Below are 56,133 nucleotides of genomic sequence, written 5' to 3' on the forward strand. Positions count from 1 at the left end.
ATACTTTTTCTTAATACACTGCATAATCGCTTCATCCATCTCGTCTCCTGCTATACGGATCGATGTACTGGTAATAATTCCCCCATAGGAAATAACGGCAACTTCTGTGGAGCCACCACCAATATCAATTATCATGCTTCCTGAAGGCTCCCACACAGGAAGATCTGCTCCAATTGCAGCAGCTAATGGTTCCTCAATCGTAAAGACATGATTTGCACCAGCTTGTTTTGCGGCTTCTTCAATCGCCTTCTTTTCCACTGGAGTCGTACCACATGGCACACATATCATCACATTCGATTTCCGGAATTTCGCTAAATTCATTTTCCCTTTTACTTCAAATGCTTTTTTCATAAAATAACGAATCATTTTTGTTGCTACTTCGTAATCAGCAATCACTCCATCAAGCAGAGGACGAACAGACACAATATTTGTAGGTGTTCGATCAACTAACTGTTTTGCCTGACTACCGATAGCCTCAATTTTACCAGTATTAATATTGCGAGCTACAATAGATGGTTCTCGTACAATAATCCCTAAATCTTTCAAGTAAACCAACGTATTCGCCGTCCCTAAATCAATACCAATATGATCCCTTCCGAACATATCCATTTCCCCTCATCTATCTTAATGTTTTTTCAATCTGAAAAATGACCAATTTATTTTTATGTTAATGAAGAGAGTTTAAGAATCATGACTTCCATGTGGATAAACTGTTTTTGGAAATTTATGACTAAAGAATGATAATTCCTTATGTGTTGTTTTAAAGTTCCCGTACAATAAACGAAATAAAAGAAAAAAGCTGCATTTTTTTAAGTAAAATGTAGCTTGCTTTAGCAATATTTTAAAAGGAATAATATACCAGAGCACAAATACTTACAAAGGAGACATAAAAAATAACATGTCATTCGAAAATATTAACATAAGACTTTGGTTGGTAAGCCAAATAGGGGCACTCTTGATGGAGTGCCCCATTTTTTCGATTACGTTATTAATATAAAAAAGCCAGCTCTTCCTTCAGTTTTACACTGAAAAAAGTCTGGCTCTATATATTGATAAATTATTCATTCTTTGGCGGTCTCGGTCCAAAAAACTGGTAATAATCGGTCCTAATGTTGCCGTTAAAGAGCTTTCGTTTCTTTGTTGCCTTTTTACCGTACAGTTCTTCAAAATCTGGATGTGATGTTAACATATAAATGGACCACGTGTCTAAATGGGCAAATGTCCGGCCCATATCTCTGTACATTTGTTCGACTTCTTTCACCTCACCAAGTCGTTCTCCATATGGAGGATTACCAATCAGGCATCCATACTTAGATTTTGTTGTAAAATCCTTTACCTGCATTTGTTTAAACTTAATGATTTCACCTAATCCGGCTTCCATTGCGTTATTTTTCGCTAAATCAACCATTTTATGGTCAATATCAGAGCCATAAATTTCTAACGGTTGGTCGTACTTCGCTAAATCTTCCGCTTCTTCCATTGCTTTATCCCAGTTTGCTTGTCCGATCCAATCCCATCCATGTGATGCAAAATCACGATTAAATCCTGGTGCAATGTTTTGACCAATTAATGCAGCTTCAATCGGTAACGTTCCAGATCCACAGAATGGATCAGCAAACGGTCGGTCTGGTGTCCAATTTGTTAGCATAATCAATGTTGCTGCCATCGTTTCCTTTAAAGGTGCCTCACTATGCAAATAACGGTAACCTCGTTTATGCAGGCCGCTTCCACTTGTATCAATCGTTAATGTAGCGATATCCTTATGTAAGGCAACCTCGATCCGAAATAACGGACCATCCTCATCGAACCATGAACGATGATATGTTTTTTTCAAGCTATCAACTACGGCTTTCTTTACAATCGCTTGACAATCAGAAACGCTAAATAATTTTGATTTAACCGACTTTCCAATGACAGGGAATTCACCATTTTCAGGAATGAACTGTCCCCACGGTAATGCTTTTGTCTTTTCAAATAATTCATCAAATGTTGTGGCCTTAAATTCACCGACCTTTAACTTTACCCGGTCTGCTGTGCGAAGCCATAAATTCGACCGACAAATCGCACTTTCCTCTGCCTCATATGTAATTTTTCCATTATCAACAGTCACATTTTCGTAACCAAGTGCTCGAACCTCTCTGGCAACGAGCGCTTCAATTCCCATTGCTGCCGTTGCAATTAATGTTATTTTTCCCATAAAAAAATCCTTTCTGCTCACCAATACTTCATTATAAATCCACTATTCATTATAAGCATCTTTTCCTCTTTATACAAATTGTACTAGTATATATCGAAAAAAATTTTTCAAAATAAAAAACCCCAGAATTATCTGGGGTTAATCATCGTATCATCCAAAAGCGTTCGATAAGCCATGTTTTGTTCCTTTGTACTGCAAACGGTATGAACCTCGTACTCCGGCGGTAATCATCTATCTACAGATTAGATAATCTGTCCTTCTCTTAGTTCAATTCCTTTGAGAAAGTTCCCCTACCAAATTTGGGTTTCTCGCTCGAGGGGTTTACCCGTTCCACTCTGTTTGTTTCCAAACAGACTACGTCACTGTGGCACTTTCAAGGTATTCACACCATATCCAAAAGACTTAGGTGTTTTCCCTGCCGTTAGTCCAGTCGAAACCAAACTACCCTAGCTTATTTTTTTGCTAGGCACGAACACTACGGTCATCGCAGACCGTGCGAGCATGGACTTTCCTCTACATCAAACGATGCAGCGATTACCTAAACGCTTATGGTGTCGTATCGACGACAAATTCTATTATATGCTTAACTTAAAGGTTTATCAAGTGGAAGTTTACTCCAGTATAATGAGATTGCTACTTGAATCATGTGATCAACTGCTATTTTTGTTTATCAATTGAGCGAATTGCCTTCCGGGCCAGCTCATCCGCAGTTTTATTTTGGTTACTTGGTATCCATTTGATAAAAAATAAATCAAGCTTCTCTATTAGCAACAGTGCTTCCTCTAGTAAGGGCTGAAAAAGCTTATTTTTTACATACTGTTTTTCGATCGCTTCATCAACTAACTTAGAATCCGTTCGAAATGAAACTACAGAATAATGTTTATCTATACAAATTTGTAATGCTGCAAGCAACGCTCTGTACTCAGCTTCATGATTTGACATCAAACCTAATGGAATGGAATACCGTTCCACCTGCCCTGCACCATCTTTGATAAAGACCCCGGCACCGGATGGACCGGGATCTCCGGCGCTTGCACCATCAATATAAACTTCGATCAAGAAAAATTCCCCCTTAAAAAAGCCATAACAATACTAGCAAATACGTTCATTCATTGAAAGTAAAGTTTTTAAGGGACAATTATGTACCCTGATTATATTAGTCAAATAACTTGCTCCCAAATACGTGTTTTTCCAAATTCGATAGACGTTTTAGAATATCATAATTCGTATTGCCCGTAACTTGAGTTGGTCTGACTGGCTTTTCTGGTTGCTTGATAGCAGTAGTCTTTAGCTTATTATTTTCCTGTTCAAGCTGGTCAATTCGTTGTTGCATTGCTTCATAATCTTTAATAATAAGATCTAGAAACTTATCCACTTCTTCTTGATTATAACCACGGATACTCGTTTTAAATTCCTTATCTAAAATATCTTTTGTCGATAATTGTGTTATTTTCTCCATATAACCTTCACCTCAATCTAGTTATACAATCTCCCATTCTACTACTTATTTTTTCAAATATAATGAAATAAGTCAATTTCCATTATAGCTTATTTTTATTCGTAAATACACGAATTTAAAAAAGTGAGCTGTAAATGATACAGCTCACTAGATTTACATGTTACAAATTTAGAACCAAGGTCGGCGAGGCTTACAGCATTTCCCTGGCCCAAATCCAGCACCTGCCACGGTACCCGGTCCCATACCCGGTCCCATCATACCCGGTCCTGGTCCAAATGGACTCACTGCTGATGGTGCACCTGGCCCTGGTCCAAATGGACTAACAGCTGATGGAGCTGTAAAGTGTTGATGAGAAACAGTGTCTACTTGTGACTGTGTCACTGGGAAACTGTGTACATGCTTATAATTATGATGAGTTACATTTTGAATATGCGTTGGATGAATTTCAGGAACAATATACTCACAGCAATGATGCTTCACTTTACATTTAGTAGGATGAACTATTGGACGCATAGGAATACCACGAGGTCCAAACATGTTTATCTCCTCCTTTTAATTTAGGTTCAATATCAACCTATTCAAAACAAGGAGTACATGTACTAGTTTATTCACCTATTTTTGCAGAAATATTGATAAAGTTTGGGAAGAACTAATCTCATTCATAATAAAGAACGTAAAACCAATCATAAGAAAAAACAAAATTAAAATATATTTACTCAATTAACATCTCTCCATAAATCTTATATATCCCTATACATTCTACTTATTTTGCTTCAGATCGACAACAGGAAATTTGAACCATTAATAGACGACCATAGATAGACAAAACTATCTTGAAGAACGACCGAAACACTCGAAATGACTCCATTTTTGCGCTTACCCAGGAAATGAATAAGTAATAGTTTTATCATATTACTTTATCTTATTGATTTAGAAGTTTTATTGATACTAATTACCTTTTTATCTTGGTACAGATCACGGCTTTTGTTGTATATCTGAAGTTTATCCCTATTAAATCCCTCTACTAAAAGATTCCCTCTAAGTGCTGTCACAATTTTGACAAGATTTTGGATTCAAAACCAAAATCTTGACTAAAGCAGCCGAATTTTCGGCTTTTTTAGACCCTATTATTTTTTGATTCGGAAATTATTCAAGATACCAATCCCCTTACAACATAGGATTGCAGTTATTTTTTAAAAGAAATTCCCCTTCAAAATATTTTGGCATCATATTTGCTTTTTAAAAGTAGTGAGTTCAACAAATTATAATTCTAAGGAGGAGTTTTATTATGGCTACTGAACAAGTATTTGCTTTTTTTATGCCAACAGTAAATTTAATGGGGGTTGGTGCAGTGAAAGAAGCTGGACCAAGAATTAGATTACTAGGTTGCAAGAAAGCTTTAATCGTTACTGATATAGGATTAAGTAAAATGGGAGTTGCAGAGGAAGTTGCAAGTACAATTCGAGAATCAGGAGTTGAAACAATAATTTTTGATGGTTCTGAACCAAATCCTACTGATTTAAATGTTGAAGCTGGACTAAAAGTGTATAAGGAAAATCATTGTAATGCAATTGTTTCATTAGGAGGCGGAAGCTCGCATGATTGTGCAAAAGGAATTGGCTTGGTTGCATCAAACGGTGGAACGATCCATGACTATGAAGGCCTAGATCAATCAAAGGTACCTATGCCACCACTCGTAGCTATCAACACAACTGCTGGTACAGCTAGTGAAATGACCCGTTTTTGTATCATAACGGATACATCGAGAAAGGTAAAAATGGCCATAGTAGATAAACATACGACTCCGATGATATCCGTGAATGACCCAATTCTTACTATAAAGAAACCTGCTGGCTTAACAGCAGCAACTGGGATGGATGCACTTACACATGCTGTTGAAGCGTATGTTTCTACAGCTGCAACACCAATTACCGATGCTTGCGCGCTCCAAGCGATTCGTTTAATTAGTAAGAATCTCCGAACAGCTGTTGCGAATGGTGAAGATGTTGAAGCAAGAAACAATATGTCCTATGCCCAATTTTTAGCAGGAATGGCTTTTAACAATGCTTCACTAGGCTATGTTCATGCGATTGCTCACCAGCTTGGCGGTTTTTACAATTTACCACATGGCGTTTGTAATGCGGTTCTTCTCCCTCATGTCGAAAGGTTTAATTTGATTGCAAAGTCTGATCGATTTGTCGATATTGCTGTAGCTTTAGGTGAAAATGTAAACGGTTTATCTGTTCGTGAAGCTGCCGAAAGAGCACTGAGTGCCATTGAAACATTAGCAAGTGATGTTGGAATTCCTGGAAACTTAGCAGCTCTTGGTGTTCGTGAAGAGGATATTCCAGTATTAGCCGAAAATGCAATGAAGGATGCTTGTTCATTTACAAACCCACGTAAGGCAACTCTAGATGATGTTCAAGGGATTATTCGAGCAGCATTGTAATAAAAAAAGGACGAGCAGTCATTGTTGGATGCTGATATTTACATGAAATAGTCTTATTACATTTAACTGTTTTAGGGGGAATATGATGATATATGCAAATCCAGGACAACCAGGTTCAAAGGTTACGTTTAAAAAGAGATACGATAACTTTATTAACGGTGAGTGGGTCGCACCTATAAACGGGGAGTATTTTGATAATGTTTCTCCTGTCGATGGGAATGTTTTCTGTCAAGTCGCGAGATCTACTGCTGAAGATATTGAAAGTGCATTAGATGCTGCACACTCGGTAAAAGCAAAGTGGGGAAAAACATCTGTAGCAGAGCGAGCGATGATATTAAATAAAATTGCTGACCGATTGGAAGAAAATCTAGAAACTCTAGCAGTCGCTGAAACATGGGAAAATGGAAAAGCAGTACGTGAAACTTTAGCAGCAGATATTCCATTGGCGATTGATCATTTTCGGTATTTTGCCGGTTGTATTCGCGCACAGGAAGGATCCGTTGGTGAAATTGACGAAAATACGATTGCTTACCATTTCCATGAGCCTTTAGGCGTTGTTGGACAAATCATTCCTTGGAACTTCCCGATCTTAATGGCAGCATGGAAAATTGCACCTGCACTTGCTGCTGGTAACTGCATTGTCTTAAAACCAGCAGAACAAACGCCTACATCAATCTTAGTTCTTACTGAGTTAATTGCTGATCTTTTACCACCAGGTGTGCTAAACATTGTAAACGGTTTCGGGGTCGAAGCTGGAAAACCGTTAGCATCTAGCCCCCGTATTGCCAAAGTGGCCTTTACAGGCGAGACATCTACTGGGCGTTTAATTATGCAGTATGCATCGCAAAATATTATCCCTGTAACCTTGGAGCTTGGTGGGAAATCACCGAATATCTTCTTAGAGGATGTCGCTGCTAATGATGATGAGTTCCTTAATAAAGCGGTTGAAGGGTTTGTAATGTTTGCCCTTAATCAAGGGGAAGTTTGTACTTGCCCTTCGAGAGCCTTAATTCAAGAATCAATCTTTGACCAATTTATGGAGCGCGCACTCCAACGTGTTGCAGAGATTAGAACAGGAAACCCACTTGATACGGATACAATGATGGGGGCCCAGGCTTCATCTGAACAAATGGAAAAAATTCTTTCCTATATTGAAATTGGGAAAAGTGAAGGGGCTCAATGCCTCAGTGGTGGTGAACGAAATCGTTTCGTTGGTGAGTTAGCTAATGGATATTATGTAAAGCCAACAGTTTTTAAGGGGCATAACAAAATGAGAATTTTCCAAGAAGAGATTTTTGGACCCGTTGTTTCAGTAACGACATTTAAAGATGAGAAGGAAGCATTAGAAATCGCCAATGATACTGCATTTGGTCTAGGTGCCGGTGTGTGGACTCGCGATATTAACAAAGCATATCAGTTCGGGCGAGAAATCCAAGCTGGTCGTGTCTGGACAAATTGTTACCATGCCTATCCTGCGCATGCCGCCTTTGGAGGTTATAAATCATCTGGAATTGGAAGAGAAACTCATAAAATGATGTTAGATCACTATCAACAAACTAAGAATCTCCTTGTTAGTTATAGTCCTAATGCATTAGGGTTCTTTTAATACTTCCCGATGATTAAATCGTTGTGATTGTATAAATATTGTTCGTAATCTCTACGCTAATTTTGTAAAATTCTTATAAAAAATGAAAGAACACTCTCCCTTAAAAGTTATCTGGTAGAGTGTTTTTTTTCATTTAGTAGGTATCGTAGTTGCCGTTGTGAAATGTTTAACTGTTTTGCAGCCACCTTCCGATTTCCTAATGCATCTCTTAGTGCCCTCGTAATAAAGGCTTTTGTCATATTATTTTCAAGTTCTTTAATTTTCGAAGTAACTTGATCTAATGAGATACTGTCCTCATTTTCCCAAAAAGAAACTATATTTTCATTCCAATGACATAAGTAGTGTTTTAATTCGTCTGATGTAAAAATGGGATTTTCGGCATTTTTTTGGGGCGCTAGATCCTCAATCACAGGATTACTAGGTTGCGCTACAGCTAGTAATTGTCTAGGTAAATAAGCGCTAGTGATTTGATTTGTCTCACCTTCAGCAAGCGTTAAAGCTCTTGTAATGACATTCACAAGTTCCCTAATATTACCTGGCCAGTTATAGTTAGAAAGCTTTTCAATGGCATCATTCGTAAAAGCAACGTTCACCGCACCATACTTTTCTAAAAAGTAACTTACTAAGGTTGGGATATCTTCCTTTCTTTCCCGTAATGGCGGAATTTCTAGTTTTACTACATTCAGGCGATACAATAGGTCTTCACGGAACTTCTTTTCTTCTACTGCATGTTCTAGGTTTACATGGGAAGCTGCGATAATCCGAGCGTTTGTACGTAAGGTTTGTTCACTACCTAACCTCATAAACTCTCTCGTTTCTAATACTCTCAATAATTTTACTTGAATGGCATGTGAAGCTTCTCCGATCTCATCAAGAAATAATGTACCAGAACTAGCCATTTCAAATAACCCTTTTCGTAGTTGTGTGGCTCCAGTAAACGAACCTTTTTCGTGACCGAAAAGTTCACTTTCCAATAAAGACTCAGATAAAGCACCACAATTCACACCTAAAAATTTTTGTGTTACCCTTTGACTTGCTTCATGAATAAACCTAGCTAACACCTCTTTGCCCGTACCTGTCTCCCCTTGAATTAGGACATTAATATTTTTTTGTGCAATTTTATATGCCATTGTCAGTAAATGTTTGATCTCTTGATTGTTCCCGATAACAAATCCTATGCGTTCAGATAATTGTTTTACCTCACCTTCTGTTGTTGAAACATCATTGAATAGCATCTCGTCAATTAATGATTCAAGCTGATCGAGGCTGTCAAACGGTTTCTCTATATAATCTGTCGCACCTATTTTTATGGCCTCAACTGCCGTTTGGACCGTACTATATCCCGTCATAATAATGACCTTGCAACTTGGTTGCCGTTCTTTTAACTGCTTTAGTATGTCTAAACCATTCGTGTCTGGTAATTTAACATCAATCATCGCCAAAGAAAACGTATTCTTATCAATTAATTCCAAAAATTGTTTTCCGTTGTAACCAACTTCTACTTGATACCCCTTCTTCGTTAAAAAATGATGTAAAAAATTACCTACTTCACGCTCGTCATCAATGATTAGAATCTTTTTCATACGACCACCCTTCACTCGTTATTCATATCACTGACCGGAAGTAACAATGTAAATGTACTTCCATGTCCAAGTTGGCTTCTAACATCAATCATGCCACCGTGCATTTTCGCAATCCCAAGACTTACCGATAAACCGAGACCAGTACCTTTCCCCTGTTGCTTAGTCGTATAAAACGGGCGGTAAATTTCAGATAAGTCTTCATCTTTGATCCCTGCTCCGGTATCAGTAACGGATAAATAAACCATCGCTCTTTCATCCACACTTGTTAAGCCAGTTTCTATTGTAATCTTGTTGTTTTTTTCATTACTACATCCGTCAAAAGAATCCTTAGCGTTAAGGAGGAAATTAATAATGATCTGTTCAATTTGTTGAAGATTAGCCTCAATAACTGGAATATTTTCATCTAAACAAGCGGAAATCGTAATATTTTGCCTTTCAATTTGATAACCTATTAAGCTAAGCACTTGTTCGACACCATCATTAACCAAACACTCTTGTGGTAAATATTCATCTTGCCTTGAAAAGGTTAACAAGTTTCGAATGATATTTTTACAGCGATCACCACAGTTACGAATATCCTCAAGTAACTTATACGAGGGATCCGTCTTTTCTACTTCCCTTAAAAGTAACTGTGAGTTTCCTAATATAGCGGTTAATGGACTATTTAACTCATGAGCAACCCCTGCAGCCATTTCTCCTAAGGCGGCATGCTTCCCTGACTGAATTAACTGTGCTTCCGTATGAAGCTTTTCTGTAACATCTTTTATATACAAAATAACACCATACATTTCATTTTGATCATTAAACACTGGATACGTATAGACATCACAAATACACTTACTTTTAAAATGCATTTGTGAATAAGCCCTTTTCTTTGTCCGAAAACTCTCTTCAACTGGGCAAATCTCTTCGGTTTTTATCGCGTCCCGAAAAAGGTATTCGTAGTTTTTCCCATATAAATGGTTAGCAGCCAGACCAAAAAAGCTAGAAACTGAATCATTAAAACGCAAAATTGTGTGAGACATATCAATAAAAACAAGCATATCTTCAACTGCTCGGAACGTCTCCTCCCACTCTTTCTTCCCATCTAAGACAGCATTATATAATCTTGCATTTTCAATGCAAACAGCAAGCTGGTCAGCTAACTGCTGTAGAAACGAAGCATCTGTTTCCTCACATTCAATTACTTGTTTGCTGCCAAAACTTAATACACCAATGACTTTCTTTTTACTGACAAGAGGGAAAAGAAGAATACTTTGAATTTTCAAATTTTGTAATGCTACTCTTTCAATGTCTGATAGAACGTCTCCTCCTTCATTTAAACAAAAATGAATTGGGTTTTTTTGTTCTATAACTTTCCAGTAAATAGAATTATCTTTAGGCAAAGGTTCACCTACATTTACATAAAAGGAATCAGTAGGAAAAACATTCGATAGGATAAGTTGACTATTTTCGTAAATTGAAAGACTTAAACGATCGAATGTATATATGGTTTTTAACTTGTCCATGACATTTTTAAGCATATCATTCATCGACATATTAATATTAAAATTTTTCATCACGTCATTAATAATCTCGAGCTTCATATTTTTCTTCTCTAACTGCATAATCGTTTTCTTAAGCTCTGTGTAATAATTACGCTTGGAAGCCTTAACACCTGTTAGTAGCTCAATCATATTTTGTTTATTCTTAAGCATAAAGATCCTCCTAGTTTTACTGTTAAAAAGCTTGACTAAACAAATACTCTACATCCTTTACAGTAATATCCCGAGGATTTGTAATCATACAAGCATCCTCTATTGCAATCAGACTCATTTCTTTTATATACTCTTCTTTTAAACCCATGTCAGACAAACGTTGTGGTGCACCTATATCCTCTGCTAATCTTCTTACTAATTCAATAGCCTTTCTTCCTGCTTCTACTTCCGTTAATCCACGCACATCGACACCCATTAACTCAGAAATATATAAAAAGTGCTTTGGTGCTGCAATAAAATTAAATTCCATGACAAATGGTAGTAGAACGGAATTGACTTCACCATGTGATAAAGGAAACCGTCCACCAACAGCGTGACTCATTGCATGTACAGCCCCTAAAATAGCATTTGAGAAGGCTAGTCCTGCTTGAAGACTTGCCATTGCCATTGCTGTTTTTGCTTCCTCATTTGTCCTCGATGCAACAGAGGGTCGTAAGTATTGAGCTACCAATGAAATCGCATTTTTTGCTTGAACATCTGTTAAAGGTGTTGATGCAACACTAACAAAGGCCTCAATGGCATGAGTTAACACATCTAACCCAGTTGCTGCGGTTAATGCATGATTTTTCGTTGTAAGTGTATACGGATCAATAATCGCAATGTCCGGGACTAATGATTTCGAAATAATTGTCATTTTCTTACGTCTTTTCGAGTCAACAATAACAGAAAATTGCGAAACTTCCGAGCCTGATCCGGCAGTTGTCGATATCATGATCATCGGTGGTAACGGTACGTCAATTTGATCTACACCTTCGTAATCTGAAATGTTTCCACCATTTGTAGCTACAACAGCAATTGCCTTGGCGACATCTAAAACGCTTCCGCCTCCGATTCCAATTACAGCATCACACTCTTCTGCTTCATACACTTGACGACCCTTTTCAACTTCAAAATCCTTAGGGTTCGTTGTAATATTATAAAATGTCGCATAATTTAACCCTACTTGCCGACAACAATGAATCGTTTTTTCTAGCCAGCCTGCATCGATCACACCGTCATCACTAACAATGAGTACTTTTTTTGCTCCAAGACGAAGACAACTTTCTCCTACCTGCTCTATTGCACCTTTGCCGAAAATAATTTCTGGTGTTACAAACTTTTTTATATCCATACGATCACCATACCTTTACGGTTATAAATGTCTTTATTTTTATTGTATCGTATCTATCATATTTTTCTAGTTTCTCTAAAAATATTTATCAAAAAATATTATTGGTACAAAAAAAGATTTCTTAAACAAAAAAAAGACCTGTTGTAATACAGATCTTTTTTCAACAATAGATTATTATCCTTTTTGTAAACAGTTCTCACATTGATGTGAGTAACAGTCGTGCTGCTCATCAATATTATTCCCGCATTCTGCGCACTTTTTTGGCGGCAGGTTTCTAAAAAACTCAGTACTTGGTGTAATTAAATTATTTGGTGTCATTCTGTATCCCCTCCGTTTTTAAGTTATTTAAATTGTAATATAACAGAGTGTGATTGTCAATATACTGTTTTAATACATTTCGCCTTTTTTTCAATTTACATACTATTTTAATTTTTCATCCCCAAGATAAAAAAAGAACCCTGAGATTTCTCAGCGGTTCCAAAAACTTTTCTTTAACTCCTATAAAATTAAATCATCAATTACTTTAACTAATTCAACGATTTCTGGTTTACTAACTTGTGCATTTGCACCTACTGTTATCCCTTTATGGTGAAGATCTTCTGTTATTAAAGAGGAGAAGATAACAACTGGTATCTGATTTAATTGTTGATCAGACTTAATTCGCTTTGTTAAATGATGACCATCCATTTTAGGCATTTCAATATCGGTAATAATTAACTGAATTTCGTCTGTTACTGAAGCAGTTTCAACCGACACTTTCTCTAAATGATCCCATGCTGCTCTTCCATCATCGAAAAACTGAAGGTTAACATACCCGGCTTCGTGCAATGTTTCTTCGAGTAATTTCCTTAACATAGGTGAGTCTTCAGCAATAACGATTTTTTTCATTGATCTTTCTCTCAGACCTAATGACTTGATGCGATCAACAGAAATTCCCGATTGAGGACTAATTTCTACTATTACTTTCTCATAATCTAATAATAAGATCATCATATCATCCATTTTTATTACACCTGTCGTCATACCCTCAAGCCCTTGAGTCAGGTCAGTTGGCTTTTCGATTTGTTCCCATGAAATACGATGAATTCTTGAAACGGTTTGAACTCGAAAAGCTACCTTTATTTGATTCAATTCTGCAACGATAAACTTATCTTCTTCAGGGTTGGGTGATGATGGAAAATTAATAACCTTTGCAAGATTTACAACTGGCAATACTTCTTCCCGTAAACGAATAATTCCTTCAACATTTGGATGACTATTTGGTATTTTAGTAATTGGCAAAGGATTAATAATTTCACGAACTTTGATTACGTTTATGCCAAAGATTCCTGTTCCGATTGAAAATACGATCACTTCAAGTTCATTTGTCCCGCTTTCTAGTAAGATTCCTTTTTCATTTGACATAGTGTAATAACCTCCATACATTCACACGATAATTATGCTTAGAATATCATTAAAACTATCAATATACTATATAAATTCACGATTATTTTTTACATTATTATGTATTTTCCGGTCTAAAAAAACAACCTCCATACAGAAACCTGATGGAAGTTGTTATGCTCGTACGAGTTTCACTTTTAAATAAGTAAGTTAAAAAGACTCCGATCATTATTTATTTCTGTATAACGAAAACCTTTCTTCTCCATACGTTTAATTAAAGGCTCATAATCACTTCGATTTTTCAATTCAATTCCTACTAATGCAGGCCCGTTATCTTTGTTGTTTTTCTTCGTATATTCAAATCTTGTAATGTCATCGTCTGGACCAAGTACATCGTCCAAAAACTCACGTAACGCACCAGCTCGCTGTGGAAAATGGACAATAAAATAATGCTGAAGTCCCTCATAAATCATTGAACGCTCTTTTATTTCCTGCATACGGCCAATATCATTGTTTCCTCCACTAATGACACAAACAATGTTTTTTCCCTTTATTTGATCTTTATAAAAGTCGAGTGCAGCAATTGGTAATGCACCAGCTGGTTCAGCAACAATCGCATTTTGATTATACAGTTCTAATATTGTTGTACAAACCTTTCCTTCTGGCACTAAGATGATATCATCAAGAAGCTTCTCACAAATATCAAATGGCAATTGTCCGACTTTTTTTACTGCTGCTCCATCAACGAACTTCTCAATTTGCTCAAGCTGTACAACCTTTTGTTGGGCGATTGATTCCTTCATCGATGCTGCACCCTCTGGCTCAACACCAACGACTTTTGTTTGCGGACTGATACTTTTAATGTAGGTACCCATCCCTGATGCTAAACCTCCGCCGCCAATACTGCAGAAAACATAATCAATTGGATCTTCCGCATCTTCCATAATCTCCATTCCAATTGTCCCTTGGCCTGAGATTATATGATAATTATCGAATGGATGAATAAAGGCCATTTTCTCTTTATTACAGTAGCTAATCGCTTCATTAAAAGCGTCATCAAATGTATCACCTGTAAGGATGACCTCAACATAATCGGCACCGAACAATTTAACTTGTGATACTTTTTGTCTTGGTGTAGTCGATGGCATAAAGATTTTCCCTTTAATCTTAAGTGCTTTACATGAATAGGCAACACCTTGAGCATGATTTCCGGCACTGGCACAAACAACACCATTTGCTGTTTCTTCCTTTGATAAACTTTGAATTAAATTGTAAGCTCCCCGTATTTTGAACGAACGAACAACCTGCAAGTCCTCTCGCTTTAGATAAACGTTACAGTTATACCGCTCTGATAAAATCTCATTTTTTTGTAATGGCGTATGTGTTGTAACATCCTTTAACACATGATGTGCAATAATAATATCTTCAATCTGAATTTTGTTCATTGCTACGTTCCTTTCTATCCTTGCTGTATACATCTATCATCACCCTTTGTATAGTAAAAGAACCTATCAATCAACTTAATGATAGGTTTATGACTATTTTCAAACATTTTAATAAATTAATGTTTATTATAGCACGCTTTTGATTTCCGATGTTAACTTCTTGATTACAAGAGTTTAATTCGTACAAAGACAACAAAAACACACTATCCCAATGAGAATAGTGTGTTTTTTTATCATTGATAACATAGCAATATGTTGCCAATTTACCCTTTAAACGCAAAAATTTTAATATCATCACTGACTGAATCATCAATTGTTACTCTAAAACCTTGTTCTTGTAATAAACCGATTAATGGGGGTAATACAAACGGTGCATGGATTTCAAACACTTCCCCTTCTTTAATTTCAGCAGCTACTGCCATCACTTTTGCACGTGGGTGTTCACCATTTAAAATTCTTTCGCGAACGTCTACAATGACTCTGTTCTCTTCTCTTACTACTTCTAACATATCGATCCACTCCCTCTCTTTTTATACATTAAGTATAAGCGAGATCAAGATAAATTCCCGTGATGACCATCACTAATTTGTTAATTTCCCTAATTAAAAATATGAATAATCACCATTAGCAAAAAAGTAAACGCCATAAAAATATGCGATTTTCTCCTAAATCCTGAAGCCTTGATATGACGACGATAACCTGTTAGTAATAATAGAACCAATATAAAAAATGACAGATAGCCAGTCACCATTTTAAAATTTGTAAGTGGAATTGTATGGTAACTTATCATTAATGTTGCATGCAGTAAAATTAATGCGGTACCTGTTATAGCAATTGGGATATGTAGCTTCATTGTTTTTCTCGAAATGACGGCTAGTGTTTTTTTTGTTTTACGATTTTTTGTTTTCCGGATCATCAAAAAAACAAAGTACATGTTTACATTTAAAAGAAAAAACAACAAAGCAATTTGACCAATTCCCTGACCAGTCATAATCACTGTAGAAGGTACATCCTTTTGCCAGCTCCAAATAAAAACAGCAAATATGAAAAAAATGTTGATCACTGACCACCATTTAACCATTTGCTCAACCCCTTTTTAAAACTATTTAAACAGTAATAATATTATATTAAGCATAGCGGTCAATATCGATGACATCAATGACGCATGTCACAAAAAAGGAGAATACCGCTTGTCCGCTCGATATATAGCGAATGATATCACAATAATAGCAATGTGATATCACAAGATAATATTAGAGCATTTTTTTCCAACAACCTATTTCTTATTAAATGAATGGTTATTGATGATAATAAATAATGATTATTTATTAACAGCAAATCTTGTTAAGTAATTTTAAAAAAGTTCAGCTATTGATTAATTAACGAGTAAAATCTATAATATGACTATTGGTATTATTTATTAAATTTACTGGTAGAAAATAGGGAGGTTCCTAATGAAACTTAAGAACAGCATTGTATCATTTATTACAGTTTTAGTTGTAGCATTAACTCTTGCTGGACAAGTTAGTGCAGCTGGCGGTGGTGGTGGTAGTACAGAAGCTGCAAGTACAAATCCATTATTAATCGTCGTAGCATTCCTAACACTAGCTTACTTTGTTTTTGTAACAGTTCGTGAATCGTAATCTCACTCATGTTACAAGATAAAAAATAAGGGTTCTGAGATCTTAATTGTGCCGAATGTATACATAATTAAGGAAAGGAAAACGACACGCTCAACATTTGAGCGTGTCGTTTTCTTTATTTACGAATATGTTAAAAATAACCCATTATCAATTAATTCATTTTAGTTGGAGATTATCAACAACATTATTTGACATTTTTGTGTGCATTAACAGGGTTTAATTGGCTGGTATGATGGTTACTGGACATCGTGCTAAATGTAACACTCCATAGCTGACACTTCCAAATTTACTTAATACCGGTCCCATCCCTCTTGAACCCAAAATAACACAACGATAGTTTCCCTCATTTGCTTCAGAGCTAATTTCAATCGAAGGCACACCATAACGTATTTTCGTTTGAAATGGTAAAGACTCTTTTTCAGCTAAGCTGATTGCAGCTTGAAGAGCGTCATTAGTTGCCTTTCTTTGAAAATCTTCAATCACGAATTTATTATTTTAGTGTAACATACACACATTAGGCCAAAGAGAAACAAACTAGTAACGTTTTATTACAATTATTAAGAGAAAGAAAAATAGAAATTTCTTACATACTGTGTAATAATGGAATTACATTACCTACATTTGAAAGGAATTGAGAAATGGGAAATACACATACATTTACAAAAGGAGAAGAAATCGCAAATGCCATTACCCATGGATTGGGGGCTGTTTTAAGTGTAGCTGCATTAGTGCTGCTTATCGTCTTTTCAAGTTTAAATGGAACACCATGGCACATTGTCAGTTTTACGATCTATGGCATTACAATGGTTCTTCTTTATCTTTCTTCTACACTCGTGCACAGTTTCCCAGATGGAAAGGTGAAAGATTTATTTGAAATCTTTGATCACTCCTCCATCTATTTATTTATTGCTGGAACCTATACGCCGATTTTGCTTGTTGTGATTAAAGGAGTACTAGGTTGGACATTGCTCAGTATTATTTGGGGTATCGCGATTGTTGGGGTGATTTTTAAATCGTTCTTCACAAAGAAATTTCTGTTCCTTTCAACAATGTTCTATATCATTATGGGTTGGATGATTGTTTTGGCATGGCAACCCCTTACTCAAACATTACATCATAATGGTGTCGTTCTATTAGTTATTGGTGGTGCCCTCTATACATTAGGTACAATTTTTTATATTTGGAGAGGATTTCGTTTTCATCATGCAATCTGGCATCTTTTTGTTTTAGGCGGGTCTATCACTCATTTTTTTGCGATTTTATTCTATGTATTACAAATCCATTAGATCATTAAATGTAAAAGCTACTCACCAAGTTTAATTTGGTAGTAGCTTTTTTCTTTCAATAATTCTTCTCATTTTTTCCATTAAAAACCTGATATAATTATTTGTACCTATTACTATTAAAGGGGTTACAAGGTAATGAAGTTAGTCCTTACTGCCATTTTCTCAATGATTCTATTTATCACCGTATTTCTGTATTATACAATAAATGATTACTTTACAAGTAAACAAATGATGGCATTTAATTTTCAAGATGGCATTGTTGATATATATGAAGTCACAGCGTATACCGCTGGTCCTGAAAGCACTGGAAAAACACCAGATCATCCTGCCTATCGTATTACTGCATCAGGTGAATATGTAAAGGAAAAAGATACTCTTGCATGTCCTCCAGAACTACCTTTTGGTACAAAAGTGTATATTCCATATTTGAATGAAACGTTCACCTGCAAAGACCGTGGGGGTGCCATAAAAGGAAAAACACTTGATATTTATATGGAACAGCTTGATGACGCACTTGAATTTGGAAGAAAACAACTAGAGGTTACCATCATGATTGATGAACAAGCTAATTAATTACATCACAACAATAATAGGTAACAGGTTGCATACCAAAAATACGCGAAGAGGATGTCTCATAAATGACATCCCCTAGATGCGGTTTGCTTATTATTTCTTTTTAAAACGGCTTTCCTTTCGTGCTTGCAGCTGCTTCATCTTGTCACTCATCCGCTCCTTTGCAGCTGTTGTTTCACTTGCACTTGCCTTTACATCGGTAATAGTATCCGCATCGATGACAACTTCTAGATGATCACCTGCACGTATCCCTTCTGGCAATGATTGAATTGGATACGTATATTCCCTTTCATCTTCACCTACTAGAATAACTGCTATTTTTCCATCAACAATTCGCTCAAATACAGCTTTCAAACAAGCTCCCTCCTATCATTTTACACAAGCAAGGTTCTCATTCTTAATATCTTTCAGTCTTCCTTGGCCAATACCATTGATCTTTGTTAATTCGTCCATTGAAGCAAAAGGTCGTAAAGAGATAAGCTGTTCAGAAAGCTCTTCTCCAAGGTGGATAATACTTTGCAGCTCTTCGATACTTGCCGAGTTAATATCAACACAGTTAGCATTTGTTGTTATTTTCTCTTCGTTAGATAATTTTCCTTCTTTTTCAGTGTTTACCTCATAAGTCGTTCCATCAGTCGTTATGAAAATTGTACCGTGAACATCCGTTCCATATAGAGGAATCCCTAATTGTTGAACACGTGCGACAATTTCCTGATGTGGGTGGCCATAATCATTATCATGACCTGCAGAATAAATGGCAACTTCAGGTTGTACAGCTTGCAGAAAAGCGGTTGTGGAGGACGTGCTCGATCCATGATGACCTAATTGAAGAATGTTTGCATCAAGGTCATGCCCACGCTTGATCATTTCTTCTTCGCCACGTTTTTCAACATCTCCTGTAAATAAAAAGCGAATGTCTCCATAAGTGACTCGAACGCTAATTGAACCTTCATTCAAATCACCATCAATTTCATGTGGATGAAGAACTTCGAGAACAACTGAACCAATTTCAAACACTTCACCTGCTCTTGGTTCATAATATGTTGCTTCACTGCTTAAGACTGCATCAATTGCTCTTTCAAATGTTCTTGACGTATGTGTGTCACCTGACATCCATACTTCATTCACCGTGAAAGATTGCATCACTTTATCAAGTTGACCAATATGATCCGCATGCGGATGAGTAGCAATTAACAAATCTATTTCATTAATCTTATTTTGTTGTAAGTATGGAACCACATCATCACGATCATGTCGTCCGGTGTCAATCAGAATTGTAAAATCAGGACCCTCTAGTAACGTCGCATCCCCTTGCCCAGCATCGATATAATGTACAGTTAATTGTTCACTGCTTTCTTGTTTCGTTGCGTCTTTATCACTTACTTCAGGAATTTCGGCCCCATTACATGCGACTAATAAAGAAAGGAATAGTACCATAAAATAAACTGAAATCATTTTTCTCATGTTTGATCTCTCCTAAATATTTTCATCAGATCATAATACAGTGATTTCTAATTCTTGTCTATCTTCATGAAAAAATATTTCTCAGAAAGATGTATAAAAATGAGCGAAAGTATTAATATTTACTTCCAAGTAATATTCTATGTTACAATAATTGAGGTAAATTTTACTAAGGAAGAGGATGAAGCCAATGATGAGTGATAAATTAGTACAAGGGTTAAATGATCAACTAAATTTTGAATTTGAATCTTCACATGTTTATTTAGCAATGGCTGCCTTTTGCTCGGCTGAAGGATTGGATGGTTTTGCTAACTTTTTTCTTGTGCAAGCTGAGGAGGAACGGTTTCACGCAATGAAAATTTATAATTTCCTTAATGATCGTGGTCACCGTGCTACGATTACTGGAATGGAAGCACCAGAGGGAAATTTTGAATCAGTTCTTGATGCATTTACAAAAGCATATGCACACGAACAACATGTCACGAAACGATTTTATGAACTGTCAGACATTGCGATGGATGAACGGGAACATGCCACAATCAGCTTATTGCGTTGGTTTATTGATGAGCAAGTGGAAGAAGAAGCAATGTTCGACAATATCATTCAAAAGCTAAAACGCATTGATGAAGACAGTAATGCCTTTTTTATGATGGATGATGAGTTTGCTAAGCGTAGCTTTACTCCAACTGAGGCATAAGCTATACTTTTCATGATAAAATAATAATTACTATTTAAAATATCAATATGACTATTGAGGAGGCTTTACTTTGACACAAACATTACCACCAAAAACATGTACAATTGAACGTATGGTTACAATGCAAGAGGACGTCGAAAAGGTTCTAGCTGGTAAAAAGACATCAACTAGAAGAAATGGCCGCTATGCTGATATTGGAGAAATTATGGAGCTTGAAGGAAAGAAATACGAAGTTACTGCTATCTACTCACAATCTTTAGGTGAAATGACAGATGAAGATGCAAAATCAGAAGGCTATGAAAACATGGAATCGTATAAAAATCATATCCTTTCCCTTCATAGAGGAATGCCATGGGTTCCAACAATGAAAGTTTGGGTACATGAATTTAAAGAAGTTTAATCATTAATATACTTGCCAGGCTCTTTGACTGAGCCTGGCTTCTTTTTTAATTATTTTATCAACAAATGTTACTTAATTCATAAAATAGGTTGACGTCTAAGGATAAGTACGTTATGATGACGCATGAAAAATATTTTAACACGTTACCATATAAAATTAATAATATATGTTGCTCATTAATCATTTGATAATTTATAATATTCTTAAAATAAACGGAAGTATTGACTTTACATCCTTTTTCACAGATTAAGGTTTATATGAAAGGAGAGAGTGGATTGAGAAAGAAAAACGTCCCTTCGATCGTTAAGGATCAGCAACTCGTAAAATACCGCAGAAATCAAATCATTCAATCTGCAGTAAAATTATTCATTCAAAAAGGCTTTCACCGAACGACAACAAGGGAAATTTCAAAATTATCTGGTTTTAGCATCGGTACATTATATGAATATATAGGTTCAAAGGAAGATGTCCTTTATCTCGTATGTGATGCAGTATATGATGAAGTTATTCATCGCCTACATACATATTTAAACACTGAATTAGAAGGAATTGAACGGTTAAAGTTAGCGGTAGAGTCCTACTTTAGAGTCGTCGATCAAATGCAGGATGAAGTACTTGTTATGTATCAAGAAGCAAAATCGTTACAGAAAGAAGCTCTTCAATATGTACTTGAGAAGGAAATGTTAATCACACAAAGTATTGAGCAAGTGATTCGTCATTGTGTTGACAGTCATTTACTTACACTTGACGAAAAGCAAATAAAGCTCTTCTCGCACAATATTCTTGTTAATGGTCACATGTGGGCATTCCGTAGATGGGCACTCAAAAAATCGTATACGATTGATGAATATATTGAACTCCAAATTGAGCAGCTCCTTAACGGTTTAAAAGGCCAAGCTATGTCAACAATGCTGTATTAAATATGGCAACAATATAAAAAAAGACGAAGAGATGATCATCAATCATGCTCTTTCGTCTTATTATTTTCTTCGTGACATTCCAAAGTTCTTTTCATCATTGTTTGTTTATATGCTTGATGTGTTGTTATTGCTGCACCTGCTGCAATAATTCCATTCGCTATCCCATTAATAGAAAAGCCTAGTATGATACAACTAGCAATGACTCCTATTGCCAATAAAATCCAAATAATCATCCAATCCTTTACCTTAGGTGTTTTCTTTAATGCGTAGCCAATGATCATTAGTGCTGGTACGACGACAACAAGTTGAGGATGGACTTGTACTTGTGTGAAAATGTCAGTCAGCAAATGATCACCACCTTCCACTTATTAGTATATTCAAAATGAAGGTGGACGTTAAAAAAGACGGAAAACAAATTTCCGTCTTTTTACGTCTTTAAATCATCTATTGGACAATTTCAATACTTTCAATTATGACTGGCTCTAATGGCATATCATTTGCATCAACTTCTTCAGTCGCAATATCATTCACAACATCCATACCGGAAATCACATGACCAAATACAGTATGTTTATAATCAAGCCAAGGTGCTCCACCATATTGTTTATATTTTTCAATAATTTCAGCCGGAAATCCCTCTGCTTCTAACTCTTCAGGCTCTGCATACATATCTGAACTTTGGACTATAAAAAACTGACTCCCGTTGGTATTTGGACCACTGTTTGCCATTGCTAAAGCACCCCGGAAATGTGCTAGATTAGGTGTAAATTCATCCTCAAACGGTTCACCATAAATACTTTCACCACCCGTTCCATTTCCTGCCGGGTCGCCTCCTTGAATCATAAATCCAAAAATAACGCGATGAAAGGTTAAACCATCATAATAGCCGTTCTTACTATGTGTTAAGAAGTTCTCAACTGCTTTTGGTGCATAATCCGGAAAGAGCTTTAATGTGATTTCACCTTTATTTGTATGCATGGTTACGATATTTTCATTGTCCTGTACATCTGAAAATTGTGGCAGTTCAGTTACTACACTCCCTTGCTTGTCATTAGCCTGTTCGTCTGTACCAATCTGTCCACAGCCAGAGATAACAAGAATCATGACCATTAATGAAAATAAAAGCAATACTTTCTTTCTCATTTTTTTAACTCCTACTCTTAAGATTAACTATTAATTTGACCAACTTTAAGTATAGTAAAAGTAGGTAGTAATGCCAAGATATTTATTATACATTGTCGTTTGTGGTGTTTTATGAATTTACGTTAATGAGTTATTTTCATTTGCTTGTCCTAATTCTTTCTCGGCAAATATCTCATTTGATTCCTCTAACTCTTTGTGTCCATCTACTGAGTCCCCCGCATATGTTGATGTCGAATGAAATGGACTTTTAGAATTGAGGTCCGTTCGAATACCAAATTCCCTTTGTTTCGGAGCATCTGTTAAGATCTCCTCGCTATTAAGTTCTTTCTCCTGTTTTGGCAATTCTTCACACCCCCTTCATACCTATCGTTAGCTTGAACGCTTCAAGAGAATTTTATGTAATGTATTGCTTACAACAAAGAAAAAAGATGAGACTATGTTGGTCTCACCTCTAATCTACCTGTTAGGATGGTCGATATTCATCATTTGAAAGCTTTATTACTTTTGTATACTCTCCTCGCTCAATTTCCTCAGGTGTTGCTTTTCTGTCCAATTCTTCATCATCGTCAATCCCTGGGGCTATCATATCTGGAGAAATCATACTAGGATTTATAATTGGTTCCGAATGATTCTTTTCTTTATCATGTTCCATCTGTTCTGTTACACCTTCCTTTTCCATTGATTATCACTAAACGTAACCGTCACTAAATCATGGGAAGAATCCATCTTTTTCCTCAATTTCAAAATAACCTTGAATTTGCGTCATTACTTCTTGGAGTTGTTGATTAGCTGGTTGACCATTAGCAACACTTTCCATTTCGTGATATGCGTTTAAAATTACATTCATCGGATGATTTTTATCAAGCTGTGACTCACTTGCCGGAGTAGACATTACACCATCTGTGAGCTTCTCTACTTGTTCATTTGTAAGTGCTTCAAGTTCATTTTTAAATTGATCCAACTTAGACTGTAAACTGTCAGGTATACTTCCAGCATTCATCTCAAACTTATTAATCATATTAAGCATATACTCTTTTTTATCCATCACGATCCCCCTATACTTACCTAATGTTCTATAATTACTATGTTACAGGAGGAAGTAAAATATACGACCAGAACCAAATATAAAAAGAATCTCTGAGAAATAATATTCTCTAGAGATCCTTTTCCATAGACTTTACAATAAACCATCCTGCTCATATAAGAATGTGTAAGGAAGGTCGATAAAAATATATGCATTTTCATTTATTGGATAAGAAAAAGTGCGTATGAGTTCATTTGTTTCAATATCACTATATAAATCGGAGAGAATCCCTCTCTTTTTTCTGCTCATCCGAAAAATATTTTCTAAAAAATACGGACGCCAGCTCCAGTTATTAGAGCGGTATTCAGGTTGGAGTTTCCAATTTCCTGACGTTTCCTTAAATGCATTTGCCGATTTTTGAAAGCCATCTTCATCACAGATATAAATTCGAAAGGCTTCCGTTGTTAGTTCTTTAGCAACTTGAAGAACAATCTCATCATAGTTCCCATGATTTTTTATTTTTTTGATCATTTCTTGTAATCGATTGTTTAACTGTTCTGAAAAAAGATAAAGTGAATTTAATTTTTTTCGCTCATAAATTATAAACTGATGAAATTGACTTTTTAATTGTTCTAGACAACTATCTCGAGGGATAAAGTCAGCTTGCGGTTCAGCCAAATAAAATCCTTGATAATAACGACCGCCTTTACGCCAAGCGGAGTTTAATTGACTTAATTGACCGATCCCCTCAAATAAAAGTGTCGCTCCAATCTTTCTTGCTAATATTGTCAAAGAATACAGTGCATCTCGAAATGATTGTGGAACAGTCTCATTTTGAAGAAAATGAAGATCAACTTTTAAAATATCTGGATTTAGTAGAGCAATACGGTCGATACTTCCCCCACCCTTACCTACATCATCAATGGCAATCTTCATTCCCATACTTTGAAGATATAATAATAGATGATTCAATTTAGAAATGTCACCATCATAATCGTGCTCTGTAATTTCGAGTACAATACGTTCATAAGGAAAACCACGGTCGCGATACTCCTCAAATGTACGTAATATCTGCTCCCCATGATCTTTCATTAACATATTTGCATTACAATTGATGAAGATGAGTAATTCATCATCATCATGAGAGAGAAAATAATCAAATGCCTGCCTTCTTACTCTCTCATCAACCTCTGTATAGTATTCAGCTGGGATCGTTAAATCCTGAAAGAAAGGTCCTAGGCTTACGACCTTACCATCCATTTCAATTCGACCTAATACTTCGTAACCAATAACACATTGATTTTCCGCACTTATTATCGGTTGAAAGTAAGGGGTAACATTCTCAATATTCATAAGTACTTCTAATGGATCCAATGCTATCAATCTCCACATCAGAACCGGTCCCCACTACATTTATAGTGAGCACCGGTCCATTTTTCATTTTATTTTCTTTTTTTCTTATCAGATCCAGATCGCTTTCGACCATCTTTCATACGGTCACGGTCGCGGAATCCTCCACCGCTCCGTTTTCGGTCACCATCTCGTCGGCCTCCACGTCGGTCTCCTCTTTTGTTGTCATTACCTTTTACCCGTTTTACACGAAGAGGAGCTTCACCCGTTAATTTAACAGGTGTTAAATCTGGTTCCTTTGTTAACATTTTTAAAGCTGCTGATAATAGTGTAACAGAATCGTGATTATCTAACAACTCAACAGCTGTGTTTTTGTATTTTTGAATGTCTTGATCCTCAATGACTTGAAGCAATTTCTCAATTGTCAAGCGCTGCTGGCCTTCAATTGCCTCTGTTAGTGTCGGCGCTTGCTTGCGTGTCATTTTCTTCTTACTCATTTCCTCAATGCGGCGTAAATGATCAATTTCACGAGGTGTGACAAAGGAAATCGCTAACCCTTGTTTTCCTGCACGCCCCGTACGTCCGATTCGATGAACATAACTTTCTGGGTCCTGCGGTAAATCAAAGTTATATACATGTGTAACTCCACTTACATCTAATCCCCTTGCTGCTACATCTGTCGCCACAAGAATTTCAATTGTTCCTTCTCTAAACTGACGAATAACACTGTCACGTTTTGATTGATTTAAATCCCCATGAATGCCTTCTGCTGAATAACCACGCTTCATTAGCGCTTCTGTCAGTTCATCGACACGACGTTTTGTACGGCCAAAAATAATCGCAAGTTCCGGCAATTGCATATCTAACAGACGGCATAACACATCAAATTTTTGCTTTTCAGGTATTTCTATATAATGCTGTTCAATATTCGGCATCGTAATTTCTTTTGCCTGTACTTTAATTAGTTCAGGGTTTTTCATAAACTTTGTTGCTAATGCTTGAATTTTCTTAGGCATTGTTGCAGAGAAAAGCAATGTTTGTCGTTCTTCAGGAATGTCTGCAAGAATCGTTTCAATATCCTCAATAAAGCCCATATTTAACATTTCATCAGCTTCATCAAGAATGGCCATTTTGATTTCGTCTAAACGAATCGTTTTTCTCCTCATATGGTCCATTAATCGTCCTGGTGTTCCAACGACGATGTGTGGCTTTTTCTTCAATGCGCGAATTTGACGGTCAATTTGTTGTCCACCATAAATTGGAAGTGAGCGAACTCCTTTTTGATGTCCAATTTTGTTTAATTCCTCGGCAACTTGAATCGCCAGCTCACGTGTTGGAGCAATAACGATTCCTTGCAATTTAGCATTTTCAATCGAGATTTTTTCAAGTAACGGAATACCGAATGCTGCTGTTTTTCCAGTCCCTGTTTGTGCTTGTCCGATAATATCTTGTCCTTCAATCGCAATTGGAATGGTTTGTGCCTGAATTGGTGTTGCTTCTTCAAACCCCATTTCACTAATTGATCGAACTATTGAATGGCTTAAATTTAATTCATAAAACGTTGTCATTATTTCTATCTCCTTATCATTTTCTAACTGTTTTTAGCGTTGACGTTCGATTTTTATTTTATGTACATCAACAGGATTGCTTTTTAATAATTGGGAAACCTACTTGTATGGAGGTGACAAAAGATGAATAATCATCATACACATGAAAATCATCCTCATGAACATAGTATTGCATGCGGGCACACAAAAATACGTCATGATGATCATATTGATTATGTTCACAATGGTCATTTGCATAAAGAGCATAATGGTCACTGGGATGAATGTGCGATTCCTATATCCGAAGAGAATCCAAACGAATGTATTCCTATGAACTGTGGCTGTACTCATAGTAAAGAGTGCGGTCATGAAGTTGTTCCACATGGAGATCACTTTGATTATTTAGTCAATGGTCGCCTGCATCATGTCCATGGAGATCATTGTGATGATCATGGACCAGTAGAAATCGTAACGATCATTTGACACAAGAAAAGCGCAGGCGCCTTGCTCAGCCGCGACAAGCACTGGAGGTCCGACAAAAAGTATCCTGTCTTTTGGATACGTTTGACGGACCGAAGTGATCTCGAGCGGCTAGGCGCCGGAGCTAGACAGAGAAAAAAAGAAAGGGTGCCTAGTACCCTTTCTTAAATATACAATGTTTGCACAAGCATACATATATGATCGAGTTGTTCAATTATATTATATTTTCTTCGATATGGAAAGTATAAAATCTCAATAATTCCGATTTATACCAAGAATATTTTTTTATTGTTCTTTTGCGACCGGATTTTCTTTATAAGAACACCAATCACTCCAACTGCCAGCATATAATTTCACTTGATTATAACCAGCCTGATACAGTGAGAGGATAACCGGACAAGCTGTTACACCAGACCCACAATAAACGATTTTCACTTTATCATCATTACCTAGTAAGTGAAAGCGCTCCTTTTGCTCACCTTCATTCTTCCATAATCCGCTATCATTTAAACCTTCTTTCCAAAAAAAGTTCAACGCACCAGGAATATGACCGGCAATTGGATCAATATGCTCTTCTTCACCAACATACCGCTTTGTTTCTCTTGCATCTATCAAAACTGTATTTGGATCATTAAGTTTTTGCCGCACGTCCTCCATCGTAACAACTAAATGTTCTTGAACAGTTGGAACAAAGGATTTACGAGTGATGGATGGCATTTCATTCGTGACAGCATTACCTTGTTTTTTCCAATGCGAAAATCCTCCGTCAACAATGTATACCTTTTGATGGCCTAAATATGTTAATAACCACCATAATCGCGATGCCATAGCCCCTCCTTGATCATCATATGCAACAACAGTCACCTGATGATCTATTCCTGCAGCAGATAATTTCTCTGCAAATTCATCAATATTTGGGAGTGGATGACGTCCGCCATGTTCCTCTTTTTTTCCTGACATATCACGTTCTAAGTCAAAATAGAGCGCTCCTGGAATATGCTCTTCTATGTAGCAATTCAAACCATGATCAGGTTTGCCTAACTCAAAACGGCAATCTATAATTTGAATATTCTCATTTCCTATATTTTCAGCTAACCAGTCAACAGAAACAATTTGTTTCACGTTAATACCCCTCTCTCCCAAATAGTTTGCATTTTTGAATTTTCCCTTAGAATAGTTATTGATGGGTTCGAACCTCAACAACCTTTAATTGCCCGCGATAATCCATTACTATGTATGTAATTTCATATACTTCAGTACTGTCACCTTGGTGCGGATCATTTCGATGAATCTCTTCAGTCACATATAAATGATAACCACTATGCTGGTCTTGTTGCACATCATTTACAGTAAAATCAATTACTTCTTCTGTAATTCTTTGAGACCTGTTTTGTTGAATTGTTTTTCTTTGAAAATGGTAATATGTATCATTTGGGATAAAATAGTTCTCCACAACTGCAAAATCATAATGATTAAAGGCTTCAGCAAGTTCGACGCGGTATTCAGTAATAAAGCTACTCAATTCTGCTGCTATACTCTCAGGTACCGGCTGAAGCTCTTCATTATTATTACAAGCAGTTAAGATAAAAATAAAACATAAAATAACAGCTAAATACATCTTTTTCATAATGTCGCTCCTTTATGGTAGCATTATATCATTTCTTGTATTTTTCACCAATAAAGAACCTCAAAAAAACGTAAAAGCAAATCGCCCTTACGTTTTTTCTTCTCAATTTTAACTTTCAACTATTATCTTTTAACTTTCAACCCAATATTATTTAAATACCTTACCTCTTCCTGCTTCTCAACCAATTTTTTGCTCGTGTATCTTTCGGTTTATCAGGGTGTGTTGGATCATAAAGTAATTTATATTTAACAGTAATAATCGCTAAAATGATCGCTAATACAAGTATGAGGAAATTTAACACAATAAAACCTCCTTATCCTTAGCTTTACCCTTTCATAAACAGTTTACAGATGGTGTCTTTTGTTAAGTATTTTAGTATAGCTAAAATAAATCCAGCACTCCTTCTAATGAGAATTCGATATTCTGCACAATCTAAACAGGAAAGCTCACTTCTGAAAGGAGATAACATTACTATGCCAAAGAAAAACAACATGCCTGATTTTGATAAATTAACTGATCGAATCATTGCAGAAGCTCCTTCTGCTCCAATGTTCAGTATTAAAACAAACTTAGATTCAGATGATCCAACGGAAAATAACCCGTACTTTTCTAAAGATAATGGAAAAACAGAAGCAGAAATGAATAAATTTAAAGCCTATTTCGATGAAAACGAAAAAAAATAAAAAAATAAGGGCGATCTTTCGCCCCTACTTCTATGCTAATGAGAGGATCTCTTTTACGATTTCTTCTCTTTTCTTATCTACTTGTTCAAAGTCCATCGCTTTTCGGTAATACTCTTCTAAAACATGTAACAGTCGATTAGCCACTTGCAGGTGCCAAGTTCCTTCTTTCATAATTCCTTTATAGGTTTTCGTTAATTCCTCAAGTTTGTTTGCGTAATCTACTTCGACTTGCGGATTCATACATAGTTCAAACATATCAACAACTTCATCTGTCTCCCTGGAAGGGTCAATGACATGCGGAGCTGTACCATCAAGGACTGCAACATTTAAAGGCTGTATAATAACCATATCTAAACTGGTAGGATCTAGACCACATTGAAAATAGTCTACAGAGTAGCCTAACCTTTGTGCCTCTGCACCGATTTTTCTCATTACTGTAGATTTCCCACTTCCCGAACGTCCTTTAATGATATATCGCTTAGCAACATCACTTGTAATATTTTCAATGTAGTTTAACGCACCCTCAGGTGTGGCGGCCCCAAAGAAAAGATATCGTGATTTTTGTTGTTCCCCTTTGGAAAAACCTGATTCAAAAATCGTTTTAATGAGTTTTTCAGTAACAGCATCAGCTTTTTTAAAATCCATTGACGAAAGATAAATTTCCTCTTTCTTATTGTGCACGGATACTCCATCTGCAAATTTTTTATAAGCTAGCTCAACCTGTTCTTGCATCTCATTTGTATATTTAATGATCTCATCATGGTGAATATTTAATTTTTCACCATTACAATATTGTTGTAAATCGATGACTTTTCCGATTACTCCCGGGTATGCGGGCTCTAAATTTTGTGGGGCTGAACCTGAAAAAACGCCTATATTCAACTTTGGAATAATAACACCATCATAGCTTTTCGGGTCTGTTGGGTTGCTGAAATATTCAAGTGAATACCCTTTATCAGCTAACACTTCACCAATTTTTTTGATAAACGTTGACTTTCCTGTTCCTGGTCCGCCTTTTAGAATATATACATGTGATAAATCTTTTACGATCTCATTAAACAATGAATAATAACCGATACTTGTATTCCCACCCGCATAATAGTATTTTGTTTGGTTCATGAAAATACCCCTCCCACATCATGCTGTTTAGTCTCGAAAAACGTGTGAAAATTTCACCTAGACATTAACCTAATAAAAAAATATGCAAAAACAGCATCATGTGTGAATGGACCACTTTTCTGTCCTTACATTAAAAAAGCAAAAAGCCGAGAAACCTATTTCTCGACCTTTTGCTTTGATTTTGAAAGTGTTGATAAATCATATGGAGTTTCTTGATAAACATAATAGTTTAACCAGTTTGTAAATAAAAGATTTGAATGAGCACGCCATTTTAATCGTGGTTTCTTTTCTGGATCATTATTTGGAAAATAATTTTTCGGCGGAGCAATTTCTAAGCCCTTTTCCTTATCACGGACAAATTCATCATTTAATGTGCAGGCGTCGTATTCAGAATGACCAGTAACAAAGATTTGACTTCCATCCTTAGTCGCAACAATATAGATTCCTGTTTCCGAAGATTCAGATAATATTTCGAGTTCTGGTACCTTTTCAATATCTTCACGGCGTACCTCCGTATGTCTAGATTGCGGAACCATGAATTCGTCATCAAATCCACGCAATAATTTGACGTTCTCTTTATTAATTGTATGTTCAAATACACCGAATACCTTTTGATCAAGCGTATACTTCGGAACTCCAAAGTGATGATAAAGCCCTGCTTGTGCTCCCCAACAAATGTGTAACGTCGATGTTACATGGGTTACGCTCCAATCCATAATCTGTTTAAGCTCTTCCCAATAATTAACATCCTCGAACTGGAGTAACTCAATTGGTGCTCCTGTAATAATCATTCCGTCAAACGTTTGCGTTTTAATTTCATCAATTGTTTTATAGAAGCTGTTCAGATGATCGGCGGATGTATTTTTTGATACATGGGTATCGGGATACATAAAGGAAACCTCAACTTGTAATGGCGAGTTTCCTAATAAACGCAACAGCTGAGTTTCCGTTGTTTCCTTGATTGGCATGAGATTTAAAATCACAATTTTTAACGGACGTATATCTTGTTGGTATGCTCTGCTTTCATCCATCACGAAGATATTCTCTTTATTTAGTATTTCCTTCGCCGGCAAATGATCTGGTATTTTAATTGGCATCTCCTCTACCCCTTTTCTCAAATGATGTATGAAATTAGTATCCTTTATTGATTCATGTAGAATCTTACTTGCTTTAATGCTTCTGTTTTCTTCATCTCATAACTTTGCCCGTTAACAGATATTGTGACATACTCTGAGTCATCATTGCCTGTTACTGTCATATCACCATAGGATATGGTAAAGCTACCTTCTTCATCCTTTGTATACTCAGCACCATCAACAGAATTAGCAATTCTTTCAATCGTTTGGTCTTGAACCTTTTTCGTCACTTGTCCAGTTACATCAGATGTTAATTCTCCTACAATTTCTTTCGCTTCATCGATATTTTGTGGAATCGGTTGATTGGAAACTAACATATAGATACCGATAATGATGACAACAACAATCGCCAGCTTTACCGTTAATTTAATTAGCTTAACAAATAGAAACAAAAAAACAATAGCGCCGATAATGAATAACCAATATTCAGTAAAAAACTCAATGATCATATCCACGCTTCATCCCTCTTTCTAAGTTATAATAGCAATAATATACCATAATCATAAACAGTTTCGCACCTTTTATTACAATGTTTAGAAGAGGTTGTTTCGTCTAACACTATCGATAAGAATTTAATTGAAGGAAGTGAAAAGAACAATGATTAGATTAATTCTTAGGAATGTCATTACTGTAGTGGCAATTCGAGTCATTACACGGCTAATTAACCGCTGGTTTGATAAAGGTGACCAAAAAATGATTCAAGATCGATATCGCTAACTACGACAGGATTTGTCGAATACAATCCTTTACTGTAATAAATTATCATAAAATTACTGAATTCACAAATTCTTTTAACAATTGAACTCAAAAGATCATCTTCTCATATATACTTAGTGAAATAGGGGGTGTACCGTAATGAAAATTCAAATTCAGTATCAGTACAGACCAAAGCGTACTAAAAAAACAACCTTCTTTTCTTCAGAGTTTATTCCGATAGCTGAAGCACTTCATGTCGCAAAGGATTTAGAAGGAAGCGGTCGAGCCGAGAATATTGCCTTTTATGATGAAACCGGAATGGAATGGCTTAAGAAGGAATTAGAAAAATATACGAAAAAAATTGAAACCGAACCGCACAATGTCACTGTCTATTTTGATGGAGGCTTTGATCGTGAGGAAAGGTTGGCTGGTTTAGGAGTAGCGATTTATTTTGAACAAGATGGGCAGTCGTATCGCATCCGGAAAAATGATTGCTTTGAACAAATTGAAAATAATAATGAAGCAGAATATGCCGCCTTTTGGCTTGGACTGCTGGAACTTGAACTGTTAGGTGTTCAACATCAGGAAGTACTTTTTAAAGGCGACTCACAAGTTGTGATTAACCATTTATCAGGAGATTGGCCTTGTTACGAAGAAGATTTGCAGCGCTGGATTGATCGGATAGAAGAAAAAATAAAAAACCTCGGACTCAAGCCAAACTACGAGCTCATTGGTCGAAATGCGAACAAAGAAGCCGATCAACTGGCAGGCCAAGCTTTAAAAGACGTATCCATTTCGAGTAAAATCCAAATCGACTAAGTGCATACAAAAAATAAGGCAAACCGACTTTGGATTTGCCTTATTTTGTATGCATTATGCTTCTGACTTACAACCGCGCTTTAACTTGTTCTGCCAGCGAATTAGGAATTCTTGTTTCCCCTAACGGCTGTCGTACTCGTCCATAATCTTCATGATGAAAATCAGATCCGCCGGTACGAATCAAGCTCACTCCATATTTCTCCTCAATAGTAGCAACAATCTTTTCATAACGAGCGACCGCTTCACTATCATGATCCCGGTGATATACCTCAACACCATCTAATTGATACTGACTCACCCATTCTTCAATCATGTGGTCCAAGTCATAATAAATTGGATGAGCAAGAACAGCAACACCACCACTTTTATGTATCCATTCGATCGCTTCAACAGGAGTCATTTCTTTTTCCTTACTAACATAGCAAGGCTTCCCTTCTGCTAAATACAAATTAAACGCTTCGGCAACATCAGCTACGTACCCATGTTCGATCAGTGCTTTGGCAACATGCGGCCGGCCGATACTGCCGCCATCGACATATTTTAAGACATCTTCAGGTGCTAACGTAATGTCTACTTTTTCTAACTTTGCAAGAATAACATCTAGCCTTTTACGGCGCATGTCTCTTTGCGTATGTAACATTTGTTGCAGTTCTTTGTTGTGTCTGTCTAAGCCAAATCCAAGCATATGGACACTTGTACTGCCCTCTTTTGTTGAAAATTCAATTCCAGGAATCACTTCCACTCCTATTATTTGACCTACTGCGATTGCTTCATCTACCCCTTCCATCGTGTCATGGTCGGTTAAGGCAACAATCTCAAGACCAACATCAGCACATTTTTTCACTAATTGATCTGGTGTATATCCACCATCAGACGCAGTCGAATGCATATGAAGGTCCGCATTATAACTCAAGTCAATCCCCCCTGTTACTGTTAGTTTTCCACCAATTCTCGTATAAGGACACTGGATTTTGGCGTTTGTGCTCAGTTATGTAATATTGTCGTTCAATTTTTAATTTAATCTCGCCCGGAACATCCTTACCTTCAAGATAGTCATCAATCTGTTCATATGTCATACCTAGTGCTTCTTCATCCGGGTATCCCGGCTTATCGTCTTCTAAATCTGCAGTTGGCGTCTTTAAGTACAAATGCTCAGGACATCCTAAATGTGATAATAATTGTTTTCCTTGACGCTTATTCAATCCGTATAACGGAATAATATCACAAGCACCATCCCCATGCTTTGTAAAAAATCCTGTAATCGCCTCTGCAGCATGATCAGTGCCAATTACGAGTGCTTTATAATGGGCAGCTAGATCGTATTGTACTTTCATTCTTTCGCGAGCCTTTGTATTTCCTTTATAAAAATGGTTGAGCTTCTCACCAGTCACCCGATAAAATTCTTGAAAAGAAGCATCAACAGCCGGTTTTACATTGATCGAATAAACTTTTGCCGGCTTAATAAATGAAATGGCATCTTGGGCATCAGCCTCATCAAATTGCTCACCATACGGAAGACGGACTGCGATAAAATGATAGTCAGACGTACCCTGTTCTTCATTCAAATCATCAATCGCCAACTGAGCAAGCTTTCCTGCTAATGTTGAATCCTGCCCTCCTGATATCCCTAACACATATCCCTTCAAGCCGGTTTTCAGTAAATAATCTTTTAACAACGTTACACGCTCTTTTATTTCATTTTCTACGTTAATGAAAGGCTTCACCTTCAACGTTGCAATAATCTTAGACTGAGTCTGATTCAAAATAAAAACCTCCTTCTTTCAAAAGCGAATTTAAAGTTTAGAATTTAGAGTTTAGAGTTTAGAGTTTAGAATTTAGAGTTTAGAGTTGAAGATGCTGTATGTATTTCGTCGAAGAACATACAGAAAAGCTTCGAAGCTTTTCTAAAATATAACTCTAAACTCTACACTCTCAACTGTCCTTTTCAAGTTTAAACCTCTCGATCTGCTCCTCTAGTCCTTCTTTTTTCAGAATTTCAAGTTGTTTTTCACCGAGGAGATCGAAGTGGGGATAGTCAGAGCGGTGGTGAATCCACTCTTTTTCCAACCCATATTGAGCACCCCATTGGATGAGCTTGTCTAGCTCACAACAGGCAGCTTTTGTTACTGTCTTTACGTTTGGATAACGAGGGTGGAGCCAATAGTGAGTTAACAATGCAATATTACCGCTTCTTGCTTGCTCTTTCCATTTATATAGTTCAGCCCTCTTGATCCCAAATGCCATTTTCCTCTAACCCCTTTGTTAATGTTACTATTCAGTTTATCATTTTTTTACTGTAATGGCATATTTTCTACCACAAAAAAAGGGAAGGATTTCTCCTCACCCCTTTGCAGTCATTTAAAAGTCTCCACGCTCACGTGCTTGCTGTTCATCAGTAATTTCTGCTTGGAAACTTTGAATACTTTCTTGCCGGCGTTCATTTTTTGCTTGGATCGCTGCTTTTTCCTCACTACTCATGTCTTCATTTTGCATTGTTTTTTGTGCTTCCTCAATGTTTTCGGTTGTATTTTCAACCATTTGCTGTAAGCGTTCTACATTATTACTACGGTCATCTGGATTCGGTTTGTTCATCTGAATGCCTCCTTTTTTTCAATACGAAATTATTTTGTTACTCTCCCAACCAAAATATTCGCAAAAATTTGTGCTTTCCAGCAACGAATTTTACATAAAAAAAAAGAGAACGACTCACTGATCGTTCTCCTCTTGTTCCTGTTATTCTGATTTCTTTTTCGCTCCTTCATATGCAGCATGCCAATCTGGATATTTCTTTTCAATACGAATCGGACGGAAGGTTTCTTTTTTTACACAAATATGAGAGCTTAATCCGGTTACACATACTGTTCCGTCTTGTTTGCCTACTTCATAACCATAGACGATCCGAAAACCATCGTAATGCTCAATCCATGTTTTAATAATAATTGTATCGCCATATCTCGCCGGGGATTTATATGACGCTTGAATATCAGTAACTGGTGAGAGAATGCCATCTCTCTCCATTTCAGCATAACTGAAGCCAAGGTGTTCGATGATTTCTGTCCGGCCAATTTCAAACCACACAAGATAATTTGCATGATAGACAACACCCATTTGATCTGTTTCTGCATAACGTACTTTGATTTCTGATGTAGATATTAGCATAATTATGAAAGCTCCTTTTATATTAAAATTGGTTCAAAGTCGATTTTCTTTAATAGAGATAAGGCTTCGGAAAGATCCTCTTGTTCGTTGTTAAGAATTCGGTATGAATGGTTTTGAATGGCTTTATCAACTAAATCTGTAGCATAACGTCCATTACTGCGAAAGGTTCTTTCATACAAAGTTTCAATCAAATAAGAAGTTGCTTCAGGATCAAGGAAGTAGCCATAATTTTCTGCATACCTTTCGATAATAGCGACAATCTCTTCAGCCGAGTAATCAGCAAAATGAAAATATTTCTTAAATCGGGATCTCAAACCCGGGTTACTTTCAAGAAGTACTTCCATCTCATTTGGGTAGCCTGCAAGAATAACAACTACATTTTCATTATGCTTTGTCATTTCTTCAACTAACGTATCAATGGCTTCTTTGCCAAAATCTTGTGGACCACCAGCTACTAACGAATATGCCTCATCGATAAAAAGAACCCCACCTAGTGCTTCACGAATTTTCTTTTTCGTTTTTATCGCCGTTTGCCCAAGGTAACCAGCAACGATATCTGATCTCCCGGCTGTAATCAGATGCCCTCTTTTCAGTAAGCCCAACTCTTTTAGGATTTGCGCATAAATTTGAGCCACTGTTGATTTCCCAGTTCCCGGATTTCCACTAAAAACAGAGTGAAGTTGGATTGGAACTGCAGGCAGCTGCTGATCACGTCTCATTTGCTGAACCTTAACAAATGAAATAAGCGATTTCACTTCTTTTTTCACATCATCTAAGCCTACTAATTGCTCCAATTTCTCAATCCCACTTAGCTTCTGATCATTCTCCTCTATTACGGATACATCTTCCTGATGGAGAACGGTGAAATCGGCCATTTGCAGGTCATTTTGAAGAGAGATGCTTGCACCTTTTTTAAAAATCGAATCTAAAACAATGTTTTTTACTGTTCTTGCATTACCAAATGTCTCATCAACCTGCTCTTTCTCAACTCGTTTTCTTAGTTCAATAAGTGCAGTATCGGAAAAAGTATAATCATTATCCAAAGCGACCTTTTCAGCAATGTTCATTAGCTCATTCGTTGAATAATCTGGGAGATGAATATGGTTACTTTCAGGGAAACGACTTCGAAGTCCTGGGTTCGACCAAAGAAACTGTCGCATTTCCTCCGGATAACCTGCGAGAATCACCGCAAATTTCCCTGCTAACTCTCCATTTGTCATCGCCGATACAATTGTATCGATCGCTGTTTGTCCATAATCATTGCCTGCACTTCCTTCGCGCTTCAAGCTGTAGGCCTCATCGATAAACAAGATACCGCCGACTGCTTTTTTTATCATATTCATTGTATTTTCTTCCGTTTGACCAACATATCCTCCAACGAGGTGAGAACGATCAACTTCTAATACCTCAGGGCGCTCTAACAGTCCGAGTTCATGATAAATTTTAGCTAATAAGCGTGCGAGCGTTGTCTTGCCAGTCCCCGGATTGCCAGTCAAAATCATATTTAAACTAATCTCGTCTTTTAACACAAAGCCACTTTCTTTTCTGGCCTTCTGGTAATGTAAATAATGATAAAGACGATGGACCCGTTCCTTAACAGTAGATAGCCCGATCATTTCGTCAAGCTCCTGTAATGCTTTGTTTTCTTCTTCCTCTTGCACGTTTGTCCAATTTGGCATCAATTCATCCCATCGCTTTTGCAACCGTTCGATTTCTTGAATGGAATGCTTGATTTCTTGGAGCTGAGATTGTGAATAAAAAATGCCCTTAAGTGAGTCCGAGTAGGCTTCCGTCGCTTTCACAATAGCCATTAAAGGTTTCTTTATCTTCGTAATCACGTTTTGTAAATCAGTGATGTTTTCGATGAGTGCTTGGTCATCCATCCGATTTGCAGCAACCAATGCCTCGTCTAATTTTTCAATGTACAAGGGACATTTACTGAAAAAAGCATTAGCAATGTTTAGATAATCCATGGCTAATTTCTTTTTTGTGTTTCCGTGATCCGTTTCTCTTATTTGCGGAAAAACGAGTGGAAGAAGTCTTTCTGATAGACTGGAAAGATTCATTTTTATTAACGTTTTATTCGCTAGTTCATCATGTACGTTTATCTCTAGAGCTTCTTTTATCCATTTAGCAGCTAACTCATCTTCTTTATCTAATCGATCAAACCGGGCTTTAGCAAGTAAACTTAATAGTGCTGCTTCAAGGTTTGCTAGAGTCGGGTTAGGTTCCTCAGTGTCTTTTCTTATTTTTTGAATATAACTCAATTTCCGGACTGCATCAGCTTCTTGAAATGGAACTCGCTCAGCATGCCATGCAAAAACTTTATCTTCCACTTGTCTAATGTCAAAACTTTCACCATCTATCATCGCTATCCCACCAACCTATTTTCATGATCCATTGCTATTTTACCATTATTAAACATTGGATTCACAAAATTAAACTGGGACAAGCGCAAATTGAAAGCAAATTCATAAAATATCGAGAAAAAAGAACATAAATGAGGAAAGTGAGGGGTAACTCCATGGCTCCTAAAAAGAAAAAAGTCATCCAGAAAAAAGAAGGTAACAAATTCGAACACACTTTAAAAATAGTGACAAGTGATACGTGTATTAAGTGTAAACAACAATGTAAACGAGGATTAAATTATATTGAAAAGATGAGTGAACCTGGTGCAGTAGGCTATGGAGTTCCATGCCACTTAACTAAAGGAAAAGGTTTTTAACACAATAAGACAAGAGTGAATCAACTATCACTCTTGTTTTCATTAAAGGCCTTTAATTTTAATGCCGGATTGATAACATATAATGTCTAATCTCTTCCAAATAATGCGAAATCCGGTCCTGCTCTACGTCCATGCTTTTTTCTTTTATTGTACGTGAAATTATTTCCAACTCCTCTTTAATACCCTCTACTCGAAATCCCTGTTCTATATATTCTTTTATTCTCTTATAATAATTTATCAGCTCATCCACGCTCATATTGTAATAGTGATGTAACTCCATAATTATTACCTCCTCTTATTTATTAACTGAATACTCTATCTATTATTTATTACTTTATTTTATTATCTTACAAACACAAAATCAAAGCTTTTCGTTCATCAAATTGGACAAGGATTCGACCTTTTTTCTACTTAGTGAACTTGGCTCTAAATATAAAAAAGTACCCTTTCCCCTCATTTGTAAGGGTTTTCATAGAATGTAGTGTCCAACAAATAGAAAAAAAGCAGACTAATCTCTGCTCTTTTTCCTGACTTTTTGTCGAAAAATCATTATTTGTCAAATTCAATATACTCTCCATACTCTTCTTTTAGCTGTGCTGTTATGTCTTCAATTAAGTTTTGTCCTTTTGACGTTTTGGGGACAAAGATAAATTCTTCATTTTCATCGACATTTTCATCAAGAATAATCTTAATGTTCGTATCGTCAGCAATGATCCATTCTGTCCCTTCCTCATTCGCCTTATCCCAAATAATATCCACACCTAATCGTACACCAATTTCCTGAGCAAACTCATTGAAAATCAATCCAAAATCATCGTTCTCTTGCTCTTCTTTTATATATTTTGCAAAAGGACTTTCTGAGAAAAATGAATGCGGAAAACGTAACACTTTTTTGTTCACCAATCATCGCTCCTAAATGGATCAAATTAACTTGATTTCATAATTTTTTTGATGGTGTTATCTTTCCTTTTTTCCTTTTTTTTATGCGTACCGATAAAGACCCCGCCTAAAACAAATAAGGCCCCGAGTGCATGAGCAGTCGTAAATGTTTCTCCCAGAAAAAGTGCCGCCATGATTACAGCTGAAACCGGCATAAAGTTGATAAAAATCGACGCTTTTGCTGCTCCAATTTTTTGAATACCATTATAGTACATCACAAAGCTTACGACAGTAACAAAAACTGTCAAATGGAGAATCGATACCCATGCACTGACACTGCTCGCCGCAATATCAGACCATGTTGTTTCCATTATCATAAGCGGAAACAAAAACAATGTTCCAAATCCTACAGCGTATGTCGTCGTTACTATCGAGCTATATTTTTTCAAAGCAATTTTTCCTAAAACACTGTACAATGCCCAGCTGATAACAGCCATTAACAGTATAAAATCAATCGGTTCAAATCCCATTTGCAAGACTTGTAATAGATCACCATTTGAAACGATAATGAAAACTCCAATTAGAGCAAAGATCATTCCATATATATTATTTTTTGTAATCGTCTCTTTTAAGAATAAACCTGAAAGGATGACGATTAAGACTGGATTTGCCCCGATAAATAAAGAACTTTTTATCACAGGTGCATGCTTGCTAGCTAAAAAGAAACAAATATTATAAATAGCAATTCCTGTAAGGCCGAGTAGTGAAAACAAAAGCCAATCTTTTTTTGTCGGCTTTGGAATGTTCTTCTCTTTCAACCACATGAAAGGGAAGAGAATTAACGATGCTAAGAAAAACCGAAAAAAAGCAACAGTTGTCGGCTCAAAACTTTCAATCGCCACTTTTCCAGCAATAAAACCACTCCCCCATATAGAGGTTGAGATTGCCAGCGTTACATAGGTTACCCATAAACGATGATTCATTATATCTGCCTACTTTCACAAAAGTTAAATACAATCAATACTTCGGAGGTCGAAATATCCTCTATTTTAATTCAGTTTTCAAATGTTTTCAATCTATAATACTACTATGACTTTTTTAGATCACTAATCTTTATTAACTTTATTTATTATGAACATCACCATGAAAAAACACATGACTGTTTTTTCAACATGTCATGTGCTCTCTATTCAATCTATTCATCAATAGCATTGATTACAACATTGTTAGTGACAATATACACCTTCTTCCATAAATCCACGCATATAGCCGCCAATTACCTGACGATCATCAGAAAGAAACTCTATCGGGTGACTAGGGTTCCATTCCTCATCGGTCTGAACAATATTTAAGAATGTTTGATTCACGACTTCAGCTTCATTAATTTCTCCTTCGTAATGAATGATAACAGAAGATACGTCCTTAGGATCATTTATTATTCCAAAGGAAACATATACTTGACTTCCATTACCTGAAGACCATAGTCCATCAGTTACGATAAACGTGCGGATTTTATGTTCGGATTCTGAAATCGGGATTCCGCCTATTGTTAGCTTTGCATTCCTTAAACGTTGATACCCATCTTCATGACTAAGAAATAACTCAGCAACAAGCTCTTCTTCATTGACATGATACACTACGGCTTCAAAATTTTCTTCAAAAGGTTGAACTAGCAATACTTCAATTACGTCAGCACCTTCATACCCTTTTTCTATAGCTTCATCTATTGTTTCATAAATTGTGTTATCTTCCGAAAGTGTCTCCCCTTGAACAGAATACATAAGTGTAAAGTAAGTGCTCACAACTAACAGTAAACTGAGTAGGAATGAAGTCCTTATACTTTGCTGATTACGGACATTCATAATAAAAAATCCAAGACAAATAAGTGCAACAATTGCAAAGATGATACTAAGCAGACTTACCGTAAGTTGAAGTGTTATTGTTGGCTCAATTGAACCTTGATAAAACAAGGTAAAAAGGCGACTTGGTGAATCTGTTATTAATGTTTGGCTCACCACATGCGGCGGCCTCTGCTCAGTCATTACAGCCGTAATTACAAATACAGCCAAAGCAAAAACACTTTCTGCTCGAAGCCACTTCTGTGGTTGATATCCTGGATTAGACAACAGCTTTTTTTTCAGTAAAAAACCATTTGAAAAGCCATAAATAATAATTGCAAAAAAGAGGATGTGCTTCACTAGAAGTGCCTGCCCATATGGTAATAACCATGAATGAATATATTCAGGAATGATATATTGCATAAGAACAAGACCCGTTCCACTCAAAACTAGAACGGAACAAATCGATAATGGTGTATACCATTTTAAAAATGCACTCCACTTTTCATTTCCACTTGAAAACCAGCCAACAACAAACAAAATCCCAATCCAAACTGAAATGGCCAAGACATGAATGCTGTTTGCGATAAAACCGCCTAGACGATCAATGCTCGCTGCATGACTCGCCCATCCAGCTGAAAAAACTAAAGCAACCGCTAGAATTAAAGATACATAGTTTAACACACGAGTTTGTAATTTATGAGAGAGATTCAACGATACCATTAACAAACATGTAAGAATTGTTGTTATGATCCAAGCCTTACCGACCGCATATGAAAAAATAACTTGCTTACTGGCAGTCGCAAACGGAAAATTAAAAGATGTTGTAATATACTGCACGACTGAGAACACGGGAACCGATGTTAGGATGATAATCAAAAATGACATGAAATACAGCCATTTTTTAGGTAAAAGTAAAACCGGCTTTTTCTCTTTAGGGATCAATGATAGAACAAGTCCGCCAATCAATATTGCAAAAACAATATATAATAGCGCTTTACTAACGATTACCATGAGCAATCACTTCTTTCTTTAACTATGTTTAATATATAATAAGCCATTGTAATCAAAGTTTAATTCATAATCCGAGTTAACAGGTATGTTTAATATAAAATATAGAATAACACTATCATAACAGGTAAAAGAACTGATTAAAAGAGTTTCCTTTCAGAAAGGGCTTGCTTTTTAATTTTAAAACATTTCGTGGTGAGTTTTGTTAGTATTGTGGTATTCTTATTCTTTACACCCTCTTGTTTTGATTTAATCATATTCAATTTCATAGTATAATTACGGTACGTGAAATTTTTAAGGAGCCCAAACTGATGACAAAAAAAATTGGACTTGCGTTTGTCTATCTATCAATTGCTTTCATTATTTATTATTTTGGAGAAAACATCCTCTTTTGGATTCAGCATCATGGTAATGATTTTGTTATCCTAACCAGTATTGTTGCCACATTAATGGCGTTATTCCCGATTATTCCTTATCCAATTGTTGGCGGAATTATTGGTGCAGCCTATGGGGGTGTTCTAGGTGGATTGGTAACGTGGATTGGATCTACTCTCGCCTCATTGCTTATGTTCCTCTTTGTACGCTATGGCTATCAGGATTGGGGCATGAAAATCCTGCACAAATATAAAACATTAGGTAGAGTCACCGTCTTGTTTGAACAAAATGCGTTTATGACCATCTTTATCTCAAGATTAATTCCGTTTATACCATCGATTATTATTAACGTATACTCCTCATTGAGTCGAGTTACCTTCATTAGTTATGCCATCGCATCGGCTCTTGGAAAGATCCCGGCGATGATTTTGTTTGCTGTTGTCGGAGATAGCTTAATGAACAACCCGCAAAGCATCTTCCTCACCGTGTTTATTTATAGTGTTTTTCTTGCTATTGTCTATAGTTTTTACCGCCTTTGGAAACGAAAAACAATCGCTGCAGCAACAGCAAAACCTTCAAAAATATAACAAAAAGCAACCACATGTCCTAGCCAATCATTGTGGTTGCTTTTTTACAACGAAGATATGAATTTTTCGTTTAAGAAAGACAATGAATTTAATGGCGGTGACACCGATAAATGTTCCAACCGTATTCAATATGACATCATCAATATTAGAGACTCGGTACGTAAAGAGAAACTGAGCACTTTCAATCAAAATTGAAACGCACATTCCAGCAAAGGTTACCTTTATAATTGAAAATTTTAGTTTTCGTACGACAAGCGGCAGAAGAAAACCAAACGGGATAAACAGCACTACATTTCCAAGTAAAATTTTGATTGGATCAATGATTGTCGGACTATAAACAGCGATTCGATAGATACTTCGAAACGGAGTTATATTGTAATTTCTTCCGCCAGGCCCTGCTGGACCTAAAGAAGCCCCATAATTCCATGCTAGCAATGTCACATATATCAGTGCTAGTACATAGAACAGAAACAAAAGAAAAAAGATTGTATTCATCGGCTTTTTCTTTTCATTTACATTTAGAGAAGGCTGACTATTCATTGAAAAAAACCACCCTTCAAAGTAATTCATACCACTCAGACAATCGGCACATGAATCTATTATGAGACGAACAGAAACAAATGACAAGCATTTTTTTCTATAATATATTCAAAAAATTCAGAACTATTAAACTGACATTTCAGATCAGGTAAAAGATAACACTTATTTCAATGAATTAAGGTGTAATACTAGGAAATAGAAAAGAAAATGTCATAAAAAATAAGGAAGTGTAATCTATGCACACAATGTGGAAAGGTTCGATCAGCTTTGGGCTTGTACACATTCCCATCAAGCTCTTTGCGGCGACTGAAGATAAAGACATTAAAATGAGAACATTGCATAAAGAATGTCATACTCCGATTAAATATGAAAAAGTATGCCCTTCGTGTGAAAAGGAAATTAAACCGGATGATCTCGTTAAAGGTTATGAATATGAGCCTGGAAAGTTTGTTATTCTTGAAAAAGAGGAACTTGATGCGCTTGCCCAAGAAAAATCAAAAAGTGTCGAGATCATCGACTTTATCGATTTAAAAGAAGTTGACCCGATTTATTTTAATAAATCGTACTTTATAGGGCCAAATGATAATGGCGAAAAAGCGTACATGCTCCTAAAAAAAGCAATGGAGGATACAGGGAAGATCGGTTTAGCTAAAATTATGATTCGTTCGAAACAGCAATTAGCCGCCGTCCGTGTCTACAAAAATGCGCTTGTTCTCGAAACGATTCATTACCCTGATGAAGTGAGAAAAGTTGAAAATGTCCCAGGGATACCAGAAAATATAGAACTAGATCAAAAGGAAGTTAACACTGCTGTTCAGCTAATTGAACAGTTAACAACCGAATTTGAACCTGAAAAATATACGGATGATTACCGAACTGCCCTGATGGATCTTATTCAACATAAGATAACTGGAGATGAAATTAAAGTTTCAAAAGAGGTACCTGAAACAAACGTCGTTGATCTTATGGAAGCGTTACAGGCAAGCATAGACCAAACGAAAACAAAAACAAAACAAACACAGCCGAAAAAAGAAAAGAAAGCACCAATCCGCAAAAAGAAGGCGACAGGATAAATGGTGACAATTTACAAACCTATGGTACCTACTCTTGTGGAACAGATTCCAACTGGAAATGAATGGGTATATGAAGTGAAATTTGATGGCTACCGCTGCCTTTTATATTGGTCAGGAGAACAGGTGCACATGATGAGTAGAAATTTACACCGATTAGATCACTTGTTTCCTGAAGTTATCCAATCCCTTTCTTCCCTTCAAGGATCACATACAAAATTAATGCCGATGATGTTAGATGGCGAGCTTTGTATTTTAGATTCGGCTGACAAGGCAAATTTTGAAGAAATTCAAATTCGTGGCCGTCTTAAAAATGAGCTAAAAATTGAGCAGGCATCTAAGCAAACCCCTGCTCAATTTTTAGCTTTTGATGTCTTGATGATTGCTGGCGTTGATATGAAAAACAAACCACTTGAAGAACGTAAACAACATCTCGAACAACTCTTTTCTCAGTTAAATCATAAAAGGTTTCCTGCTCTTCAATTTATCGAATCAGAAACAAATCATTCCAGCATTTGGAACAGAGTGAAAAAAGCTGATGGAGAAGGAATTATTGCCAAAAAGAAAACGAGCCTCTGGCTTCCAGGAACTCGAACAAAAGAATGGGTAAAGATAAAAAATTGGAAAGCGGCTGTTTTTATCTTAACAGCTTATGACAAAATTAACGGCTATTTTCATGTCTCGCTACTTCATAACAATGAACTTGTACCTTTAGGTCCGTTTTTACATGGACTGAATGATACTGAAAAAACGGCACTCATTGAGATCATTAAGAAAAATAAAGAATCAGAGTCAAAAGAACTGATCATGATAAAACCGAGTATTTGTGTAGAGCTGCAATTTTTGGAATTGTACAAGCAAAAACTAAGACAACCCCGGTTTCTACGATTTCGGTTTGATGTGAATTGGGAGGATTGCACATGGGAATCAGTACAAAAGAACGAGCTGAACTAACGATTAATGGACAACAACTAACGATTACAAGCATGTCAAAGCCTCTTTGGCCCAAGATCGGCATCAAAAAAATTGACTATTTACAATACTTAATCAAAATTTCCAACTACATGCTACCGTTTCTTGCAAACCGACTTCTTACTGTTATTCGTTATCCTCATGGGGCAAAAAGTGAAGCATTTTACCAGAAAAATTGTCCCGACTATGCCCCAGATTTTATTAACACCCATATTCATGATGACATCAATTATATTATTTGCTCTGATCTGCCCACACTCATTTGGCTTGGGAATCAACTTGCCTTTGAGTATCATGTTCCATTTCAAACCGTGCATTCAATGAAGCCAACAGAAATTGTCTTTGACCTTGACCCGCCTTCTCAAAATGAGTTCCACTTAGCCATTGAAGCAGCATTAATACTAAAGGACATTCTCGATAAATTGAAATTACATTCCTTTGTCAAAACATCTGGAAACAAAGGATTACAGCTGTATATTCCACTTCCAGATCATACGTACACATATGATCAAACACGGCAATTTACTGCTTTTATTGCAAATTATTTAACGAGTAAAGAACCGAAATGGTTTACGACTGAACGCTTAAAGGTAAAACGTGATAAACGATTATATGTCGATTATATACAGCATGCGGAAGGAAAAACGATTATCGCCCCGTACTCGATTCGTGGTAATGAGGAAGCGTTAGCGGCAACACCTTTATTTTGGGATGAGGTTGGTGAGCAGTTACACCCAAGTCAATTTCCTATGACAACCATCGTAAATCGACTTGAAACGAAGGGGAATCCATTTGCCAACTTTTTTGATGTGAAAGAGCAACAAAATTTTGATTATGTCTTGCAATGGCTTGAAGCAAACGGAAGTTAGCACTTTTGCCATCAAAAAACACATGACTTTGAATGTGAATGAACTGCATCAATGTCATGTGTTTTTTCGTTTATTTTTGTTTATCCTTTTGGAGGAACATAGTCAGGATGTTCATTCCCTTTTGTATTCATTTTCTTTCCATTATTTGAATCCGATTTCCGTGGTTGTGTTCCTAAATGATTTGGTCGGAATTTATCAAACGCATGCTTTGATTTTGCCATCATTATTCACCCCTTCCCTCCCTCTTAATATGGCCTTCTGTAAGACCATTATCCATGGAGAGAAGTGGAAGCAACTACAGCTTTTGTGCTCGTCTATCCTCAATTCGCTGTTCGATTTTATCTAATGCATCCCGATCCTTTAATAAGTTCTTTTTATTTTCATTCACCAGTTCATCAAATGACATTTTTTTAATTCTTCTCATACTTATCACTCCAATTTGAATTTTCTTATAATTAGTTTGCCTATTTTTAGGCGATAATAAACATAGTATATGAAATTTTTTGAAAATTTGTTTCAATCTTTAATAAAAAAACTCTCACGATTTGTGAGAGAGATCTTTATTCATTACTTTATTTACTTTTTACTAAAATAAATTTGCCCTCCCTCATCCATTGTTAACAAAAATACTTCTGTATAGTTTCGAATTCCCCGTTTGTGGAGCTGATCAGTTAGCCAGCTGCGTGTACCGACTTTTTTCAGATTGGCATCAATGACATGTCCATCTTGAATTAAAACAGTTGGATATCCTTTAGGTGGCGGTGTTTGGAGCATATCTTTCGGTGTTAAGCTTTGTGCCTCACTTTTCTTTATAATACTTATTTGCCCATTCGATTCTAAAACCGCATAATCTACTTCATCAATCGATGCACCATTTAATCGAATGTCCATTAATAACGATTCTGTTGTCATTTTAACTTTTCTCAATTGCTCATGTAATATTTTTCCTTTTTCCATTAAGATGATTGGTTCATCTTCAATAACCCTTCGAAACCTGGGCATTTTTAAGGCAATATAAGATAAAAACAAATGAAGACAAGCGATCAACGCGGCAGCTGCTAATGGTCCGCCCAGCGGAATTTCACCGCTTGATAATGGCTCCCCGACGACATCACCAATAATAACACCAAACAAAAAATCAAGTGGATCAATCGACCCCATTGATCTCTGCCCGAGAATTTTAATCATTATAAAAATATATAAATAAACAATCAATGCTCGTACTAAAAATCCATATACTGGGAGATCTTCTGCACCCGTCCAAAATTCGAACATGATAGCTAGCCTCCTTCCCTAACAACTATCATTTTATGTTGAAAGAACCCAAGTACATACGTATTCTTGGGCTCTTATAGCAGTTTGTATTCGTATTGTTTTACTGACTTTGATTGAATTGCGGCTCCTCTTGTAACACTTGCTGATAACGTCCTTCTAGCTGTGTTAGAATATTTTTCTGTTGCTGAGCCAACTGCTGAAATAATTGCTGTGCCTGCTGGTTTTGCGTTTCCAAACTAAATTGAGTTAGACTTGCTTGTACACTTTGAGCCGAAGCAATGGCTTGTTGTAATTGTGTTTGCACTGTCACCGTACATCCCCCCCTTTCACAATGATTAGGATTTGCTTCTCTGCGTTTTTTACGCTTGTTATTAATTACTAATTGAAATCACACATAAAAAGCCAGGGAGAAGGTTCCCTAACTTTTTTCCGATCATTCTCTACTGTTTTTTTGATTGGTATAATTTTAAAACCGGCATGAATCTTCATTCATTGCCGGTTTTTGTTAGCTTATTTTTTGTGACTATTCATTTTTTCTGCTTCAAATTCAGAAAAGGTACTTAGCTCTGAAGCATGGTTGTTCTTACCCATGGCTTTTTTGTTGTTATTACGTTGAGCATTGCCATTTCCTTTTTTCTGGCGACCCATATTGACCAGCTCCTTCCTAGCTATAGTGAGTTGCTACATTGTTAGTATCCCTTTAACAATAAATTTTATTTTAATGTATGTATTGACGGTGTAACGAGAAAGATATGCTAAGAAAAGTAAGTTAAGGGGGATTGCGTCATGAATGATGAGATGACTAACAAAAAAATTGAGTATTTAATGCAAGAATTAACTAACATGAAAGGTTCTGAAATTACAATTGAAAAAGAAGAACGACATGACATTGACCGTAATACGTTGGAACTAGAAAACGTATCCATTGTTAAGCAAGCCCGTGATGACGATGATTATGTTGATCCATATACGATTCAATTAAAAGGGAAAGGAACTGTTATTAACAAAAACGGGTCCTCCCCACTACCGTTAAACAGCTATGAACTATCACTAAAAGAACTTCATTCGATTGAAGCTTCAAATGAATTTTTGACAATTAAAACCGATCGTGGCACATATATTTTGAAAAAATAAATCTCTTTTGCTACTCTTTTTAAAAAAACAATAACCTAAATACGGTACGTGAAATTTTATACAAAATAGAAAAAGAAAACTGTTCAATATGAGCAGTTTTCTTTTTCATTTATTTATTAAGCATTCGCTTTTTCTTCAGCAAGTTTACCGCGAAGAATCATTTGAAGGATACCGCCATGACGGTAGTACTCAATTTCAACTTCACTGTCAAAACGTGCTAATACATCAAACTCTTTCTTGTTTCCTTCTTCATCAGTTGCAGTAACTTTAACAATATCACGAGGTTTCACATCGTTTGTTACAGCTACTTCAAACGTTTCTTTTCCAGTTAAGCCAAGTGATTCAGCGCTGTCACCTTCTAAGAATTGAAGCGGAAGAACTCCCATTAATACTAAGTTTGAACGGTGAATACGCTCATAGCTTTCAGCGATAACTGTTTTCACGCCTAAAAGGTTAGTTCCTTTTGCTGCCCAGTCACGTGAACTTCCCATTCCATAGTCTTTACCAGCTAAGATCGCAAGACCAGTACCATCTTCTTTGTACTTCATTGCTGCATCATAGATTGGCATAATTTCGCCAGTTGGCCAGTACGTAGTGTATCCACCTTCAGTACCAGGAGCAACTTGGTTACGGATACGGATGTTTGCAAATGTACCACGCATCATTACTTCGTGGTGACCACGACGAGATCCGTAAGAGTTGAAATCTTTCGGCTCAACACCTTTAGAAACAAGGTATTTACCTGCAGGAGTTGTGCTGCTGAATGAACCTGCTGGTGAAATGTGGTCAGTTGTTACTGTATCTCCGAATTTACCCATTACACGTAAGCCAGATAATGGTTTAACTTCCCCTGGCTCAGCAGATAGTCCTTCAAAGTAAGGTGGGTTCGCAATATACGTAGACTCCTCATCCCACTTATAAAGAGCATCATCAGTTGTATTAATTTCGTTCCAACGAGGGTTGCTTTGGAACACGTTATCGTATTCTTTACGGAACAATTCTGGTGTAACTGTTTTCTCAACAACTGCAGCAATTTCATCAGCTGTTGGCCAGATATCGTTAAAGAATACGTCATTTCCGTCTTTATCTTTTCCAATTGGATCATTTTTAAGATCGATATCAACCGTTCCAGCTAAAGCATAAGCAACGACTAAAGGCGGTGAAGCTAAGTAGTTAGCTTTTACTAACGCATGGATACGGCCTTCAAAGTTACGGTTACCAGAAAGAACTGATGTAACTGTTAAATCATTTTCAGAAATTGCTGCTTCGATTTCATCAGCAAGAGGACCAGAGTTACCGATACATGTCGTACAGCCATAACCAACAATGTTAAAGCCTAATTGATCTAGGTATGGTTGTAATCCAGCATCACGAAGATAACCTGTAACTACTTTAGAACCTGGTGCTAGAGATGTTTTTACATACTCAGGTACTTTCATTCCTTTTTCAGCTGCTTTCTTCGCAACTAATCCTGCACCTACTAGTACGTAAGGGTTAGAAGTGTTTGTACAGCTTGTAATTGAAGCGATCGCGATCGCACCAGTCTTCATTGTTGTTTCGTTACCGTTAGCAAGCTTTACAGTAACTTCTTTCTTGAATTCTTCTTCAGAAAGACCTAAACCTTGTGTTCCTTGTGGCGCCACTACTGCATCACGGAAAGATTGTTGCATTTTTGAAAGTGGAACAAGGTCTTGTGGACGCTTAGGACCAGAAAGGTTTGCTTCGATTTCAGAAAGGTCTAATTCTACTACGCTTGTGTAGACTGGATCTGGCGTTTCACCTGGTACGTAGAATAAACCATTTGCTTTGCTGTATTCTTCAACAAGCTTAATTTGCTCTTCAGAACGTCCTGTTAAGCGCATGTAATTAAGAGCTTCTTCATCAATTGGGAAGAAACCACATGTTGCACCATATTCAGGAGCCATGTTTGAAATTGTTGCACGGTCAGCAAGTGGCATTTCAGCTAGTCCCGGACCGTAGAATTCTACAAATTTCCCTACAACTTTCTTTTCACGTAGAACTTGAGTTACTTTTAATGCTACGTCTGTAGCTGTTGTTCCACTTGGAAGCTTACCAGTTAATTTCACACCGATAACTTCTGGCACTGGGAAGTAAGAAGGTTGTCCAAGCATTCCAGCTTCTGCCTCAATACCACCAACACCCCATCCAAGAACACCGATACCGTTAATCATTGTTGTATGTGAATCAGTACCAAATACTGAATCTGGATAAGCAACTGTATCGCCATCTTTGACAGATGTAAGAACGATATTTGCTAAGTACTCAAGGTTAACTTGGTGAACAATACCTGTTGCAGGCGGTACTGCACGGTAGTTATCAAATGCTTTTTGTGCCCAGCTTAAGAATTGATAACGCTCTTCGTTACGCTCGAACTCAAGGTCCATATTGAAGTTTAGAGCATCAGATGTACCTGCTTTATCAACTTGTACTGAGTGGTCAATTACAAGATCAACTGGAATTTCCGGGTTGATTTTTTGTGGGTCTCCACCAAGATCTGCCATTGCTTTACGTAATGAAGCAAGGTCAACGACACAAGGTACCCCTGTGAAGTCCTGGAAGATAACACGTGAAGGTTTAAATGGAACATCGATATCTTGAATATCACTTGTACCCCATTTTGCTAGGTTGGCAACGTGCTCTTCTTTAATTACGAATCCATCGTATTGACGAAGAACCGATTCTAGAAGAACTTTAATTGAGTATGGAAGCTTAGAAACCATACCAATACCTTTGTCTTCTAGTGCCTGTAAGCTATAATAGTTATACGTTTTGTCGTTCGCTTTGAACGTTTGACGAGAGTCAAAAAGATTTTTGTTTGCCATATGTAAAACCCCTCCTTCTAAATATCTTATACCACATTTTCACAATTGCTGAAATACTAATGTCGAAAAAAGTTTAAAAAATTGTAAAAAAATAACCTAGACACTCACTCTTAAAGAATATCAAATATTCTATTAAAATAAAATAATTTTTATTTAATTTACACTAAACATTTGAAAATTGAGAAAAATTTCGTTTGTTTTTTATCTTTTTCGCAAAAATGCAGATAGCTTACCTGCTACCTGCATGCACTTTTAATTAGACGTTTTATCTGAATGTTTTAATACTTGTTCCCTTACTTTATTTTTATTTGCTTTTGCCTTTTTCGCATTCGGTTTTGTACGGTTTGAATTTGGCATAGATGCTCCTCCTTCATAGGAATTTTAAGAGATTCTATCCTATTTTGCACCATGCTTTACATTCTATCCAACCATGAAGCAACTTCATAAAATTTAACCTTCCTGCCAAAAATAAAAATGGAGGTGAACAAAATGGCTAAGCGAAAAGCAAATCATGTAATACCAGGAGCGAACAATGCAAAAGCCCAAGGAGTCGGGGCTGGCTACAATGAAGAATTATCAAATGAACCGCTAACAGAAGAACAGAAACAATTTAACAAAAAGAAGAAAAAGAACCAGTGATAAGTCAAATTTAGAATTGATAATGTAATTCTAAAATTATTAATAACAAATAAAACGACCGATATTGATCGGTCGTTTTATTTGTTATTGATCCATCTGTTGTCGTAATTGGTCCAATTCTTGTTGGTACAGTTGCAGTTGTTGTCGTTGATGTTCTGAGGCTGTTATCAGTGCTTTGTTTATCACTTGTTGTGCTTCATCAATCTCTTGCATCGCTTGATTTAACTGATGCCCGTAATCACTTGCTTGATAATCAAGGTCGTGAATCATATTTTGTGCTTCAACAAACTCCTGCTGAGCAGCTTGGAACGCTTGCTGTTTATTTTTATTAAATGGCATATGAGGACCCTCCTTTTGTAAAAAACAAAGTTGTACTATAGCCTTATTTAGCCCTGTTTACAAAAAAACTATTCATCCCTACGGTGAATAAGTTTAAGGAGCAATTATTATACTAACGGATAGTAATAACTAAAATTACTTACAATGGAGGAAAAACAATGACTGAAAAAAATACGTACAAAGATCAACGCCGCACTCATACAAAAGGACAATCTGGCCAACCAGAGCCACTAAGCGGATCAAAAAAGGTCAAAAAAGCAAACCATAACAGTCAGACTGATGGTGAGGGTTAATACTTCACTTTGTTAATTGGCACAGATATTTCGTCAAAAGAGGGCTGTCAACGATGACATCCCTCTTTTATATTCCTTGGTTATATTTTCCCTTGCTTAAATTCATTAATCCAACGGCTTATGACACCAGGATTTAAAATATAACGTCTTGCAATATTTGATTTATTCGTACCAGTCATTGCCTGCTTAACTACCATAATTTTGAAATCTTTAGAAAATTTTCTTCGTTTCATTCTTTTCACCTAAATAGTTAATAGTTGAAAAAAGTCGGTCAACGGCAGTATGTGGATCTATTTTATAGGATTTAATATCTTCAATAGTTCTTTCAAAAACAGTTGAACATTTCATGTTTGTAATCACTTCTTTTTCAAAGCGATATTTTATTAATTGAAGCATTTCTTTTTCAATTCGATTCATATTCTTTTTATTTTCTGTTCCAGATTGTATCAAATATTTTTGATGATTCACCAATTGATTTACTATTTCACTTACCCCTTTATTTTGCGAAGCAATTGAAGTTAATACCGTTGGATTCCACTGATCTTTATTCAAATTTTTAAAATGAAGCATTGCTTCAATTTCATGAACAGTACGAGATGTTTCAGGATGATCCGCTTTATTAACAATAAATAGATCTCCAATCTCCATAATACCAGCTTTAATTGTTTGAACTTCATCACCATATCCAGGTGCTAAGACAACCATGGTTGTTTGAGCTAAACTGACAATTTCTACCTCTGATTGCCCCGTTCCTACAGTTTCAATTAATATCACATCTTTTCCAAAAGCATCCAATAATTTAACAAAATCACCAGTAGCCCTAGATAATCCACCTAAGCTTCCTCTAGTTGCAATGCTACGGATAAACAAACCTTCGTCTCCTATACAACTATTCATCCGAATACGGTCACCAAGGATGGAACCGCCAGTAAAAGGACTCGTTGGGTCAACAGCAAGAATACCTACACTTTTACCTAACTTTCGGTATTCAGCAGAAATGCGGTCAACTAACGTACTTTTACCAATTCCAGGCGCACCAGTAATTCCAATCACATGTGCGTTTCCTGTATAGGAATAAATTTCCCGTATTATTTTTGCAGCATACTGATCATTCGTTTCTACTAGACTCATTAGTCTAGAAAGTGCCCTTTTGTCACCATTAAGCATCCTCTCGATCAATTCCATCTTATCTTATCCCCCCTCCTCTACTTATTTTCCATAAAACGTTGGTTTTCTTTTTTCCAAAACAGCGCGTGCCGCTTCAAAATGATCCTCTGAAACCCAAAGTTCACTAAAAATTTCCGTTTCCATGATTTGAGATGGGGAGAATGGCATATCGCGCCATTGGTTCATAGCCAATTTAAACCCTTTTAAAGCTAATGGTGGTTTTGATGACAATTTTTCTGCCAATTGGTTCACTGTTTCAATAAAGTTATCTCTATCAACGACATCATGGACAAGACCAATATTTTGAGCTTCTTTCGCGCTAATTCTCTCGCCAAGCATCAATAACTGTGTCGCTTTAGATCTACCAATTAGCTGCTCCAACCTAGGTCCGCTACCCCAACCAGTAATAATACCCATATTTATTTGTAAAAATCCGAGACTCGCTTCATCAACAGAAACCCTAAAATCACACGCTAATGCCGTTTCACACCCTCCACCAAGAGCATGACCATTAATTGCAGCAATCGTTGGAACTGGGAGCTGTTCAATTCGATTCAAGACACGTCGCATTCTTTCAGCCATTTTTTTTGCGTCAGAAATTGTCGTTAATTGCTCGAACTCTTTAATGTCCCCACCTGAAATGAACGCCTTTTCCCCTGTCCCTGTTAAGATTACTACTCTTATGGAGTCATCTTGTTCAATCTCATTTAAAACTTGATGTAATTCCTCCATTGTTGGCTCATTAATGGCATTACGAACGTCCTCACGATTTATTATTATTTTTGCAACATGTTCATTTTTTTGAAACATGATGTTTGACATTT

69 protein-coding genes and 1 other RNA gene (1 of these 70 cut by a window edge) are annotated in these 56,133 nt (G+C 36.5%); 19 read left to right on the top strand and 51 right to left on the bottom strand.

Going from position 1 to position 56,133, the window contains the following annotated elements:
• The 6 genes from ACJ2A9_RS01715 to ACJ2A9_RS01740 all read right to left on the bottom strand — a co-directional run.
• Positions 1–603, bottom strand: the 5' portion of a protein-coding gene (locus tag ACJ2A9_RS01715) for a rod shape-determining protein (protein WP_441419874.1). It extends 414 nt beyond the left edge of the window; 603 of the gene's 1,017 nt are visible here — the first part of the coding sequence; its start codon is at positions 601–603; its stop codon lies off the left edge, out of view.
• A gap of 454 nt (positions 604–1,057) precedes the next feature.
• On the bottom strand, positions 1,058–2,197 hold the full coding sequence (locus ACJ2A9_RS01720) for a THUMP domain-containing class I SAM-dependent RNA methyltransferase (protein ID WP_441419875.1): 1,140 nt from the start codon (positions 2,195–2,197) through the stop codon (positions 1,058–1,060).
• Between the two features lie 163 nt (positions 2,198–2,360).
• An RNA gene (gene rnpB, locus ACJ2A9_RS01725) (RNase P RNA component class B) lies at positions 2,361–2,743 on the bottom strand.
• 111 nt (positions 2,744–2,854) lie between these two features.
• Complete coding sequence (locus ACJ2A9_RS01730; protein ID WP_441419876.1) at positions 2,855–3,256, bottom strand: reverse transcriptase-like protein; 402 nt, start codon at positions 3,254–3,256, stop codon at positions 2,855–2,857.
• 97 nt (positions 3,257–3,353) lie between these two features.
• The gene (gene gpsB, locus ACJ2A9_RS01735) at positions 3,354–3,656 is read right to left on the bottom strand and encodes a cell division regulator GpsB (protein ID WP_441419877.1); all 303 of its coding nucleotides are present in this window, start codon (positions 3,654–3,656) and stop codon (positions 3,354–3,356) included.
• A 168-nt stretch (positions 3,657–3,824) separates the two neighbouring features.
• Entirely contained in the window at positions 3,825–4,193 is a 369-nt protein-coding gene (locus ACJ2A9_RS01740) for a spore coat protein (RefSeq protein ID WP_441419878.1), read from the bottom strand.
• A 751-nt stretch (positions 4,194–4,944) separates the two neighbouring features.
• Here ACJ2A9_RS01740 and ACJ2A9_RS01745 point away from each other — a divergent pair.
• Both ACJ2A9_RS01745 and exaC read left to right on the top strand, forming a co-directional pair.
• A complete protein-coding gene (locus tag ACJ2A9_RS01745) occupies positions 4,945–6,105 on the top strand; it encodes an iron-containing alcohol dehydrogenase (RefSeq protein ID WP_441419879.1) in 1,161 nt (386 codons plus the stop codon).
• An 85-nt stretch (positions 6,106–6,190) separates the two neighbouring features.
• On the top strand, positions 6,191–7,711 hold the full coding sequence (gene exaC, locus ACJ2A9_RS01750; RefSeq protein WP_441419880.1) for an acetaldehyde dehydrogenase ExaC: 1,521 nt from the start codon (positions 6,191–6,193) through the stop codon (positions 7,709–7,711).
• Between the two features lie 107 nt (positions 7,712–7,818).
• On the opposite strand, the gene ACJ2A9_RS01755 is transcribed toward exaC, so the two are convergent.
• From ACJ2A9_RS01755 to ACJ2A9_RS01790, 8 genes are all read right to left on the bottom strand, one after another.
• Positions 7,819–9,294, bottom strand: a complete 1,476-nt coding sequence (locus ACJ2A9_RS01755; protein ID WP_441419881.1) for a sigma-54-dependent transcriptional regulator — start codon at positions 9,292–9,294, stop codon at positions 7,819–7,821.
• A gap of 11 nt (positions 9,295–9,305) precedes the next feature.
• On the bottom strand, positions 9,306–10,991 hold the full coding sequence (locus tag ACJ2A9_RS01760) for an ATP-binding protein (RefSeq protein WP_441419882.1): 1,686 nt from the start codon (positions 10,989–10,991) through the stop codon (positions 9,306–9,308).
• 22 nt (positions 10,992–11,013) lie between these two features.
• Positions 11,014–12,162 (bottom strand): iron-containing alcohol dehydrogenase, encoded by a 1,149-nt coding sequence (locus tag ACJ2A9_RS01765; RefSeq protein WP_441419883.1) that lies wholly within the window; start codon positions 12,160–12,162, stop codon positions 11,014–11,016.
• 174 nt (positions 12,163–12,336) lie between these two features.
• A complete protein-coding gene (yhfH, locus tag ACJ2A9_RS01770) occupies positions 12,337–12,480 on the bottom strand; it encodes a protein YhfH (RefSeq protein ID WP_441419884.1) in 144 nt (47 codons plus the stop codon).
• A gap of 180 nt (positions 12,481–12,660) precedes the next feature.
• Positions 12,661–13,566, bottom strand: a complete 906-nt coding sequence (locus ACJ2A9_RS01775; protein WP_441419885.1) for a chemotaxis protein — start codon at positions 13,564–13,566, stop codon at positions 12,661–12,663.
• Positions 13,567–13,742: 176 nt separating this feature from the next.
• Positions 13,743–14,990, bottom strand: coding sequence for a threonine ammonia-lyase IlvA (gene ilvA, locus ACJ2A9_RS01780; protein ID WP_441420382.1), 1,248 nt, complete (start codon positions 14,988–14,990; stop codon positions 13,743–13,745).
• Between the two features lie 263 nt (positions 14,991–15,253).
• Entirely contained in the window at positions 15,254–15,499 is a 246-nt protein-coding gene (locus ACJ2A9_RS01785) for an amino acid decarboxylase (RefSeq protein WP_441419886.1), read from the bottom strand.
• Positions 15,500–15,588: 89 nt separating this feature from the next.
• Positions 15,589–16,071 (bottom strand): hypothetical protein, encoded by a 483-nt coding sequence (locus ACJ2A9_RS01790; RefSeq protein WP_441419887.1) that lies wholly within the window; start codon positions 16,069–16,071, stop codon positions 15,589–15,591.
• Between the two features lie 373 nt (positions 16,072–16,444).
• On the opposite strand from ACJ2A9_RS01790, the gene ACJ2A9_RS01795 reads away from it, so the two are divergent.
• Positions 16,445–16,633: a hypothetical protein gene (locus ACJ2A9_RS01795; RefSeq protein WP_441419888.1), complete on the top strand. Its 189-nt coding sequence runs from the start codon at positions 16,445–16,447 to the stop codon at positions 16,631–16,633.
• Between the two features lie 216 nt (positions 16,634–16,849).
• On the opposite strand, the gene ACJ2A9_RS01800 is transcribed toward ACJ2A9_RS01795, so the two are convergent.
• On the bottom strand, positions 16,850–17,116 hold the full coding sequence (locus ACJ2A9_RS01800; protein WP_441419889.1) for a universal stress protein: 267 nt from the start codon (positions 17,114–17,116) through the stop codon (positions 16,850–16,852).
• A 155-nt stretch (positions 17,117–17,271) separates the two neighbouring features.
• Between ACJ2A9_RS01800 and trhA the strand changes: the two genes are divergently transcribed.
• Positions 17,272–17,919 (top strand): PAQR family membrane homeostasis protein TrhA, encoded by a 648-nt coding sequence (gene trhA, locus ACJ2A9_RS01805; RefSeq protein ID WP_441419890.1) that lies wholly within the window; start codon positions 17,272–17,274, stop codon positions 17,917–17,919.
• 135 nt (positions 17,920–18,054) lie between these two features.
• On the top strand, positions 18,055–18,492 hold the full coding sequence (locus tag ACJ2A9_RS01810) for a 3D domain-containing protein (protein ID WP_441419891.1): 438 nt from the start codon (positions 18,055–18,057) through the stop codon (positions 18,490–18,492).
• Between the two features lie 93 nt (positions 18,493–18,585).
• Here the strand turns inward: ACJ2A9_RS01810 and ACJ2A9_RS01815 are convergent, their stop codons facing one another.
• Positions 18,586–18,846, bottom strand: a complete 261-nt coding sequence (locus ACJ2A9_RS01815) for a DUF3006 domain-containing protein (protein ID WP_441419892.1) — start codon at positions 18,844–18,846, stop codon at positions 18,586–18,588.
• Positions 18,847–18,861: 15 nt separating this feature from the next.
• Positions 18,862–19,956, bottom strand: coding sequence for an MBL fold metallo-hydrolase (locus tag ACJ2A9_RS01820; RefSeq protein ID WP_441419893.1), 1,095 nt, complete (start codon positions 19,954–19,956; stop codon positions 18,862–18,864).
• A gap of 187 nt (positions 19,957–20,143) precedes the next feature.
• Here ACJ2A9_RS01820 and ACJ2A9_RS01825 point away from each other — a divergent pair, with 187 nt between their 5' ends.
• The 3 genes from ACJ2A9_RS01825 to ACJ2A9_RS01835 all read left to right on the top strand — a co-directional run bounded on the left by ACJ2A9_RS01825 (position 20,144) and on the right by ACJ2A9_RS01835 (position 21,970).
• Positions 20,144–20,650 carry a ferritin gene (locus ACJ2A9_RS01825; protein ID WP_441419894.1) on the top strand — a complete coding sequence of 169 codons (507 nt, stop codon included), beginning with the start codon at positions 20,144–20,146 and terminating at the stop codon, positions 20,648–20,650.
• Positions 20,651–20,762: 112 nt separating this feature from the next.
• A complete protein-coding gene (locus ACJ2A9_RS01830) occupies positions 20,763–21,050 on the top strand; it encodes an ASCH domain-containing protein (RefSeq protein ID WP_441420383.1) in 288 nt (95 codons plus the stop codon).
• Between the two features lie 275 nt (positions 21,051–21,325).
• The gene (locus ACJ2A9_RS01835) at positions 21,326–21,970 is read left to right on the top strand and encodes a TetR/AcrR family transcriptional regulator (RefSeq protein WP_441419895.1); all 645 of its coding nucleotides are present in this window, start codon (positions 21,326–21,328) and stop codon (positions 21,968–21,970) included.
• 38 nt (positions 21,971–22,008) lie between these two features.
• On the opposite strand, the gene ACJ2A9_RS01840 is transcribed toward ACJ2A9_RS01835, so the two are convergent.
• From ACJ2A9_RS01840 to ACJ2A9_RS01870, 7 genes are all read right to left on the bottom strand, one after another.
• Complete coding sequence (locus tag ACJ2A9_RS01840; protein WP_441419896.1) at positions 22,009–22,317, bottom strand: phage holin family protein; 309 nt, start codon at positions 22,315–22,317, stop codon at positions 22,009–22,011.
• Positions 22,318–22,414: 97 nt separating this feature from the next.
• Positions 22,415–23,113 carry a peptidylprolyl isomerase gene (locus ACJ2A9_RS01845; RefSeq protein ID WP_441419897.1) on the bottom strand — a complete coding sequence of 233 codons (699 nt, stop codon included), beginning with the start codon at positions 23,111–23,113 and terminating at the stop codon, positions 22,415–22,417.
• Positions 23,114–23,230: 117 nt separating this feature from the next.
• Entirely contained in the window at positions 23,231–23,455 is a 225-nt protein-coding gene (locus ACJ2A9_RS01850; RefSeq protein WP_441419898.1) for a hypothetical protein, read from the bottom strand.
• A gap of 121 nt (positions 23,456–23,576) precedes the next feature.
• Entirely contained in the window at positions 23,577–23,765 is a 189-nt protein-coding gene (locus ACJ2A9_RS01855) for a hypothetical protein (RefSeq protein ID WP_441420384.1), read from the bottom strand.
• A 57-nt stretch (positions 23,766–23,822) separates the two neighbouring features.
• Positions 23,823–24,158: a hypothetical protein gene (locus tag ACJ2A9_RS01860; RefSeq protein WP_441419899.1), complete on the bottom strand. Its 336-nt coding sequence runs from the start codon at positions 24,156–24,158 to the stop codon at positions 23,823–23,825.
• A 132-nt stretch (positions 24,159–24,290) separates the two neighbouring features.
• Positions 24,291–25,529, bottom strand: a complete 1,239-nt coding sequence (locus ACJ2A9_RS01865) for an EAL-associated domain-containing protein (protein ID WP_441419900.1) — start codon at positions 25,527–25,529, stop codon at positions 24,291–24,293.
• 50 nt (positions 25,530–25,579) lie between these two features.
• A complete protein-coding gene (locus ACJ2A9_RS01870) occupies positions 25,580–27,055 on the bottom strand; it encodes a DEAD/DEAH box helicase (RefSeq protein WP_441419901.1) in 1,476 nt (491 codons plus the stop codon).
• 123 nt (positions 27,056–27,178) lie between these two features.
• Here ACJ2A9_RS01870 and ACJ2A9_RS01875 point away from each other — a divergent pair, with 123 nt between their 5' ends.
• Positions 27,179–27,517, top strand: a complete 339-nt coding sequence (locus ACJ2A9_RS01875) for a hypothetical protein (protein WP_441419902.1) — start codon at positions 27,179–27,181, stop codon at positions 27,515–27,517.
• Positions 27,518–27,799: 282 nt separating this feature from the next.
• Here ACJ2A9_RS01875 and ACJ2A9_RS01880 read toward each other — a convergent pair whose 3' ends face one another.
• The 3 genes from ACJ2A9_RS01880 to ACJ2A9_RS01890 all read right to left on the bottom strand — a co-directional run bounded on the left by ACJ2A9_RS01880 (position 27,800) and on the right by ACJ2A9_RS01890 (position 29,442).
• Positions 27,800–28,636 carry a sulfurtransferase gene (locus tag ACJ2A9_RS01880; protein WP_441419903.1) on the bottom strand — a complete coding sequence of 279 codons (837 nt, stop codon included), beginning with the start codon at positions 28,634–28,636 and terminating at the stop codon, positions 27,800–27,802.
• 55 nt (positions 28,637–28,691) lie between these two features.
• Positions 28,692–29,141: a TcaA NTF2-like domain-containing protein gene (locus ACJ2A9_RS01885; RefSeq protein WP_441419904.1), complete on the bottom strand. Its 450-nt coding sequence runs from the start codon at positions 29,139–29,141 to the stop codon at positions 28,692–28,694.
• A gap of 160 nt (positions 29,142–29,301) precedes the next feature.
• Positions 29,302–29,442, bottom strand: coding sequence for a hypothetical protein (locus ACJ2A9_RS01890; protein WP_441419905.1), 141 nt, complete (start codon positions 29,440–29,442; stop codon positions 29,302–29,304).
• 172 nt (positions 29,443–29,614) lie between these two features.
• Here ACJ2A9_RS01890 and ACJ2A9_RS01895 point away from each other — a divergent pair, with 172 nt between their 5' ends.
• On the top strand, positions 29,615–29,824 hold the full coding sequence (locus ACJ2A9_RS01895; protein ID WP_441419906.1) for a hypothetical protein: 210 nt from the start codon (positions 29,615–29,617) through the stop codon (positions 29,822–29,824).
• 30 nt (positions 29,825–29,854) lie between these two features.
• Here the strand turns inward: ACJ2A9_RS01895 and ACJ2A9_RS01900 are convergent, their stop codons facing one another.
• The 3 genes from ACJ2A9_RS01900 to ACJ2A9_RS01910 all read right to left on the bottom strand — a co-directional run bounded on the left by ACJ2A9_RS01900 (position 29,855) and on the right by ACJ2A9_RS01910 (position 32,534).
• Positions 29,855–30,943 carry a PRK06851 family protein gene (locus ACJ2A9_RS01900; RefSeq protein WP_441419907.1) on the bottom strand — a complete coding sequence of 363 codons (1,089 nt, stop codon included), beginning with the start codon at positions 30,941–30,943 and terminating at the stop codon, positions 29,855–29,857.
• Positions 30,944–31,098: 155 nt separating this feature from the next.
• The gene (gene metA, locus ACJ2A9_RS01905) at positions 31,099–32,040 is read right to left on the bottom strand and encodes a homoserine O-acetyltransferase MetA (RefSeq protein WP_441419908.1); all 942 of its coding nucleotides are present in this window, start codon (positions 32,038–32,040) and stop codon (positions 31,099–31,101) included.
• Between the two features lie 44 nt (positions 32,041–32,084).
• Positions 32,085–32,534 (bottom strand): hypothetical protein, encoded by a 450-nt coding sequence (locus ACJ2A9_RS01910; RefSeq protein ID WP_441419909.1) that lies wholly within the window; start codon positions 32,532–32,534, stop codon positions 32,085–32,087.
• 400 nt (positions 32,535–32,934) lie between these two features.
• Between ACJ2A9_RS01910 and ACJ2A9_RS01915 the strand changes: the two genes are divergently transcribed.
• The gene (locus tag ACJ2A9_RS01915; protein ID WP_441419910.1) at positions 32,935–33,594 is read left to right on the top strand and encodes a reverse transcriptase-like protein; all 660 of its coding nucleotides are present in this window, start codon (positions 32,935–32,937) and stop codon (positions 33,592–33,594) included.
• A gap of 67 nt (positions 33,595–33,661) precedes the next feature.
• Here the strand turns inward: ACJ2A9_RS01915 and ACJ2A9_RS01920 are convergent, their stop codons facing one another.
• The 6 genes from ACJ2A9_RS01920 to ACJ2A9_RS01945 form a co-directional block, all read right to left on the bottom strand.
• On the bottom strand, positions 33,662–34,507 hold the full coding sequence (locus ACJ2A9_RS01920) for a PHP domain-containing protein (protein WP_441419911.1): 846 nt from the start codon (positions 34,505–34,507) through the stop codon (positions 33,662–33,664).
• A 1-nt stretch (position 34,508) separates the two neighbouring features.
• Positions 34,509–35,357, bottom strand: a complete 849-nt coding sequence (nadE, locus tag ACJ2A9_RS01925) for an ammonia-dependent NAD(+) synthetase (protein ID WP_441419912.1) — start codon at positions 35,355–35,357, stop codon at positions 34,509–34,511.
• 169 nt (positions 35,358–35,526) lie between these two features.
• Positions 35,527–35,838 (bottom strand): hypothetical protein, encoded by a 312-nt coding sequence (locus ACJ2A9_RS01930; protein WP_441419913.1) that lies wholly within the window; start codon positions 35,836–35,838, stop codon positions 35,527–35,529.
• A gap of 114 nt (positions 35,839–35,952) precedes the next feature.
• Complete coding sequence (gene tlp, locus ACJ2A9_RS01935) at positions 35,953–36,186, bottom strand: small acid-soluble spore protein Tlp (protein WP_441419914.1); 234 nt, start codon at positions 36,184–36,186, stop codon at positions 35,953–35,955.
• Between the two features lie 141 nt (positions 36,187–36,327).
• On the bottom strand, positions 36,328–36,753 hold the full coding sequence (locus ACJ2A9_RS01940) for an acyl-CoA thioesterase (protein ID WP_441419915.1): 426 nt from the start codon (positions 36,751–36,753) through the stop codon (positions 36,328–36,330).
• A 17-nt stretch (positions 36,754–36,770) separates the two neighbouring features.
• Positions 36,771–39,122 (bottom strand): AAA family ATPase, encoded by a 2,352-nt coding sequence (locus tag ACJ2A9_RS01945; protein ID WP_441419916.1) that lies wholly within the window; start codon positions 39,120–39,122, stop codon positions 36,771–36,773.
• Positions 39,123–39,277: 155 nt separating this feature from the next.
• On the opposite strand from ACJ2A9_RS01945, the gene ACJ2A9_RS01950 reads away from it, so the two are divergent.
• On the top strand, positions 39,278–39,478 hold the full coding sequence (locus ACJ2A9_RS01950; RefSeq protein ID WP_441419917.1) for a hypothetical protein: 201 nt from the start codon (positions 39,278–39,280) through the stop codon (positions 39,476–39,478).
• A gap of 58 nt (positions 39,479–39,536) precedes the next feature.
• On the opposite strand, the gene ACJ2A9_RS01955 is transcribed toward ACJ2A9_RS01950, so the two are convergent.
• The 4 genes from ACJ2A9_RS01955 to ACJ2A9_RS01970 all read right to left on the bottom strand — a co-directional run bounded on the left by ACJ2A9_RS01955 (position 39,537) and on the right by ACJ2A9_RS01970 (position 43,209).
• Entirely contained in the window at positions 39,537–39,758 is a 222-nt protein-coding gene (locus ACJ2A9_RS01955; RefSeq protein ID WP_441419918.1) for a hypothetical protein, read from the bottom strand.
• Between the two features lie 269 nt (positions 39,759–40,027).
• Positions 40,028–40,378, bottom strand: a complete 351-nt coding sequence (locus ACJ2A9_RS01960) for a hypothetical protein (protein WP_441419919.1) — start codon at positions 40,376–40,378, stop codon at positions 40,028–40,030.
• A gap of 26 nt (positions 40,379–40,404) precedes the next feature.
• Positions 40,405–41,340: a DMT family transporter gene (locus tag ACJ2A9_RS01965; protein ID WP_441419920.1), complete on the bottom strand. Its 936-nt coding sequence runs from the start codon at positions 41,338–41,340 to the stop codon at positions 40,405–40,407.
• Positions 41,341–41,583: 243 nt separating this feature from the next.
• Positions 41,584–43,209 carry a copper resistance D family protein gene (locus ACJ2A9_RS01970; RefSeq protein WP_441419921.1) on the bottom strand — a complete coding sequence of 542 codons (1,626 nt, stop codon included), beginning with the start codon at positions 43,207–43,209 and terminating at the stop codon, positions 41,584–41,586.
• A gap of 308 nt (positions 43,210–43,517) precedes the next feature.
• Here ACJ2A9_RS01970 and ACJ2A9_RS01975 point away from each other — a divergent pair, with 308 nt between their 5' ends.
• On the top strand, positions 43,518–44,168 hold the full coding sequence (locus ACJ2A9_RS01975; protein WP_441419922.1) for a TVP38/TMEM64 family protein: 651 nt from the start codon (positions 43,518–43,520) through the stop codon (positions 44,166–44,168).
• A gap of 27 nt (positions 44,169–44,195) precedes the next feature.
• On the opposite strand, the gene ACJ2A9_RS01980 is transcribed toward ACJ2A9_RS01975, so the two are convergent.
• Entirely contained in the window at positions 44,196–44,708 is a 513-nt protein-coding gene (locus tag ACJ2A9_RS01980) for a VanZ family protein (protein ID WP_441419923.1), read from the bottom strand.
• A 236-nt stretch (positions 44,709–44,944) separates the two neighbouring features.
• Between ACJ2A9_RS01980 and ku the strand changes: the two genes are divergently transcribed.
• From ku to ligD (ACJ2A9_RS01995), 3 genes are read left to right on the top strand one after another with little or no spacing between them, the layout of a single operon-like run.
• Entirely contained in the window at positions 44,945–45,781 is an 837-nt protein-coding gene (gene ku / locus ACJ2A9_RS01985) for a non-homologous end joining protein Ku (RefSeq protein ID WP_441419924.1), read from the top strand.
• Positions 45,782–46,732, top strand: a complete 951-nt coding sequence (gene ligD / locus ACJ2A9_RS01990; protein WP_441419925.1) for a non-homologous end-joining DNA ligase — start codon at positions 45,782–45,784, stop codon at positions 46,730–46,732.
• Positions 46,699–47,619, top strand: coding sequence for a non-homologous end-joining DNA ligase (gene ligD / locus ACJ2A9_RS01995; protein WP_441419926.1), 921 nt, complete (start codon positions 46,699–46,701; stop codon positions 47,617–47,619). The genes ligD (ACJ2A9_RS01990) and ligD (ACJ2A9_RS01995) overlap by 34 nt, the downstream gene beginning before the upstream one ends.
• Before the next feature lie 80 nt (positions 47,620–47,699).
• Here ligD (ACJ2A9_RS01995) and ACJ2A9_RS02000 read toward each other — a convergent pair whose 3' ends face one another.
• From ACJ2A9_RS02000 to ACJ2A9_RS02020, 5 genes are all read right to left on the bottom strand, one after another.
• Entirely contained in the window at positions 47,700–47,840 is a 141-nt protein-coding gene (locus ACJ2A9_RS02000) for an acid-soluble spore protein N (RefSeq protein WP_216827844.1), read from the bottom strand.
• A 74-nt stretch (positions 47,841–47,914) separates the two neighbouring features.
• Positions 47,915–48,043, bottom strand: coding sequence for an FbpB family small basic protein (locus ACJ2A9_RS02005; RefSeq protein WP_441419927.1), 129 nt, complete (start codon positions 48,041–48,043; stop codon positions 47,915–47,917).
• A gap of 152 nt (positions 48,044–48,195) precedes the next feature.
• Positions 48,196–48,894 carry a YetF domain-containing protein gene (locus ACJ2A9_RS02010; protein ID WP_441419928.1) on the bottom strand — a complete coding sequence of 233 codons (699 nt, stop codon included), beginning with the start codon at positions 48,892–48,894 and terminating at the stop codon, positions 48,196–48,198.
• A gap of 100 nt (positions 48,895–48,994) precedes the next feature.
• Positions 48,995–49,204 carry a DUF1657 domain-containing protein gene (locus ACJ2A9_RS02015; protein WP_441419929.1) on the bottom strand — a complete coding sequence of 70 codons (210 nt, stop codon included), beginning with the start codon at positions 49,202–49,204 and terminating at the stop codon, positions 48,995–48,997.
• Positions 49,205–49,404: 200 nt separating this feature from the next.
• Complete coding sequence (locus ACJ2A9_RS02020) at positions 49,405–49,542, bottom strand: hypothetical protein (protein WP_441419930.1); 138 nt, start codon at positions 49,540–49,542, stop codon at positions 49,405–49,407.
• 138 nt (positions 49,543–49,680) lie between these two features.
• Here ACJ2A9_RS02020 and ACJ2A9_RS02025 point away from each other — a divergent pair, with 138 nt between their 5' ends.
• Positions 49,681–50,028, top strand: coding sequence for a hypothetical protein (locus ACJ2A9_RS02025; protein ID WP_441419931.1), 348 nt, complete (start codon positions 49,681–49,683; stop codon positions 50,026–50,028).
• A gap of 116 nt (positions 50,029–50,144) precedes the next feature.
• Here ACJ2A9_RS02025 and acnA read toward each other — a convergent pair whose 3' ends face one another.
• Positions 50,145–52,871 carry an aconitate hydratase AcnA gene (gene acnA, locus ACJ2A9_RS02030; RefSeq protein ID WP_441419932.1) on the bottom strand — a complete coding sequence of 909 codons (2,727 nt, stop codon included), beginning with the start codon at positions 52,869–52,871 and terminating at the stop codon, positions 50,145–50,147.
• 489 nt (positions 52,872–53,360) lie between these two features.
• Between acnA and sspO the strand changes: the two genes are divergently transcribed.
• A complete protein-coding gene (gene sspO, locus ACJ2A9_RS02035; RefSeq protein ID WP_441419933.1) occupies positions 53,361–53,510 on the top strand; it encodes a small acid-soluble spore protein O in 150 nt (49 codons plus the stop codon).
• Between the two features lie 84 nt (positions 53,511–53,594).
• Here the strand turns inward: sspO and ACJ2A9_RS02040 are convergent, their stop codons facing one another.
• Complete coding sequence (locus ACJ2A9_RS02040; RefSeq protein WP_441419934.1) at positions 53,595–53,849, bottom strand: hypothetical protein; 255 nt, start codon at positions 53,847–53,849, stop codon at positions 53,595–53,597.
• Positions 53,850–54,007: 158 nt separating this feature from the next.
• Between ACJ2A9_RS02040 and ACJ2A9_RS02045 the strand changes: the two genes are divergently transcribed.
• Complete coding sequence (locus ACJ2A9_RS02045) at positions 54,008–54,142, top strand: small acid-soluble spore protein P (protein WP_441419935.1); 135 nt, start codon at positions 54,008–54,010, stop codon at positions 54,140–54,142.
• 80 nt (positions 54,143–54,222) lie between these two features.
• Here the strand turns inward: ACJ2A9_RS02045 and ACJ2A9_RS02050 are convergent, their stop codons facing one another.
• From ACJ2A9_RS02050 to ACJ2A9_RS02060, 3 genes are read right to left on the bottom strand one after another with little or no spacing between them, the layout of a single operon-like run.
• A complete protein-coding gene (locus ACJ2A9_RS02050) occupies positions 54,223–54,375 on the bottom strand; it encodes a transposase (protein WP_441419936.1) in 153 nt (50 codons plus the stop codon).
• A complete protein-coding gene (meaB, locus tag ACJ2A9_RS02055) occupies positions 54,353–55,327 on the bottom strand; it encodes a methylmalonyl Co-A mutase-associated GTPase MeaB (protein ID WP_441419937.1) in 975 nt (324 codons plus the stop codon). Before meaB ends, ACJ2A9_RS02050 begins: the two co-directional genes overlap by 23 nt.
• Before the next feature lie 24 nt (positions 55,328–55,351).
• On the bottom strand, positions 55,352–56,131 hold the full coding sequence (locus tag ACJ2A9_RS02060) for an enoyl-CoA hydratase/isomerase family protein (protein WP_441419938.1): 780 nt from the start codon (positions 56,129–56,131) through the stop codon (positions 55,352–55,354).
• Positions 56,132–56,133: the final 2 nt, after the last annotated feature.

This window comes from Anaerobacillus sp. MEB173 (assembly GCF_052119505.1).
In the GTDB taxonomy this organism is placed as follows: domain Bacteria; phylum Bacillota; class Bacilli; order Bacillales; family JBJMAU01; genus JBJMAU01.

Coding starts and splice junctions, on each gene's coding strand:
- ACJ2A9_RS01975 (WP_441419922.1), top strand. CDS start 43,518: ATGACAAAAAAAATTGGACTTGCGTTTGTCTATCTATCAATTGCTTTC.
- ACJ2A9_RS01945 (WP_441419916.1), bottom strand. CDS start 39,122: ATGATAGATGGTGAAAGTTTTGACATTAGACAAGTGGAAGATAAAGTT.
- ACJ2A9_RS01855 (WP_441420384.1), bottom strand. CDS start 23,765: ATGGAACATGATAAAGAAAAGAATCATTCGGAACCAATTATAAATCCT.
- ACJ2A9_RS01795 (WP_441419888.1), top strand. CDS start 16,445: ATGAAACTTAAGAACAGCATTGTATCATTTATTACAGTTTTAGTTGTA.
- ACJ2A9_RS01825 (WP_441419894.1), top strand. CDS start 20,144: ATGATGAGTGATAAATTAGTACAAGGGTTAAATGATCAACTAAATTTT.
- ACJ2A9_RS01875 (WP_441419902.1), top strand. CDS start 27,179: ATGAATAATCATCATACACATGAAAATCATCCTCATGAACATAGTATT.
- ligD (WP_441419925.1), top strand. CDS start 45,782: ATGGTGACAATTTACAAACCTATGGTACCTACTCTTGTGGAACAGATT.
- ACJ2A9_RS01955 (WP_441419918.1), bottom strand. CDS start 39,758: ATGGAGTTACATCACTATTACAATATGAGCGTGGATGAGCTGATAAAT.
- tlp (WP_441419914.1), bottom strand. CDS start 36,186: ATGAACAAACCGAATCCAGATGACCGTAGTAATAATGTAGAACGCTTA.
- metA (WP_441419908.1), bottom strand. CDS start 32,040: ATGCCAATTAAAATACCAGATCATTTGCCGGCGAAGGAAATACTAAAT.
- ACJ2A9_RS01965 (WP_441419920.1), bottom strand. CDS start 41,340: ATGAATCATCGTTTATGGGTAACCTATGTAACGCTGGCAATCTCAACC.
- ACJ2A9_RS02020 (WP_441419930.1), bottom strand. CDS start 49,542: ATGGGTCGCCAGAAAAAAGGAAATGGCAATGCTCAACGTAATAACAAC.
- ACJ2A9_RS01820 (WP_441419893.1), bottom strand. CDS start 19,956: ATGAGAAAAATGATTTCAGTTTATTTTATGGTACTATTCCTTTCTTTA.
- ACJ2A9_RS01940 (WP_441419915.1), bottom strand. CDS start 36,753: ATGCTAATATCTACATCAGAAATCAAAGTACGTTATGCAGAAACAGAT.
- ACJ2A9_RS01860 (WP_441419899.1), bottom strand. CDS start 24,158: ATGGATAAAAAAGAGTATATGCTTAATATGATTAATAAGTTTGAGATG.
- ACJ2A9_RS01950 (WP_441419917.1), top strand. CDS start 39,278: ATGGCTCCTAAAAAGAAAAAAGTCATCCAGAAAAAAGAAGGTAACAAA.
- ACJ2A9_RS02060 (WP_441419938.1), bottom strand. CDS start 56,131: ATGTCAAACATCATGTTTCAAAAAAATGAACATGTTGCAAAAATAATA.
- ACJ2A9_RS01885 (WP_441419904.1), bottom strand. CDS start 29,141: ATGAAAAAGATGTATTTAGCTGTTATTTTATGTTTTATTTTTATCTTA.
- ACJ2A9_RS02025 (WP_441419931.1), top strand. CDS start 49,681: ATGAATGATGAGATGACTAACAAAAAAATTGAGTATTTAATGCAAGAA.
- ACJ2A9_RS01760 (WP_441419882.1), bottom strand. CDS start 10,991: ATGCTTAAGAATAAACAAAATATGATTGAGCTACTAACAGGTGTTAAG.
- ACJ2A9_RS01870 (WP_441419901.1), bottom strand. CDS start 27,055: ATGACAACGTTTTATGAATTAAATTTAAGCCATTCAATAGTTCGATCA.
- ACJ2A9_RS02000 (WP_216827844.1), bottom strand. CDS start 47,840: ATGGCAAAATCAAAGCATGCGTTTGATAAATTCCGACCAAATCATTTA.
- ACJ2A9_RS01775 (WP_441419885.1), bottom strand. CDS start 13,566: ATGTCAAATGAAAAAGGAATCTTACTAGAAAGCGGGACAAATGAACTT.
- trhA (WP_441419890.1), top strand. CDS start 17,272: ATGGGAAATACACATACATTTACAAAAGGAGAAGAAATCGCAAATGCC.
- ACJ2A9_RS01765 (WP_441419883.1), bottom strand. CDS start 12,162: ATGGATATAAAAAAGTTTGTAACACCAGAAATTATTTTCGGCAAAGGT.
- exaC (WP_441419880.1), top strand. CDS start 6,191: ATGATATATGCAAATCCAGGACAACCAGGTTCAAAGGTTACGTTTAAA.
- ACJ2A9_RS02010 (WP_441419928.1), bottom strand. CDS start 48,894: ATGTTCGAATTTTGGACGGGTGCAGAAGATCTCCCAGTATATGGATTT.
- ku (WP_441419924.1), top strand. CDS start 44,945: ATGCACACAATGTGGAAAGGTTCGATCAGCTTTGGGCTTGTACACATT.
- ACJ2A9_RS01895 (WP_441419906.1), top strand. CDS start 29,615: ATGCCAAAGAAAAACAACATGCCTGATTTTGATAAATTAACTGATCGA.
- ACJ2A9_RS01810 (WP_441419891.1), top strand. CDS start 18,055: ATGAAGTTAGTCCTTACTGCCATTTTCTCAATGATTCTATTTATCACC.
- ilvA (WP_441420382.1), bottom strand. CDS start 14,990: ATGAACAAAATTCAGATTGAAGATATTATTATTGCACATCATGTGTTA.
- ACJ2A9_RS01790 (WP_441419887.1), bottom strand. CDS start 16,071: ATGGTTAAATGGTGGTCAGTGATCAACATTTTTTTCATATTTGCTGTT.
- gpsB (WP_441419877.1), bottom strand. CDS start 3,656: ATGGAGAAAATAACACAATTATCGACAAAAGATATTTTAGATAAGGAA.
- ACJ2A9_RS02040 (WP_441419934.1), bottom strand. CDS start 53,849: ATGCCATTTAATAAAAATAAACAGCAAGCGTTCCAAGCTGCTCAGCAG.
- meaB (WP_441419937.1), bottom strand. CDS start 55,327: ATGGAATTGATCGAGAGGATGCTTAATGGTGACAAAAGGGCACTTTCT.
- ACJ2A9_RS01745 (WP_441419879.1), top strand. CDS start 4,945: ATGGCTACTGAACAAGTATTTGCTTTTTTTATGCCAACAGTAAATTTA.
- ACJ2A9_RS01755 (WP_441419881.1), bottom strand. CDS start 9,294: ATGAAAAAGATTCTAATCATTGATGACGAGCGTGAAGTAGGTAATTTT.
- ACJ2A9_RS01845 (WP_441419897.1), bottom strand. CDS start 23,113: ATGAGAAAGAAAGTATTGCTTTTATTTTCATTAATGGTCATGATTCTT.
- ACJ2A9_RS01785 (WP_441419886.1), bottom strand. CDS start 15,499: ATGTTAGAAGTAGTAAGAGAAGAGAACAGAGTCATTGTAGACGTTCGC.
- ligD (WP_441419926.1), top strand. CDS start 46,699: ATGGGAATCAGTACAAAAGAACGAGCTGAACTAACGATTAATGGACAA.
- ACJ2A9_RS01930 (WP_441419913.1), bottom strand. CDS start 35,838: ATGGCATTTGGGATCAAGAGGGCTGAACTATATAAATGGAAAGAGCAA.
- ACJ2A9_RS01720 (WP_441419875.1), bottom strand. CDS start 2,197: ATGGGAAAAATAACATTAATTGCAACGGCAGCAATGGGAATTGAAGCG.
- yhfH (WP_441419884.1), bottom strand. CDS start 12,480: ATGACACCAAATAATTTAATTACACCAAGTACTGAGTTTTTTAGAAAC.
- acnA (WP_441419932.1), bottom strand. CDS start 52,871: ATGGCAAACAAAAATCTTTTTGACTCTCGTCAAACGTTCAAAGCGAAC.
- ACJ2A9_RS01900 (WP_441419907.1), bottom strand. CDS start 30,943: ATGAACCAAACAAAATACTATTATGCGGGTGGGAATACAAGTATCGGT.
- ACJ2A9_RS01740 (WP_441419878.1), bottom strand. CDS start 4,193: ATGTTTGGACCTCGTGGTATTCCTATGCGTCCAATAGTTCATCCTACT.
- ACJ2A9_RS02045 (WP_441419935.1), top strand. CDS start 54,008: ATGACTGAAAAAAATACGTACAAAGATCAACGCCGCACTCATACAAAA.
- ACJ2A9_RS01915 (WP_441419910.1), top strand. CDS start 32,935: ATGAAAATTCAAATTCAGTATCAGTACAGACCAAAGCGTACTAAAAAA.
- ACJ2A9_RS02005 (WP_441419927.1), bottom strand. CDS start 48,043: ATGAGAAGAATTAAAAAAATGTCATTTGATGAACTGGTGAATGAAAAT.
- ACJ2A9_RS02050 (WP_441419936.1), bottom strand. CDS start 54,375: ATGAAACGAAGAAAATTTTCTAAAGATTTCAAAATTATGGTAGTTAAG.
- ACJ2A9_RS01980 (WP_441419923.1), bottom strand. CDS start 44,708: ATGAATAGTCAGCCTTCTCTAAATGTAAATGAAAAGAAAAAGCCGATG.
- sspO (WP_441419933.1), top strand. CDS start 53,361: ATGGCTAAGCGAAAAGCAAATCATGTAATACCAGGAGCGAACAATGCA.
- ACJ2A9_RS01865 (WP_441419900.1), bottom strand. CDS start 25,529: ATGTGGAGATTGATAGCATTGGATCCATTAGAAGTACTTATGAATATT.
- ACJ2A9_RS01970 (WP_441419921.1), bottom strand. CDS start 43,209: ATGGTAATCGTTAGTAAAGCGCTATTATATATTGTTTTTGCAATATTG.
- ACJ2A9_RS01830 (WP_441420383.1), top strand. CDS start 20,763: ATGGTTACAATGCAAGAGGACGTCGAAAAGGTTCTAGCTGGTAAAAAG.